This window comes from Aeromonas sp. TS_SC_11 (genome assembly GCF_057318915.1).
On record NZ_CM170470.1, the window covers coordinates 1,177,501 to 1,235,171 of the forward strand.

A 57,671-nucleotide genomic window follows, 5' to 3' on the forward strand; every position below is an offset into this window, starting at 1 on the left:
AACTATAACGGTCCTAAGGTAGCGAAATTCCTTGTCGGGTAAGTTCCGACCTGCACGAATGGTGTAACCATGGCCATGCTGTCTCCACCCGAGACTCAGTGAAATCGAATTCGCCGTGAAGATGCGGTGTACCCGCGGCTAGACGGAAAGACCCCGTGAACCTTTACTACAGCTTGGCACTGAACATTGAACCTACATGTGTAGGATAGGTGGGAGGCTTTGAAGGCGTGACGCCAGTTGCGCTGGAGCCGTCCTTGAAATACCACCCTTGTATGTTTGATGTTCTAACGCAGGGCCCTGAATCGGGCTCGCGGACAGTGCCTGGTGGGTAGTTTGACTGGGGCGGTCTCCTCCCAAAGAGTAACGGAGGAGCACGAAGGTTGGCTAATCCTGGTCGGACATCAGGAGGTTAGTGCAATGGCATAAGCCAGCTTAACTGCGAGACGGACAGGTCGAGCAGGTACGAAAGTAGGTCATAGTGATCCGGTGGTTCTGAATGGAAGGGCCATCGCTCAACGGATAAAAGGTACTCCGGGGATAACAGGCTGATACCGCCCAAGAGTTCATATCGACGGCGGTGTTTGGCACCTCGATGTCGGCTCATCACATCCTGGGGCTGAAGTCGGTCCCAAGGGTATGGCTGTTCGCCATTTAAAGTGGTACGCGAGCTGGGTTCAGAACGTCGTGAGACAGTTCGGTCCCTATCTGCCGTGGGCGTTGGATGATTGAAGGGAGTTGCTCCTAGTACGAGAGGACCGGAGTGAACGAACCTCTGGTGTTCGGGTTGTCACGCCAGTGGCACTGCCCGGTAGCTAAGTTCGGAATCGATAACCGCTGAAAGCATCTAAGCGGGAAGCGAGCCCTGAGATGAGTCATCCCTGACCCCTTGAGGGTCCTAAAGGGCCGTTGGAGACCACAACGTTGATAGGTGGGGTGTGTAAGCGCGGCGACGTGTTGAGCTAACCCATACTAATTACCCGTGAGGCTTAACCATACAACACCCAAGAAGTGTTCTAAGGCTTGTAGCAAATTGAAGAACTACTACCTAATTCAGTGATAGCGAAGCCAACAGGCAAATCGTTATTCACGTCAGCTTTCTCAGATTGAAGAATTTGCCTGGCGGCCATAGCGCCGTGGAACCACCTGATCCCATGCCGAACTCAGAAGTGAAACGCGGTAGCGCCGATGGTAGTGTGGCATTCGCCATGCGAGAGTAGGACACTGCCAGGCACCCAATTAAACGATGATGTGCAAAATCACGTCATTGGCCGAGAGGATGACACCTCGTTGAAACGGCATACAATTTAGCAAAAAGCTAACCAGACAGCGGAGCGGTAGTTCAGTTGGTTAGAATACCGGCCTGTCACGCCGGGGGTCGCGGGTTCGAGTCCCGTCCGCTCCGCCACTAAATTGAGAAGCCCAGTCGAAAGACTGGGCTTTTTTTCGTTTCCGACTACCCGGCACTCGCTATCACCATTCCCCACCCCCTCTTCCTTTCTCCATACTGAGCCCTCTTGATGATCGCCGCTGGCTGCAGTTGCCGCTATAATGGCCGCCCTCAAGTAAGGTGATGGTATGAAAGCAGAATATCTACAGCGATTCGGGGGCATTGCCCGTCTTTATGGTCAGCGTGCACTTGGCTCCTTCAGTCAGGCCAGGGTCTGCGTGGTGGGGATCGGCGGGGTCGGCTCCTGGGCGGCCGAGGCGTTGGCCCGCGCCGGCATCAATCAGATCACCCTGATCGACATGGATGATATCTGCATCACCAACACCAATCGCCAGATCCACGCCATGCAGGGTACGGTCGGCCGCCTCAAGACCGAAGTCATGGCTGAGCGTATTCGTGCCATCAATCCGGATTGTGAAGTGATCGAGGTGGATGATTTCGTCACTCCTGACAACCTGGCAGAGCATATCAAGCGGGAGTTTGACTATGTGGTGGACGCCATCGACTCGGTCAAGGCCAAGGTGGCGTTGATTGCCTTCTGCAAGCGCAACAAGATCCCGGTGATTGTGGCGGGTGGTGCTGGCGGGCAGATGGATCCGACCCAAATCACAGTGGCCGATCTGGCCAAGACCATTCAGGATCCGCTGGCGGCCAAAGTGCGATCCGATCTGCGCCGGCTGCACAACTTCAGCAAGAACCCGGCGCGCAAGTTCGGGGTGGAGTGTGTCTTCTCAACCGAGCAGTTGAGTTACCCGGATGGTCAGGGCGGCACCTGTCAGGCCAAGGCGGCCAGCGATGGCACCATGAAGATGGATTGCGCCTCCGGCTTCGGGGCCGTGACGCCGGTGACGGCGACCTTTGGGCTGGTTGCCGCCTCCCGGGTATTGAAGAAGATTGCCGAGCGAGGTGCCAGAGCCGAACGTCTGGCAACTGAAACGACAGCGGCGATAGAAGCGCTCCCGGCCAGTGATCAGGCCGATGCCTGAGCCCGCATTGCCAGCACTATCGCCCTGAGCCCGTTACCCCGTGACGGGCTCAAGTGTTTCTCCAGCCCGAGTTCGGCAAAATAGCCGTCCATATCGAAGGCTTGGATCGCTCCTGCCGTCTGATGGTTGAGCGCCGCCAGCACGATAACGATAAGGCCGCGTACTATGCGGGCATCGGAATCGCAGGCAAAGTGCCAGCATCCATCTTCGCTCTTCTCACCTATCAGCCAGGCCTGGCTCTCGCAGCCTTTCAGGCGGTTCTCTTCGGTCTGCCACTCGGCGGGCAGCGCGGGCAGCAGTTTGCCGAGCTGGATGATGAGCCGGTACTGGTTCTCCCAGCCGCTGGCGGCGGCGAACTGTCGGCGAATTGCTTCGGCGTCGGGTTCCAGGCCTATGGGGGTGTAGTGCTCGAGGCTTTTCATATCGGTCATGGCTTAAAAGAAATCCTCCAGTCTGGTCAGGGCTGCCAGCAAGGCATCCACGTCGTCTTGATTGTTGTAACAGGCCAGCGAGGCCCGCATGGTGCCGCTGATACCAAGGCTTTCCATCAGCGGCATGGCGCAGTGGTGGCCGATCCGCAGCGCTATGCCCTGCATGTCGAGCAGGGTGGCGGCATCTTGCGAGTGGATATCCTGCAGCAGAAAGGAGACGGCGCCGGCGCGCTGGCCGGGTTCACCGATGAGGCGCAGGCCCGGCACTTGCCGCAGCCCTGCCACCAGATAGTCGATGAGTCTCTGTTCATGCTGTGCCAGTGCGCCTCTGTCTTGCTGCATGACAAAGTCGATGGCGGCCGCCAGGCCTATGGCACCGGCGATGTGCGGGGTGCCTGCCTCGAACTTGAATGGCAGGGCGTTGAAGGTGGTGCCGCTGAAACTGACCCTGTCGATCATCTCGCCCCCCGCTTGCCAGGGAGGCATGCGCTCCAGCAGTTCGGTTCTGCCCCACAGCACACCGATCCCGGTCGGGCCATAGAGCTTGTGGCCGGAGAAGGCATAGAAGTCGCAGCCGATGGCCTGCACATCTACCTCCAGGTGAGCCACCGCCTGGGCACCGTCGATAAGTGTCACGGCGCCAACCGCTTTGGCGGCTGCCACCATCGGGGTGACCGGATTGACGGTACCAAGGGCATTGGAGACGTGGGCCACGCTTACCAGCCGGGTGCGTGGCCCCAGCATGGCTAGATAGGCGGCCATATCGAGATCGCCGCGCTCATCGAGGGGGATAACCCGGATCACGGCGCCGGTGCGTTCGGCAATCAACTGCCAGGGCACTATATTGGCGTGGTGCTCCAGGGTGCTGAGTAGGATCTCGTCTCCGGCCTTGAGATCGCTCATCCCCCAGCTGTGGGCCACCAGATTGATCGCCTCGGTGGTGCCGCGGGTCCAGATCACTTCCCGGCTGTTAGGTGCGTTGATAAAGCGGGCGACCGTCTCGCGGGCGGCCTCGAAGGCGCGGGTGGCGCGGCCGCTCAGGGCATGGGCGGCGCGGTGCACATTGGCGTTGTCGGCCCGATAGTAGTGAGCGATGGCGTCCAGCACGGCCTGGGGTTTCTGGGTAGTGGCGGCGTTGTCCAGATAGATCAGAGGGTGGCCGTTCACCTCCTGCGCCAGGGCTGGAAACTGGCTGCGCAATTGGGCGTGCTGTTGCTGATTCATGCTCCCCTCATCTCCTCTGGAAAAGTCGGCCATGATCCGGAAAATGACGGGCAAACACAAGGTTAAGTGGCGGGATCCTGTGTCCGGTTTCGGCTGCCCGCGGGATCTCTGTTACAATGCCGCCCCTCATCATAAGCCAAGAGATCCGGCCCATGAAGCTCAACCCCAATCAGAACGAAGCGGTCAAGTTTGTCTCCGGCCCTTGCCTGGTGCTGGCGGGTGCCGGATCGGGCAAGACGCGCGTCATCACCAACAAGATCGCCTACCTGGTACAGCAGTGTGGCTATAACGCCCGCAACATAGCAGCCGTCACCTTCACCAACAAAGCGGCGCGGGAGATGAAGGAGCGGGTCGGTCAGACCCTGGGTCGCAAGGAGGCGCGGGGACTCATGGTCTCCACCTTCCACACCCTGGGCCTCGATATCATACGCCGTGAGCACAAGAGTCTGAATCTCAAGGCTAACTTCTCCCTGTTCGACGATACCGACCAGCTGGCACTGCTCAAGGAGCTGACCGAGGCTGAGCTGGATAACGACAAGGACAAGCTGTCGGCCCTCATCAGCCAGATCTCCAACTGGAAGAACGACCTCATACTGCCGGCGCGTGCCATGCGTATCGCCCAGGGGCCGGAAGAGGTGCTGATGGCCCAGCTCTACGAGCGCTATCACCGCCAGATGGTGGCCTATAACGCGCTCGACTTCGATGACCTTATCGTGATGCCGACCCTGCTGCTTAAGAACAATGAAGAGGTCCGCACCCGCTGGCAAAACAAGATCCGCTACCTGCTGGTCGATGAGTACCAAGACACCAACACCAGCCAATACGAGCTGGTGAAGCAGATCGTCGGTGAGCGGGCCCGCTTTACCGTGGTAGGGGACGATGACCAGTCCATCTACTCCTGGCGCGGTGCCAAGCCGCAGAATCTGGTGCTGCTCAACGAAGACTTTCCGAGTCTCAAGCTCATCAAGCTGGAACAGAACTACCGCTCCAAGGGGCGCATTCTGAAATGCGCCAACATATTGATTGCCAACAACCCTCACGTGTTCGACAAGGCGCTCTTCTCCGAGCTTGATTACGGGGTGCCGGTCAAAGTGTTGTTTGCCAAGAACGAGGAGCACGAGGCGGAGCGGATCGCCGCCGAGCTGATGGGGCACAAGTTCATGAACCGCACCCGGTTCAAGGATTACGCCATCCTCTATCGTGGCAACCATCAGTCGCGCATCTTCGAGAAGGCGCTGATGACCAACCGCATCCCCTATCGCATCTCGGGCGGTACCTCTTTCTTCTCTCGTACCGAGATCAAGGACATCATGGCTTATCTCAAGCTGCTGGTGAATCCGGACGAGGACACCGCCTTCCTGCGGGTGGTCAATCTGCCACGGCGGGAGATAGGTCCCACCACGCTCGAAAAACTGGGTCAGTATGCCAACCAGCGTGGCAAGAGCCTGTTTGCCGCTAGCTTTGAGCTGGGGCTGGAACAGTCCCTTTCCGGCCGTGGCTTGAGTGCACTACAAGCATTTACCAACTGGCTGGTGCGATTAGGCGAGCAGGCGCAGCGGGGCAACCCGGTGGAGGCGGTGCGGGACATGATCAAGGAGATCCACTACGAGGAGTGGCTCTACGAGACTTCCCCCAGCCCGAAGGCGGCTGAGATGCGAATGCAGAACGTCTCCACTCTCTATCGCTGGATCACCGAAATGCTGGAAGGGGATGAGCTGGAAGAGTCGATGACGCTCGCCCAGGTGGTCACCCGCCTTACCTTGCGCGACATGATGGAGCGCAACGAAGGGGAAGATGACGCCGATCAGGTGCAGCTGATGACACTGCACGCCTCCAAGGGGCTGGAGTTCCCTTATGTATTCATGGTGGGGATGGAAGAGGGCCTGTTGCCCCATCAGACCAGTATCGATGAAGACAACGTGGAGGAAGAGCGGCGCCTCGCTTACGTGGGTATTACCCGTGCCCAGACCGAGCTCACCTTCACCCTCTGCAAGGAGCGGCGCCAGTATGGCGAATCGGTACGGCCCGAGCCGAGCCGCTTCCTGCTGGAGCTGCCCCAGGACGATCTTGAGTGGGAAAATCAGAAGAAGGTGACGGCCGAGGAGCGCCAGCAGAAAGGGCAGGTCGGCGTCGCCAACCTGCGAGCGCTGTTCAAGAAGAATTGAGCCGATACGGCTAGCCGCGTTCACCCTTGGTCTGGCTGAGCAGGGGAGTGATATCTGCCCCCGGCATGGGTGGTGAAATGTAGCGTCCTTGTCCCATCAGGCAGCCCATGTCGATCAGCTTCTGCAATTGCTGCTGGTTCTCGATCCCTTCGACTACCAGAGTGAAATCCAGATCCTGGCAGATGTCCCGCATGGCGCGGATCAGCGCCAGATCCTTGGGGGATTGCAGCATGCGATGGGTGAAGCTGTCATCCACCTTGATGTAGTCCACCGGGAAGTGGAACAGGGCATTGAGGGAGGAGAAGCCGGTGCCAAAATCATCCAGACTGATCTGAATGCCTTTGGCCCTCAGCTCGTGCAAAGAGGTGAGGGCGTCGGAATCCTGCCGCGACAGCTCCCGCTCGTTGAATTCGAAAATCAGGTAACCCGGTGCTATCCCCTCGCTCTCAATAATGTCGACCAGTCGCATGATCTGATCGTGGTTGACCAGATGCTTGCCGGAGAGGTTGATCGCAACCTTGAACTTGCTCTGGCCCGACATGGGCAGCCAGTTCTTCAGTTGTTGGCAGGTGTGGCGCAATATCTGGTAATCCAGTTCCTGAATAAGGCCGCACTGCTCCGCCAACGGGATGAAGTCGAAGGCATCCTTGAGTACACCCTCCTCCGTGATCCAGCGAGCCATCACCTCCAGCCCTGTCAGGCGACTGTCCTTGAGCCGGATCACCGGCTGGAAATAAGGCACTATGCGCCCCTCTCGCAGGGCTCTGGCCAGCATCTCCTCCGGTGAGGTCCAGGTCTGGGCCGAGCACTCTTCCGAATAGCTGACGATGCGGCTGCGACCGTTGCGTTTGGCCTGATACATGGCCAGGTCGGCCTGATGCAGCAGTTGACTGATATCTGAAGTCTGCTCCGACACACTGGCCACCCCCAAGCTGACCGTGATGCTCAGCTCATTGCCTTGCAGCCGGAACGGATAGGAGAGGCGGCTGATGACGCGGTTGAGAACAGGGCTGATATCCTCCTCGTCCTTGCTGTTGTCCAAGTAGATGACAAATTCATCCCCTCCCAGTCTGGCCACCATGTCGTTTTGTCTGATGCAGGTTTGCAGACGGCGACTCATCTCTTTGAGCAACTGATCGCCAGCGCTATGGCCCAGGGTGTCATTGACCTGCTTGAAGTGATCCACATCGACGAAGATGAGTGCAAACCCCGGCGTTTTGTAGCGGTGGAAGTGGGTCATGGCATGATTGAGGTGATTCATCAGCAGAGCCCGATTCGGCAACTGGGTCAGCGGATCGTGCAGGGCATCGAATTGCAGCCTGCGTTCGAGCTCCTGGTGTTGCTTGAGTTGTTTCTGCAATCTGAGATTGGTTTGCCGCAGTTGTTGCAGGCGCTGGTTGATGGAGTCTTCCGAGTTGATGTCGTGCAGCTGCTGCCGGATCCGCCTCAGCTCCAGCAACAGGGTCAGCTGGCTGCGCAGGAAGTCGAGGAACAACCGGTTATCTGTCTCCAGCGGCTGCTGAGTACTGATAAGGAAGTGGGCGAAGTATTGCTGCTGCAGGCGCAAGGGCTGGCTGTACCAGTGCAATTGCTCTTTGTGCTGTTCCATGTTGTTGGTGCTGTGGCACAGGCTGGTGATGAACTCATCGCTGTGCGGTGGCTGCTCGGGATATATTTTTTCCAGCCCATGGCTGTCTATTCGGACCAGCAACATGTCCTGAATGGCCAGTATCTGGCGTAGTACAGCTTCCAGCTGGGAGAACAGTGCCTGGCTGGGCAGGGTATTGGCCAGGCGGATAATGCGATTGATGCTCTCAATCTTTTTTTGCCAGTCCGGATCCTTGCGGATAAGGGGAGAGGCCAGTTCCGATAGCTGGGAGCCTGCCTGGGTTTCATTCAGCCGCTTGGCGAGACATTCCAGCAACAGGCGCAGTGTGGGCAGATCCTTGGGCTGACAGCAGGCCAGTAACCACTGTATCTGACCGTGCTCGACCGGCAGTATGCACCAGCCTTTCGCCTCATCGAGCTGGTCAAGCTGATCGGAGATCCGCGACTCCTCCAGCCCCAGCTGTAGTTTGAAACGGTCAGAAATCTGATGCTCGCAGACCCAGTGCAGCCCCGCTTCCGATAAGCCCAATATGCCAAAATGTTGCAGCGGACAGAGCTGGTTCAGCTGCTGGATCAGGGTGTCATACTCTTTAGGGGTGGCCTCGGAGGGTGCTGGGAAGTCCAAAATAGAGGAGACCAACGCCAACAAGGGAGTCGAGTAATGCGGTGCTGTGGGTTGGGCTGACATAGAAACTCCCGGTTTGCCTACCTTACAAAGAGTAGTCGGAAGTAAACAGATTGAAAGGGCCGCAATTGCGGCCCTTTCAATCACTTAGAGGTTGTCGGTCATGTAGTGAATGGCGTTTTCGATCTCTTCATCACTACAGGTGACGCAAGTCCCTCGTGCTGGCATCACACCGCTCTTGCCGGTGAAGCCTTCAATTGCATGTTTCTTTAATATATCAATGCCTTGCGCTATACGTGGCTCCCACACAGCCTTGTCGCCGCGTTTGGGGGCACCGGCAATACCCATGTCATGACAGGCAAAGCACGCCCCTTTGTACACGGCCTCGCCATCACGTGGGCCGGATGGTGCTGCCGCCACAGGAGCTGCGCCTGCAGTCGCAATCCCTTCCAGTTCCTTGGCGGTATAGACCTGACCGACGGGCTTGATCCGCTCGGCAATCGCGTCCGGTGACATCTCATCGGCAGCAAGTACAACGCCGGACAAACTGGCAGCCGTCATTCCGACAGCCAGCAAATAGCTCAGTTTTTTCAACACGCTCATGTACTCCCAGCAGGCTTTTATTATCCCTAGAAAACGGCTGGATTATAACCGAATAGTTACAGCCATTTAAACGCTTGTGTGTGAAGTGTTAAGCACTCTGCGTGCAAAGTTTCTTCGTCAGATCACAAACTGGTGAGGATGCATGATAAAAAAACCCGGTATTCACCGGGTTTCATGAAAGAGGGCGACCCAAGGGCTTATTTGTCCCAGCTGAGGATCACCTTGCCGGACTTGCCGGACCCCATGGCTTCGAAGCCTTGCTGGAAGTCATCGATATGGAAATGATGGGTGATGATGGGAGTGAGATCCAGGCCTGACTGGATCAGGCTGGCCATCTTGTACCAGGTCTCGAACATCTCGCGGCCGTAGATCCCTTTGATAAACAGTCCCTTGAAGATCACCTTGTTCCAGTCTATGGCCATGGTGGAGGGGGGGATGCCGAGCATGGCAATTTTGCCGCCGTGGTTCATCTTGTCGATCATGTCCTGGAAGGCCGAGGGCACACCGGACATCTCCAGCCCCACGTCGAAGCCCTCAGTCATGCCGAGTTCGCTCATCACGTCAGCAAGTTTCTCTTTGCTGACGTTGACGGCGCGGGTGGCGCCCATCTTGCGAGCCAGCTCCAGCCGATATTCGTTGACGTCCGTGATCACCACATGACGGGCTCCCACGTGGCGACAGACGGCTGCAGCCATGATGCCGATGGGGCCGGCACCTGTGATGAGCACGTCTTCGCCCACCAGGTCGAAGGAGAGCGCAGTGTGCACTGCGTTGCCGAACGGGTCGAAAATGGCGGCCAGTTCATCGGGGATGTTGTCGGGCAGCTTGAAAGCGTTGAAGGCCGGGATCACCAGATATTCGGCGAAGGAACCCGGGCGGTTGACGCCGACTCCTATGGTGTTGCGGCACAGGTGGGTGCGGCCGGCCCGGCAGTTGCGGCAGTGGCCACAGGTAATGTGGCCCTCGCCGGAGACCCGATCCCCCACGGCGAAGCCACGCACTTCCTGGCCGACGGCGACCACTTCGCCCACGTATTCATGACCGACCACCATGGGCACGGGTATGGTCTTTTGGGCCCACTCGTCCCAGTTGTAGATGTGCATGTCGGTGCCACAGATGGCGGTCTTGCGGATCTTGATTAGCAGATCGTTGTGGCCGAGCTCGGGTGCCGGGACATCCGTCATCCAGATGCCGACTTCGGCTTTGAGTTTGGAGAGTGCTTTCATGGTTGTTCCTTCATGCCAGTCAATCACGATGAATGCAGAAAAAAGGGGCTGCAGCCCCTTGGTTCAAATCAGATGACACCGAGTTCGCGGCCGATGCCGATGAAGGCATCGATCGCCTTGTCCAGCTGTTCACGGGTATGAGCGGCGGACATCTGGGTGCGAATGCGGGCCTGGCCCTTGGGCACAACCGGGAAGGAGAAGCCCACCACGTAGATGCCGGCGGCCAGCATGCGGCTCGCCATCTCGGAGGCCAGCTTGGCATCCCCCAGCATCACAGGGATGATTGCGTGATCGGCACCTGCCAGAGTGAAGCCGGCAGCGCTCATCCGTTCGCGGAAATACTGGCTGTTCTCTTTCAGGCGGGCGCGCAGCTCGTGACCTTCGGCCAGCATGTCGATCACCTTGATGGTGGCCGAGACGATGGAGGGCGCCAGCGAGTTGGAGAAAAGGTAGGGACGGGAGCGTTGACGCAGCCAGTCGATAACCTCTTTCTTGCCTGAGGTATAGCCACCGGAGGCGCCTCCCAGTGCCTTGCCAAGGGTGCCGGTAATGATGTCGACTCTGTCCAGCACACCGCAGTATTCGTGGGTGCCGCGACCGTTGTCGCCAATGAATCCGACTGCGTGGGAATCATCCACCATCACCAGGGCATCGTACTTGTCGGCCAGATCGCAGATGGATTTCAGATCGGCGATGACCCCATCCATGGAGAAGACGCCGTCGGTGGCGATCAACTTGAAACGGGCACCATCGGCGTTGGCCTGTTTAAGCTGGGCTTCCAGCTCGGCCATGTCGTTGTTGGCATAGCGATAACGCCTGGCCTTGCACAACCGCACGCCGTCTATGATGGAGGCGTGGTTGAGGGCATCGGAAATGATGGCGTCTTCGGCACCGAACAGGGTTTCGAACAGGCCGCCGTTGGCATCAAAGCAGGAGGAGTAGAGGATGGTATCCTCGGTGCCGAGGAAGGCAGAGAGCTTCTGTTCCAGCACCTTGTGATTGTCCTGGGTGCCGCAGATGAAGCGCACCGAGGCCATGCCGAAGCCGTGGCTATCGAGCCCCTGATGGGCTGCTTCGAGCAGGTCCTTGTGGTTGGCCAGTCCCAGATAGTTGTTGGCACAGAAGTTCAGTACCTGCTCACCGCCCACCGCAATCTGGGCCTGCTGGGCCGAGGTGATGATGCGCTCCTGCTTGTACAATCCTTCAGCCTGTACTTGGCCAAGTTGCTCGGTCAGGTGACGATAGAATCCGTTAGACATCCTCGATCCTTATTGGCTATTGCAGCTGTTTATCAACAATGGGCAGTATTTTACTGCAATCTGTTGCGGTGAATTCAAATGATTGTGCTGACATTCAACAATTGTGAAACAGATCTCACCCTGCTGGTTGGGCCAGTTGACTGTAATGCTGCTCCAGCTGACGGATCTGCCCGGCCACCTGGGGCTGGATATAGGGACGCAGCAGGAACAGCACCCGCAATACCCCCTGGTAGAGCAGTGGCTTGGTGATGCGGGTATGGGGGGCCTGGGCAATCTGGAACGGGATCCAGCAGGTCACCACCATTTTGATGGTCTGGCCAAGGTCGGGCAGGTCCTCGTCGTTGACATCTATGATACCCCCTTCGCGCAGGCTCCTGAGCAGGGCGACCACGGAGGAGCGCAACTGCTCCTGGGCCTTGAGATACTTCTGCTGCAATGGCTCATCGCGACTGAGGATGTCTGGTAAATTTGCGTAGAAAAAACGGAACTGCCACATCAGATAAAAGATGGCATCCAGGTAGCCCATCAGGTTTTCCAGCTTGATCTCGTTGCTGCGCGCCGGGGTAAAGCTCTCGCTCAGGTGACGGGCATATTGATCAAAAATCGAGTGGATGATGTCTTCTTTATTCCTGAAATGGTAATAAAGGTTGCCTGGGCTGATGCCCAGATGGGCGGCAATGTGGTTGGTGGTGATGTTGCGTTCACCCTGATCGTTGAACAGCTCGGTGGCGCTGTGAATGATCCTGTCTCTGGTTTTCATCACTGTTCCCTCTGGCGGGCCCCTTGCATCAAGGTCGAATCCCCTTGCGGCCCGTGATAAACTTTTCGGCAATTTCAAATTGGCTCACTATACACAGCTTTAACAAGCAGTCACATGTGACCATCAACGTACGCGAGGCAAACTCCATGATCGTAGTAACTGGCGGTGCTGGCTTTATCGGCAGCAATCTGGTCAAGCAACTGAACGCTCAAGGACGGACCGATATCGTGGTCATCGATGACCTGACCGACGGCACCAAGTTCGTCAATCTGGTCGACCTGACCATTGCCGATTACATGGATAAGGACGAGTTCCAGGCGCGGATCGTCTCCGGTGACGAGTTTGAAGAGTGGGATGACGGCATCGAGGTGATCTTCCATGAAGGTGCCTGCTCTGCGACCACTGAGTGGAACGGCAAGTTCATCATGGAGGTCAATTACGAGTACTCCAAGGATCTGTTCCACTACTGTATCGAGCGGGAAATTCCGTTCATTTATGCCTCCTCCGCCGCGACCTACGGTGGCCGCAACGACAACTTCATCGAAGATCCCAAGTTCGAGCAGCCGCTCAACGTCTATGGCTACTCCAAGCAGCTGTTCGACCAGTACGTGCGCCGCTGGATGCCGGAGATCAACTCCCAGGTCGTGGGTCTGAAGTACTTCAACGTCTACGGTCCGCGCGAGCAGCACAAGGGTTCCATGGCCTCTGTGGCTTTCCACCTCAATACCCAGGTGAAGCAGGGTGACAATCCCAAGCTGTTCGAGGGCTGTGACGGTTTCCCGGATGGTGGCCAGATGCGTGATTTCATCTATGTGGACGATGTCTGCAAGGTTAACCTCTGGTTCTGGCAGAACCCCCAGCACTCCGGCATCTTCAACTGCGGCACCGGCCGAGCCGAGCCTTTCCAGAACGTGGCCGAGGCCGTGATCAAGCATCACCAGCAGGGCGCCATCGAGTACATCCCTTTCCCGGATCATCTCAAGGGTCGCTATCAGAGCTTCACCCAGGCAGACCTGACCAGGCTGCGCGGTGTCGGTTATGACGGCGAGTTCAAGACAGTGGCCGAAGGCGTGGCCGATTACATGGCCTGGTTGAACCGGGCGTAAATCAGCCTTATGGAGTCCGGGCCGTCTCCTAAAGAGATGGCCCGTATTTTTAGTATTAAAACCTCCAACTGAAGTGACTTTAAGTATGAAAAAGAAAGTGCTATTCCTGATGGAGACATTGGGGGGGGGAGGGGCTGAAAAGGTATTGGTTAATATTGTCAATAGTCTTGATGATATCAAGTATGACGTCACGTTGTTATTATTGAAACGTGAGGGAATGTATCTATCAAAAATTCCACCTCATGTAAAAATAAAATACCTGCTAGATGCAGAGCCTACGGGGCTAGTCCGTAGAGGAATGATGTATTCGCTAAAGAAAAGATGGCTTAATGCAGTTCTATCAAAGCCATGGCTAGCCAACATGTCGTTTCCTGAGGAGTATGATGTCGGGGTTTCTTTTCTGGAGGGTGACAGTAGTTTGCTGTTATCCCACCTGGATGGTCCCAAGAAAAAAATAGCATGGGTACATATAGACCTGGAGAAACATCATACCCTGCCAAGAGAGATAGAGAAGGTCGTATATGAGAGCATGGATCAAATAATCTGTGTTTCGGAAGGCTCCAAGCATTCAGTTTTGAGTCTTTACCCTGCTCTCAATGATATTATCTCTGTCATTTATAACCCGATAGATCTAAAAAAAATCATTGATGGTGGCGAACAGAAAATCAGAGTTGGTTCGGGTCTCAATGTATTGGCTGTTGGTCGCTTGCTCAATGATCAAAAGGCATTTGATGTTCTTTTGGATGCTCACAGAATAAACATATCTGCGGGATTGAATTATCACTTGACGATTCTTGGTGAAGGATCGGACAGGTCGACTCTGGAAGCCTATATCACAGAGCATCAACTGGGTGATAATACTAGTCTGCTTGGTTTCAAAGACAATCCTTATCCCTACATTGCAGGTTGTGACATATTTGTCATTTCTTCTCATTATGAGGGGTATCCAGTTGTATTGGTTGAGGCGATGACGCTCGGTAAACCCATTGTGTCAACCGATTGTACCGGACCCAAAGAGGCATTAAGTAATGGGGAGTTTGGTCATTTGGTACCCATTGCGAATGCACAAGCGTTAGCTGATGGTTTGAAAATGCTATTGGAGAATGATGCCATTCGTGAACGCTATGCTGAGTTATCGAAGCAGCGATCTGAATTTTTCAGCTTCGAACGCAGCATGCGAGATATTGAAACACTATTAAATACCTAGTCATCGCCTCATCGGCATGATGAAATTCGTCTACCGCTCTCTCATGAAATGGTAGAGAGATGTATAGAATACGTTGTGGGTGGGAAAAATATGAACATATTGATGGCACTCTCCCAGCTTGAAGTGACGGGAGCTGAGGTCTATGCCACCACTGTCGGTAACGAATTGACCCGACGTGGTCATCAGGTTTGCTACGTATCGGATACGCTGACCAAGCCTACCCTGGGGCCGGTGTTCAAGCTGCGTTTCAACAAGCGCAGCATACTGCGCCGTTTCTGGCATGTGTTTTACCTCATCTACCTCATCAAGAAGCATCATATCCAGTTGGTACATGCCCACTCCCGCGCATCCGGCTGGAGCAGCTATGTGGCCTGCAAGCTGACTGGCACGCCGATGATCACCACGGTACATGGACGTCAGCCGGTACACGCCTCTCGCAAGGCCTTCCATGCCCTTGGGTTTAGGGCTGTGGCTGTCTGTGAAGACATAGCCCACCAGATCATCGACAACCTGGGGGTGGATCCGGACATAGTGCAGGTACTGCGCAACGGTATCGAGACAGACAAGTTCCAGCCGGTGCCGGTGCCTGACAATGCCAGGCCGGTGATCGCCATCATAGGTCGCCTGAGCGGTCCCAAGGGCGAGCTCTGTTATCGCCTGCTGGATGAGGTGCTTGATCTGGACACTTGTCAGGTTCGTGTGGTGAGCGGCAGTCAGGTGCCCGAGCGTTTCTGTCGCTTTCAGAACCAGGTCGATTTTGTCGGCTATGTGGATGATGTGCCTGCCTTGCTGGCGGGTTGCGATCTGGTGATCGGGGCTGGTAGGGTCGCAATGGAGGCACTGCTGTGCGGGCGCCCTGCGTTTGCCATCGGCGAGGCCAAGGCGATTGGTCTGGTGACTGAACAGAATCTGGCGGAGGCGCTGGCCAGCAACTTTGGTGACATAGGCCCCAAGGATCTGGCTATCGACTTCGCTGCCTTGAAGGCGCAAATTCTGCCTGCGTTGGCCAGCCGGAGTGTGCCGGACGTTATTTGCCAGCGCATTCAGGCTGAGTATGGCTTGCAAGGGGTAGTATCCGGTCTGGAGTCTGTCTATCAGGATGCTATAGTCGAGACCCTGCGCCGGGAGATGCCTGTCGTCATGTATCACCGCTTTATCGAGCATGACAGCGAGAAGGGGGTGCATGGTACCTGGATGCCGATTGCCATGTTTGAGAAGCATCTGCGCTTGCTGAAATGGTTGGGCTACGAGACGCTGACCTTCCGCGATCTGGCTGACAGGGGCTTCATTCACCGCCTGGAATATGGCAAGAAGTACCTGATGATCACCGCCGATGACGGCTACCAGGACAACCTGACCCGCATGCTGCCATTGCTTGAAAAATACGGTTACAAAGCCGTGGTATATGTGGTGACGGGAGAGGAGCATAATCGCTGGGACGTGGAACACCCCACCAACCCGGATACCCAGATTTCCCTGATGAATGGGGAGCAGATAAAAGCACTGGTGGCCTCCGGCCATGTGGAGATTGGGGGCCATACCCTGACCCATCCACGGCTGAGCAAGCTACCCCCCGAGCAACAAGCCCATGAAATAAGAGAAAATAAACGACAGTTGGAGGCATTGCTTGGCTATTCGCTGCTGTCGTTTGCTTACCCTTATGGGGACATGGATGATAGCGCCAAGGAGCAGGCACAGGCCGCTGGTTACCGCTTTGCCGTAGCCACCAACAGTGGTCCCCGAGCCATGCATCAGGATCCCTACCGGATCCGTCGCATCGCCATTTTCCCTCGTACCGATGTTTTTGGCCTGTGGCGGAAGATTCGGGGCAACTACGTATTCAGGAAATAATAATTGATGTCCATTAGAAGCCTCGAACTGCTCGACAAAGCTACGACAGCCTTGTTTGCGCTGGTGATTATGTTTTCCTTTTGCGGCCTTTTTTTGGTACCAGCCGGCCAGACAATTCTTTCCAATCTACTCGTCGTGGCATCCGTATTTGGTCTGCTAAATTACTTTGTTGGTAAAAAGCGAGACGTCGGGCTTGAGGACCGGCGTATTCTCTGGGTATTGGCAGCCTATGCAGTCATGATTTTTGTAAACCGGCTGATCCATGGTGATCAATATGGTGTAATGCGTGGTTTATTCTACGTTGTCGTGTTTGCGTTGATGATACCACGCAAGCCAGTTCTGTTGACATTGGGCTATGCTGCGATTGTCACTGGGGGTATTGGCTTGGGTATTATGAGCCTCTGGCAATATCAGAGTGGTATTGTCAGAGTTGAAGGATTTACCAATGCCATTCTCTTTTCACAGGCGGCATTGACACTGGCGATATTGAACTGGTTTGTGTTCCAGCAGAGGCAACTGTTGCGCTGGATAAGGTATGGTGCCTTGGTCGCGTTGGTGGCGGCCCTGTTTGCTCTCTATCTGTCCCAGAGTCGGGGGGTCTGGTTGGCCCTTGGTGGTATCGTTGGTTATGTCATTTGCTACAAGGCGTTATTCAAACCATGGAAATATATTGCCATAGCAATATTGTGCATCGCATCCATGGGTATTACTTACCATACCAATCAATTGGTACAACTCAGGGTCGCAGATGCGGTTTCTGATCTTAATTTGGCTGAAAAAGGATCGTATAACTCTTCGTGGGGGTTGAGGGTCGTTGCATGGCAGAGTGCTTGGCTTGGGTTTCTGGATGCACCTGTTACCGGAGTGGGTACTAATGGTTTTGATGCATTGAAACAAGAGCAGGTCGCGCGAGGATTGGTTCCTCCATTGGCTCTGAATGCTGCCTTGGCACATGCTCACAGCCAATATATGCAGAACCTGGTTATTCGAGGTGGGATAGGCTTTGTCGTGCTGGTAGCATTCCTTTTCCTACCTCTATGGTTGTCCATGAAAAAAATGGGTGGAGATGCAGCATGTGTTCTGATTCCACTTTCCTTTGCCATCAGTGCATTCAGCGACGTACCATTTGAACATCAAGACATACTATATCTATATGTCTTGAGTATGATATTTGTTTGGCATTCATCTGAAATAAAAGTAAATGAGAGCGCATTATGATTCCGATATTTGTCATTAGTCTTTCTCGAAGTCAAGATCGGCGAGCAATGCTTATTAAACAGATGAAGCATCTTGGCCTTGAATTTACATTTTTCGATGCAGTCGATGGTAAAGCGTTGAGTGATGCTGAGTTGCAGCATGTTGACTTTCCCCTTGCCCGTGAGACGTGTGGTCACGATCTCAGCATGGGCGAAGTAGGCTGTGCCATGAGTCATATCAGGTTGTATGAGATGATGGTGGAAAGAAATATAGAGCGTTGTGTGGTGCTGGAGGATGATATATATCTCCATATGCACTTCAACGCGATTATGGAGAGCGCCATGGCAAAGAGTCATTCTGAGATTATTTTCTTGTATCATGGCAAAGCTAAATGTTGGCCATGGATGAAGCCTTTGCCCGAGGGATATCGTCTTGCAAGATATCGCACCCCAAGTTGTAGCTCTAAACGTGGGATAATCTCTACTGCTGGTTATATATTGACATTGTCTGGTGCTAAAAAATTATTAAGCAAAGCATATCCAATCAGAATGCCATCTGATTATCTGACCGGGCGGTTGCAATTGAATGGACTGACTGCATCCGGAGTTGAGCCAAGCTGCATGGATGTAGGATTGTTTGAGACAACGATCGATGATCGCAACTATGGTCCTCATTTGGCTAACCGAGAGGTCGAATCGTGATTGGATATCTGCAGCTATTACGCGACCGGATTCGTCGAGCCTTGGGAATTATTTTTTTTGACAAGAAGACCCCTCTTGGCTTGCAAGGAGACATAAGTCATATTTTAGTTATTCGTTGGGATGCCAAGATAGGCGATTCATTTGCCTCATCATTTTTCTTTCGAGAGCTGAAAAAGCTGCCTAATAAATTCATTACTGTTATTACCTCCCCTGCCTTGGCACCTTTGTATCGAGAGGCGTTCGGTGTTGACCATGTGATAGAAGTAGCTAAAAGGCCAAGTTACAAAACTCTTTGCGATATAGCCTTGTCAATTCCTCATGTGGATCTGGCAATACATCTCACCGAAGGGATGAAGATGAAAGACTTATACTTTTTGTATAAGTTATCACCAACCAATATCGCATCGCTGGATGATAATGTCGCACGGGTAAATATAAAGCTCTCTGATACTACCAAGAGCATGCTATTTCAAGAGAAATATACATATCTATTGAACATGTTAGGGTTAATGGATGTAGATACTACATATATCATCCCCGATGTTGCTAGAGACAAGGTTATATCTGGCTGCGACAATAGTATTATCATCAATCCTTTTGGTAGCACGCGTTACAAGTCCATGTCACAAGGAAAGGTAACGGAATTGCTGACTGTTTTGGGTCAGTGTTTCCCCACTCGTCATTTTGCTCTACTTTCCTCACCGGCCACTCGTGAGGATGCACAGAAAATGATAAATGGTTGTGGTGCAAACAATGTGGCGCTACTGGAAGGGGTGAATACAATTGAGGATGCAATTTATTGCATTCGGGCAGCCAACGTGGTCATTTCGGTCGATACTGCCATCGTTCATATCGCAGCCGGACTAAAAAAACCACTGATCGCTATTTACCCACTACATGGAAATGAGTTCAATCAATGGCTACCAAGTCCCTCACCCTTAACCAAGGTGATATTTAGTCCCTCTCCTGGCATCAATGCGGATATGAACAATGTAGAAAGTCATGCAATATCTGACGCGCTTTCTATGTTGCTTTCAATTGAGCAATAAGTGTACTCAGTCTTTCCGTCACCATCTCGGGAGTAATGAGGCGATAGAGTTGTTCATTCGTGCCATTTTTATTCAGTGCTGATAGCAGGTCAGTTTCTGCCCCCTTGGCATCGAAGATATCAATGGCCTGATAGCGGGGGTGGTTGACCGGATTGGCGATGATCTTGTCGCCGCCGGGAGCCACTATGGTCAGCAGGGGCAGGTCGATGGCCTGGGCCATGTGGCGGGGGCCGGTATCGTTGCCGACAAACAGCTGGCAATGGGCGAACAGTCCCACCAGCTCCCGCACCGAGCGGGTCTTTATGTGGTCAAACACGCTGGCCTGCAGCTCGGTTGACAGCAGCGGTTTGAGGCTGCGGTTGTACTCTTCTTCTCCCGGCCCGCAGTAGATCAGGATCTGGGCGTTGTGCTGTTCGATGAGCCATTGGGCAACCTGGGCGAAGCAGTCGATGGGCCAACGCTTGTAGTGTCCCAGCGAGTTGACCCCCATGGCGATCAAGGGTCGCGCGGGATCGACGCCGGCCGCCTGCAAGGTTTCACGTCCCTGCCGTTTTTCTTCCTCACTCAGCCAGAGATGGTAATTGCGATCTTCCCTGGCCAGGTTGAGGGGTTTTAGCAGCGAGAACCTGTCGTCAACCAGGGTGCTGTTGCCCTGGAATTCTGTGTCTTTGCGAAAGCGTACTATGCGGTTGTGGCCGAGTCGCCAGGGGAAGGAGTCAAATCCTATCCGCAATCTGGCGCCGGAGAAGAGGCAAGTCAGCAGGCCGATCATCTGGCCCTGGCTGTTGACCACCACGTCGTAGCGTTCGCGGCGGATATCCAGCAGCAGGTCCTTCATGTAACGCCAGTCGTTGCGCCTGGCTTTCTCGATGACGATGAGTCGATCGATATTGGGATTGCCCTGCGCCATACCCGCGCAATAGTCCATGACCAGATAGTGAACTTCCCCGGTTGGCTCGTTCTGCTTGAGGTTGTTGCACAGCGCGGTGGAGATCAGCACATCCCCTATCTGCTTGGTTTGTACTACAAGGTATTTCATAAGGCAGGCCTCAATAGAGGTCGTTGTTGATCATCAGCGTGCCAGCATACCGCACAAGCGAGTCAGATGCTGTCGGCTCTGAGTGAAAATCTGATCTGGCTCAAGCCAATGGTGGCGTAGTGCGAACACAAAGTAGAAGCCCGTCGATGACGGGCTTCTTGCATCCATCACTCTATGTTCTGGATCTGCTCACGCATCTGTTCGATGAGGACTTTCAGCTCGACGGCGGACTGGGTCACGTCGGCGTTGATGGATTTCGAACCGAGCGTGTTCGACTCGCGGTTGAACTCCTGCATCATGAAGTCGAGACGACGGCCACAGGCGCCGCCCTTCTTCATGATCTTGATGGTTTCGCTGATGTGCATCTCCAGACGGTCCAGCTCTTCAGCCACGTCGATCTTCTGGGCCAGCAGCACGATTTCCTGCTCGATGCGAGCCGGATCCAGCTCCACCTTGGCCTCGGTCAGGCGGTCGGTGAGCTTCTGGCGCTGCCACTCTATGATTTGTGGCAGGTGCACGCGTACTTTCTTCACTTCCACCTGAATGCCATCCAGACGCTGCTGGATCAAGTTCTTGAGGTTGGCACCCTCGCTGGCGCGGGAGGCGATGAAGTCTTCCATGGTCTGGTCAAATCCGCCGAGCAGCTCGGTGGCAACCGCGTCCATGTCCTGCTCGGCGGCGGCCATGACACCCGGCCAGCGCAGCACGTCGACCGGGTTGAGCTGGCCCTGGCCCGCTTCTTTCATTACCCAGTTGGCGCTGTCGATGATCAGCTTGGCCAGCTCTTCATTGATGTGCAGCTGGCTGGCGGCCGCCTGAGCGGCTTCGAAACGAAGGTTGCACTCCACCTTGCCGCGTTGCAGCTTGGCACGGAAACGCTCACGCAGCACGGGCTCCAGGCTGCGCAGTTGCTCCGGCAGACGGATATAGGTTTCCAGATAGCGCTGGTTGACCGAACGAATTTCCCAAACGGCTGTGCCCCAGTCGCCCTTGAATTCCTTGCGGGCGTAGGCGGTCATGCTGTGAATCATTGATTGTTCCGAGCTTGATGAAGTGTGCGGCCAGTATACTCAGCCCGGCCCTGCTCGTCAGCCGATGCCGTGGTTTTAGAACTAGGTCCGGCTTTTTTGGCGCTGCTGCCCTGCATCCCTATTGATGGTTATTGCGGCCTGTTCCTGCGCGCTTATTTGCCTTGGCGACGGTCTTTCACGACTGATCAGGAACCGCTTCTTAGCGGCTGATATTTGGGGCTGGATCACTTATACTCCTTCGCCAATTTGAGCCAGCCCAGAGGTCCGTTCCATGTCACGTCCAAGCGATCGCAGTGCCGCGCAACTTCGCCCGGTTACCATTACCCGCAATTTCACCAAACATGCAGAAGGCTCAGTGCTGGTGGAGTTCGGTAACACTCGCGTGCTCTGCACCGCCAGCGTCGACACCAGCGTTCCGCGCTTCCTGAAAGGGAAGGGTCAGGGTTGGGTCACTGCCGAATACGGCATGCTGCCGCGCTCCACTCACTCCCGGATGAACCGCGAAGCGGCCGCCGGCAAGCAGAGTGGCCGTACTCTGGAGATTTCCCGTCTGATCGCCCGCTCCCTGCGTGCGGCGGTAGACCTGACTGCGCTGGGCGAGCATTCCATCACGGTGGACTGTGATGTGCTGCAAGCCGATGGCGGTACCCGCACCGCCTCCATTACCGGTGCCTGCGTGGCGCTGGTGGATGCGCTGAACTGGATGGTTGAGAAAGGCATGCTCAAGCAGAGCCCGCTCAAGCAGATGATCGCCGCCGTCTCCGTCGGCATGTATCAGGGCGAAGCCATCTGCGATCTGGAGTACATCGAAGACTCCGCTGCCGAGACCGACATGAACGTGGTGATGACCGAAGATGGTCGCATCATAGAGGTGCAGGGCACCGCGGAGGCCGAACCCTTCACCCATGAGGAGCTGCTGGCGATGCTGGGGCTCGCCAAGGGCGGCATTGAAGAGATCATTGCGCTGCAGAAGCAGTCACTCTCCTGATTTTAAAAACGCGGCATTGACCGCGTTTTTTTATACCCCCACGCAAGTAAACGACAAGCCAAGCAAGGAGCCAGAATGAAAGCCTACCAGCGTCAATTTATCGAGTTCGCCCTGGAGAAACAGGTCCTCAAATTCGGTGAATTTACCCTGAAATCCGGTCGTAAAAGTCCCTACTTCTTCAACGCCGGTTTGTTCAACAGCGGCCGCGATCTGGCCCGCCTCGGCCGCTTCTATGCCGCCGCCCTGATGGATGCCGGCATCGAATTCGATGTGCTGTTTGGCCCGGCCTACAAGGGGATCCCCATCGCCTCCGCCACCGCCGTGCAGCTGGTGGAGCAACACGATGTGGATGTGCCCTGGTGCTTCAACCGCAAGGAGGCCAAGGATCACGGCGAGGGCGGCAATCTGGTGGGCAGCCCGCTCAAGGGGCGCATCATGCTGGTGGATGACGTCATCACCGCCGGGACCGCCATCCGCGAATCCATGGATCTGATCCAGGCCAACGGTGCTTCCCTGGCTGGCGTACTGATCGCGCTGGATCGTCAGGAGAAGGGCAAGGGTGAGCTCTCCGCCATTCAGGAGGTGGAGCGTGACTACGGCGCCCACATCATCGCCATCATCCAGATGGGGGATCTCATCGCCTATCTGGAAGAGAAACAGGCCGAGCAGCCGGAGCTGGCGGTACAACTGGCAGCCATGCAGGCTTATCGCGCCCAGTACGGCATCTAATCGCCCGTTGTTCTAGCGCTAACAAGCCATGCATCGGCGCTCGCCTCTTGCCCGGGTAATCCGGCAGGGGCGGGCGCCGTTTTTTTATGTTTAAAAAGTGCGTGTCGTGGCTTGAGCTTGCCCTTACAGTAAAGGTTAGGGTTTGTCGGTCGGCAGCCAGTTTGGCCGATTGGTTCCGAGGAGGAACACCATGACCACCCAGATTCAAGACCCCATTCATCTGCAACTGCCGCTCAGCGGCATGAGCTGCGCCAATTGCGCCAGCCGCATCAGTACTGCCCTTAACCAGCTTGAGGGAGTAACGGCCACCGTCAACTTCGCGCTGGAGCAGGCAGCTATCGAGTTGAGCGATCCGGCCCGCTTGCCCGAAGTACTCGACAGCATTACCGGGCAGGGTTATGGCTACGGCCACGAGACCCTCTCCTTCCAGATCAGCGGCATGACCTGTGCCGGCTGCTCCGCACGTCTCAACAAGATGCTGGCGGCACTGCCTGGCGTTATTTCGGCTGAGGTCAATTTCTCCATCGAGCAGGCCCGCATCGAGCTGGTGCCGGGTATGCAGACGCCGGCCTCGTTGCGCGAACGTATAGAGGCGCTCGGCTTTGGAGCCCAGTTGGCGCAGGGCTCTGCCAGCGGTCGCCGCCAGCAGTTGCAGGCGCGTGAAGAGCAGGAAGCCGCCGCCACACACAAGGCGCTGATCCAGGTTGTTATGTCGGCCCTGCTCACCCTGCCGCTGCTGGTGGGCATGATCGCCATGGCGGGCTTGCTGCCCTGGCATCTGCCCGCCTGGCTGGAGCTGGTGCTCGCTACCCCGGTGCAGTTCTGGATCGGGGCCCGCTTCTATCGCGGCGCCTGGCTTGCCCTCAAGAACCGCTCGGCCAACATGGATGTGCTGGTGGCGACCGGCACCAGTGCCGCCTACTTCTACAGCCTCTACCTGCTGCTGACGTTGGGGATGGCCGCCAGCGGCAAGCTCTATTTCGAAGCGAGCGCCATCATTATTACCCTGATTTCGTTGGGAAAACTGCTGGAGGCGCGCGCCCGCCACAGTACCCAGTCCGCCATTCGCGAACTGATGGCGCTGCGGCCGGAAACCGCCACCGTCTGGCGTGGCGAGCGCTGGCAGAGCCTGGTCATAGATGAAGTGCTGCGCGGCGATAGGCTGCGGGTGCTGGTGGGCGAGCGGGTGCCGGTGGATGGCAAGATAGTGAGCGGCGAAAGTGAGCTGGATGAATCCATTCTCACCGGCGAAAGCCTGCCGGTGCCGCGGGGTATCGGGGAGGGCGTGCTGGGCGGCGCCATCAACCGCTCTGGCGTGCTGGAGATCGAAGCCACCACAGTGGGGGAGGATTCCAGCCTCAGCAAGATCATCGCCCTGGTGGAGAGCGCCCAGATGGGCAAGGCACCGTTGCAACAGCTGGTGGACAAGGTCTCCGCCGTGTTCGTGCCTGTGGTGATGGCCATCGCCCTGTTCACCCTGCTGGTGTGGTACGCCTACGGCCACGACTTTGGTCAGGCACTGCTGGCTGCCGTGGCCGTGCTGGTGATCGCCTGTCCCTGTGCGCTGGGGCTGGCGACGCCGGCAGCCATAGTGACAGGCACCGGGGTGGCGGCCCGTCACGGCATTCTGATCAAAGATGTAGATACCCTGCAGAAGGCCCACGCCATCAAGGCGCTCATCTTCGACAAGACAGGTACCCTCACTCAGGGGCGGCCCGTGCTGGCTAGCTGGAGCGGCAATGACGAGCAGTTGCGGCTCGCGGCCGCCTTGCAGCAGGCGAGCGAGCATCCGCTGGCGTTGGCGATGCGCGAGGCAATCGGCAAGGAGGTGGTACTGCCTCCGCCCGACGAGGTCGAGGTACGGGTTGGTGCCGGCATTCTCGGCAAAGTGGCAGGCCACTCGGTCGCTATCGGCAATTCATCGTTGCTGGCTCAGCTCAGGATTGATCAGTCGCTGCAGGATGAAGAGCCTGCTGACGGTGCGACTCGGGTCTGGGTTGCCATCGACGGCGTGGCCGTCGGCATCGCCGCCCTGGCCGATACCTTGAGGCCAGAGAGCCCGGAAGCCATTTCCATCTTGCGTCAGCGTGGTATCGCCAGTTGGCTGGTGAGCGGCGATGCGCCGGCACCCGTGGCCCATATCGCCGCCAAGCTGGGGCTGGACGGTGCCTTTGACTCCGTGCTGCCTGCGGGCAAGGTGGAAAAAGTGGAGGCGCTGCGCGCCCGCACCCAGGGGCTGGTGGCCATGGTGGGGGACGGGGTGAACGACGCCCCTGCGTTGGCGGCGGCAGATGTGGGCATCGCCATGGGATCCGGCTCCGATGTGGCAATGGAGACCGCCTCCATCACTCTCATGCGATCTGACCCTCGCTTGGTGGCCGATGCCATCGACATCTCGGCAGCCACCTGGCGCACCATACAGCAGAACCTGTTCTGGGCCTTCGTGTTCAATATCATCGGCATTCCGCTGGCGGCACTGGGCTATCTCAGCCCCGAGCTGGCGGGGGCGGCCATGGCCCTGAGCAGCATTACCGTTTTGAGCAATTCCCTGTTACTGAAACGCTGGCAGCCCAAGGCGGCGCACACACCAGCCCTCATCCAGATTGGTAAGGAGACATAAATGAATATCAGCAAGGTTGCCAAGGCCACGGGGCTGACCGCCAAGACGATTCGCTACTACGAGAGTATCGGCCTCATTTCAGCCCCTGTACGCAGCGATAACGGTTATCGCAGCTACACGGAGGGTGCGTTGCGGGAGCTGCGCTTCGTCAAGCGTGCGCGGGAGACAGGCTTCAATCTGGAGGAGTGCCAGGAGCTGTTGGCGCTCTATCGGAACGAGCACAGAACCAGCGCTCAGGTGAAGAAGCTGGCGCAGGAGAAAATCGTCGATCTGCGCAGCCGCATCGCAGGCTTGCAGGCCATGCTGACCTCCCTCGAAGGGCTGGTCTGTTGCTGCCACGGGGACGAAAATCCTGAGTGTCCTATCCTGGACGAGCTGGAGCGCGGTTGACTAACCGCTTAATAACAGACGTTTTATTGTTGGCCCGGAAGGGGGAGTGGTAGACTGTGCGGCTCTTGTACAGGGAGCATGCAGTTGACTCAGAGTGTGACACGTCAGGTGAAGCAGGCCATCATGGCCCAGCTTTATACTCACTCCTCATTCAGCCTGCCTTGCCTGGGCCTGCTGGCACTCGGCTGGAGCCTGCTGTTCCACGATTACCTGCCCGCCGGCGAGGCGCTCGGCTGGTTGGCACTGGTCTGCCTGCTGCTGCTGTGTCGAGGCTGGCACCTGCGCTGGCGTCAGTCCAGTCTGACGCAGACCCCCTTGCCAGTGCTGGAACGCGAGCTGTTCATCGGGGTCACCATTACCTCCATCATCTGGGCGCTCGGTGTGCTGCTCTACATGGACAAGTTGCCCGACACCTATCGTGCCGCCATGATGATGCTCTCCAGCCTGATCCTCACTGGCAGTGCCATCATGCTGTTTGGCAGCCGCCGCTCTCTCTATGGCGCCGTTTTGCCACTCGGGCTTGCCATGCTGTTCGAGCTGGGGGCCGGCAACGAGCAGGAACGGATTGTCTCCTGCATGCTGGCAGGCTATCTGTTTGTCTTCTTGCCGACCCTGCTGCGCCGTCTGCGGCGGGATCAGGTCGCCTCTCTCTACCACCGCTTCTCCAACGCCGATCTGGTGGCCGAGCTGAAGCTGGTCTCCGAACACCTCAAACTCACTTCCCGGCTGGATGGTTTGACCGGCATCGCCAATCGTGCCCACCTGGACTATTGCCTCGAGCGGGCCTGGCGCCGCTGTCACCGCGCTCGGGCGCCCCTGTCGCTGGTGCTGGTGGATGTGGATTATTTCAAGCAATTCAACGATCTATACGGTCATCAGCAGGGTGACGAGTGTCTGCAACGGGTGGCAGCGCTGCTGGCCGAGGTACAACGGCGGGAGGATGATCTCGCCGCTCGTTACGGCGGGGAAGAGTTTGCTCTGTTGCTGCCCTGTACCAGTATGCAAGGTGCGCTGCAGATAGCCGAAAACGTGCGAATGGCCCTCAAGGATCTGGGTATCCCCCACCAGAAATCCCTGGTCTCTGGCCGGGTCAGTTGCAGCTTCGGGGTCGCCACTCTGGTGCCGGATCAAAGCGGCTCCATCGCGGAGCTTATCCAAAAAGCGGATGCGGCCCTCTATCAGGCCAAGCATAATGGGCGGGATCGTATCGAAGTAGCCTTGATGGGTAAGGTTGCCTGAGTTTCACATGACAGATTAAAGAGGTTGTCTATGCAATGTCATCGTATCGAAGAGCTGCTGGAGTTGTTGCAGCCTGCCTGGATCAAGGAACAGGATCTCAGCCTGGTGCAGTTTGTTGCCAAACTGGCGGCGGAAGCTGGCTATGACGGCGCCTTGTCCGACCTGACCGACGACATGCTGATCTACCACCTCAAGATGCGGGAATCCGACAAGCAGGCGATGATCCCAGGTCTGGCCAAGGATCATGTTCCCGATTTCAAGGAAGCCCTGCTCAAGGCTCGCGGCATCAAGTGATCCCGGCTCGGTACAAACCGGGCTGAGTAGTTTCAAGAGAATCTCAACGAGAGGTGTATCGTCAACCGGCGATATGCCTTTTTTGTTGCTGAAAATTGCGACACGACTCGAACATTAGATACATCTTACCCACACAATTAGCAGGCTGTTTAAGATATAATCCGCTCCATAACAAATAAGGGAGCTGTGTCTTGCAATGGCCGATCATGAAAAAATCGATATCAAGGATGTGACTGACAAGGGCGTCACCGGGACTTTCAACCCGAACACGTTCAAAGCCAGCGATGACAGGTTCAATCCAGGCAACCGCATTTACGTGAGGGCACAGACCGGCTATTGGCAGCGGATGCGCAAGGTCATGGGCTGGTTCTTCGTGGTGCTCTTCGTTGCCTTGCCCTGGTTGCGCTATGACGGTCGTCAGGCCGTGCTGTTCGATGTTGGCCATCAGCAGTTCCACATCTTTGGTGCCACCATCTGGCCGCAGGATCTGACCCTGCTGGCCTGGATCTTCATGATCGCCGCCTTTGCCCTCTTCTTCGTGACCACCTTCCTCGGCCGGGTCTGGTGCGGCTATCTCTGCCCGCAGACGGTCTGGACCTTCATGTTCATCTGGTTTGAAGAGAAGCTGGAAGGGGCCGCCAACAAGCGGCGCAAGCTGGATGCCGCCCCCTGGAGTGGCGAGAAGCTGGCCCGCAAGGGGGCCAAGCATCTGGCCTGGATCCTGCTATCCCTCGGTACCGGTCTCACTTTCGTCGCCTACTTCCAGGATGTGACCGAGCTGGTGCCCGACTTCTTTACCCTGCAGGCGAGTGGCTGGGTCATCTTCTGGGTACTGTTTTTCACGGCCTGTACCTACGGCAATGCCGGCTGGATGCGTGCCATCATGTGTATCCACATGTGCCCCTATGCACGCTTCCAGTCAGCCATGTTCGACAAGGATACCTTCATCGTCGGCTACGACACCAAGCGTGGTGAGACCCGGGGTGCCCGTAGCCGCAAAGCGGATCCCAAGGCGCTGGGGTTGGGGGATTGCATCGATTGCGACCTCTGCGTTCAGGTCTGCCCGACTGGCATCGACATCCGCGACGGCCTGCAGTACGAGTGCATCAACTGCGGTGCCTGCGTCGACGCCTGCGACCAGACCATGGATCGGATGGGCTATCCGAAAGGGCTGATCAGCTACACCACAGAGCACAAGCTGGCCCATAACAGCACCCATGTGGCGCGGCCCAAGCTGCTCGGTTATGGCCTGGTGATGGTCATCATGCTGGGGGTGTTCGTCTACAACGCCATGTCCATCATGCCCATGGGGCTCGACATACTGCGGGATCGCAACCAGCTGTTCCGCGAGAACAGCGAGGGGCTCATCGAGAACACCTATACCCTCAAAATCCTCAACAAGACACTGCATGCCCAGACCTATCAGCTGGATGTGGAAGGGCTGCCGGAGCACGAGTGGTTCGGCCCCCGCGAAGTGACCCTGAAGGCGGGCGAGATCTACACCCTGCCGGTGAGCGTGGCGGTCGATCCCTTCAACCTGAAGAAGCCGACCCTGGATATACAGTTCGTGCTGAAACGGGATGGGGCGGCAGTCGATGACAGCAAGGGCACACTGCGTCAGGCCAGCAAGTTTATCAGCCGACTGTAATGGGAATAGTTGGTGCAACTGATTGGTTTGGAACGCCATTGAGCTTAGTGGTGATAGTATGGGGCGCAACGGCGCCCCTTTTTAATGGTGGATGACATGCGTTTCAACTATTCCGACCTTACTCCCGACCTCATCATGGATGCGCTGGATCTCAGTGGTCTGCGACTCGACTCCGGCCTCATCGAGCTCAACAGTTACGAAAACCGGGTCTATCAGTTTCAGGACGAGGAGCGCCGCCGCTATGTGGTGAAGTTCTATCGTCCCGGTCGCTGGAGTCGTGCCCAGATCCTGGAAGAGCACGACTTTGCCGCCCGACTCAATGAGGCGGAGATCCCGGTCGCTGCGCCGCTCTCCTTCGCGGGCGAAACCTTGCTGGAGCATCAGGGCTACCCCTTTGCCATCTGGCAGAGCGTGGGAGGCCGCCAGTTCGAGGTGGACAACCTGGATCAGCTGGAGTGGGTGGGCCGTTACCTTGGCCGGATTCACCAGATCGGTGCCAGCCGCTCCTTCCATCACCGCGTCCGACTGGATGTGGAGAGCATGCTGCACGAACCGCGTGAGCTGCTGGCATCCGGTGAATGGCTGCCGAGCGGGCTGGCCAAGCAATTCTTCGGTGTACTCGACGAGCTGATCAAGCACGTCTGTGATGCCATGACTCTGGATGTGGCACAGATCTCCCTGCACGGTGACTGTCATCCGGGCAATATTCTGTGGCGTGATGGCCCCATGTTTGTCGATCTCGACGACTGCCGCACCGGCCCCGCCATCCAGGATCTCTGGATGATGCTGAGCGGCGAGCGCCACGAGCAGTTAATCCAGCTCGACACCCTGCTGGCCGGCTATGAGGAGTTCATGGAGTTCGACCCGCGGGAGCTGGCCTTGATTGAGCCGCTGCGGGCCATGCGCATCGTTCACTATATGGCCTGGCTGGCACGGCGCTGGGACGACCCTGCGTTCCCCCGTCACTTCCCCTGGTTCAATACCGACCACTACTGGCGTCAGCAGATTGCGACCCTGCATGATCAACTGGCCGCGCTCAAGGCGCCACCTTTGACCCTGACGCCAGGGTGGTGACATATCAGGGGTGCTGATGGGTGCCCACAGATCGCGATACCTGCCGCATGATCAACTGGCCGCGCTCAAGGCGCCGCCGTTGACCCTGACGCCGGGGTGGTGACATATCAGGAGTGCTGATGGGTGCCCGCAGATCGCGATACCTGCCGCACGATCAACTGGCCGCGCTCAAGGCCCCCCCTTTGACCCTGACGCCGGGGTGGTGAGCGAGGGCGCGTCGGCATCAGCCCACAGTGATTGTCTGTCGATGACGCTCTCTGCCGTAGCGCCTGCCGGTGTGGCCCTTTGCCATTGACGTCTGAGTGGTGACGCAATAGGCTTGGCACTGCTTCGGTTCGCCGGGCGTGCCTCACAGTGATCCCTTAACAGGAAACGTCATGAAAAAAGTACTATTTTTCCTCGCTGCCATGCTGATGATCCCCATGGTTCACGCCGCCCCCGAATTCAAGGAAGGCGTTAACTATGACGTGGTCAAACAGACAGGCAGTGCCCAGCCGGAAGTGGTGGAGTTTTTCTCCTACTACTGCCCGCACTGCGCGACCTTCGAGCCGATCGTTGAACAGTTGAAAGCGGGAATGCCAGAAGGCGTTCCCCTCAAGAAGAACCCAGTGGCCTTCCTGGGCCGCGAGATGGGTCCGGAAATGCAGCGCGCCTATGCCCTGGCCAGCCTGCTGAATGTTGAAGCCAAGCTGACCCCGGCTATCTTCAACAAGATCCATACCCAACGCCAGTATCCGCAGAGCCGCGCGGATGTGAAGCAGATCTTCCTGGATAACGGCGTGCCGGCTGAAGAGTTCGACGGTGCCGTCGACAGCTTCGCCGTATCCGGCATGGTGTCCCAGTTTGATCGCAACACCGAGAGCTACAACATTCGCGGTGTGCCGGCCTTCCTGGTCAACGGCAAGTACATGGTTAAGATCGAATCCATTACTTCTCAGGAACAGTTCAGCCAGTTGGTGAATTTCCTGCTGGCCAAGAAAGACTGATCCCGCAGTAACCCATGAAAAAAGCCCGCCGGTGCAAACCGGCGGGCTTTTTGTTTATCGGGATTGGAGCCTGACCAGCTCAACGCCGGCTGCTTGCTCCCGATTCAGATCTGGCAGTCTCGCTGGGAGGGGGCTGGGCGCGGCAAACGGGAGCGGCGGCTGATCCCCTCAGCCAGCCAGACCAGCAGCAAGATGGCCAGGATCAGGGTGGCTGCCTGATCGTAACGGAACAGGCTGAGCGACACATATAGCTGCTGCCCCAGCCCCCCTGCGCCCACCACCCCGAGTATGGTAGCGGCCCTCAGGTTCATCTCGCCGCGATAGAGGCTGTAGGCCAGCCATTGGCGTGACACCAGTGGAAACAGCCCGTACCAGAAGCTGGCCGTGGGGCCGGAGCCGCTCAATTGCAAGGCGAGGCGAGGGGCCTGATCCGCATTCTCCAGCGTCTCCACGAACAGCCGGGCCAGCACGCCTGTGGTGTGCAGGGTAAGCGCCAGTATGCCCGCCACCGGCCCCAGCCCGACCGCGATCACCAGCAGGCTGGCGAAGATGAGCTCCGGCACGGATCGCAGCAGGTTGAACAGCAGCCTCAGTGGCCAGCAGTGGCGGGCGAGACAGGCCAGCGGCAGGGCCAGCAGGGCGCTCAACAGGGTACTCAGCAATGCCATCTGCACCGTATCGAGCAGGCCAAGGCCGACTGTTCGCAGAAAAGGCCCCGACCAGTCCGGTTGCAGAAACTCGCCGATGAACCGGCCCAGCCCGCCGAAGGAAAAACTCAGCATGCGCCAGTCGAGCTGGTGGAGTGCCATGGCGCTGGCCAGCCCCAGGCAGGCAAGCAGTTGCAGGCCGGGGGAGCGGGTGTGGCGCAGCCAGGCGCTGAGGCCGTCGGCCAGGGTCACCAGCAGTATGAAGGCCAGCAGCAGGGTCACTACCTCACCACCGGCAAACATGCGCAACGAGAGTTCGAGCTGCTGGCCGAGCCCGCCGGCACCGACGAAGCCCATGATAACGGAGGCGCGCAGAGCACACTCCCAGCGATAGACGGTGTAGGAGAGCAGCTCCTGGCGCACCGCGGGCAGCACGCCGTACCAGAGCGCCTGCAGGCGGCCACTGCCGCCGAGCAGCAGGGCACGGGCCGGTTGCAGGGCGCCGCTCTCCATGATCTCGTTGTAGACCTTGGCCAGCATGCCGCCGTAGCTGACGGCGATGGCCAGGATGGCGGCCAGGGGCCCGAGCCCCGACAGACGCACGAACAGCAGCGCCCAGATGAGCTCGGGCAGGCTGCGCAGCAGAATGGCGATGAGTCGGCTGAAAGAGCGCAAGGCGCCGCGCAGCGGGCTGGGGATAGGCCCCAGCTCGGCTAGCGATAGGGCGCGGGAGCCGAGCAAGGCGAACGGAATGCCGAGCAGCAGGGCACCGGCCAGCCCCAGAGTCGCCACGGCCAGACTCTCCAGGGTAGCGGTCAGGGTCAGGGCCAGAAAGTCCTGATCCAGGCGGGGTGGCCAGCTGGTGGCGAGAAAGTTGCCCATCTGTCGCCAGCTCTGACCATCGAGCAGGCCCAGCCAGCCGTCGGCCTGCTGCCACAGGCTGTAGCCGACCATGGCCAGCAGCCAGGGCAGGGGATGGCGCCAGCGGCTCATCAGCCGATACACGGCAGTGCCTCCTGGTCACCGGCGTAGAGGGCGGCCAGCATGGCCGGGGTGACGGCGGCGGCGGGGCAGTCGAACTGCACCCGCCCTTCGCGCAGGCCTATGATGCGGGGGAAGCGCTCGAGGGCCAGTTCGACCGCATGCAGGCTGGCGATCAGGGTGCTGCCGCGCGTGCGGGCTTGCGCCAGCAGGGCATCCAGGCTGCTTTGGGCGAGTACGGGATCGAGGGCGGAGACAGGTTCATCGGCCAGCATCAGGTCCGGCTGCTGATAGAGCACCCTGGCTATGCCGACCCGCTGTAGCTGGCCGCCGGAGAGTTCACCACAGCGCTGCTGCCACTTGTCGGCGAGGCCGAGGCGGGCCAGTTCGGCCCGTGCACCGTCCGGATCGCTGGGACGCAGCAGCGAGAGCAGGGCGCGAACGAGGGACCACTGGCCGAGTCTGCCAGCCAGCACGGCAGTCACCACCGGCTGGGAGGCGGGCAGCGGAGGCTGCTGCCAGACCATGCCGATCCGGCTGCGCAGCCGCTGGCGGGCACGGGTGGAGAGGGCCCAGGGATCTTCCCCCCACAGGGAGAGTGCCAGCTCACCGCGCAGCTCGGTGCCGATCAGCCGCAGCAGGCTGGTCTTGCCCGCGCCGCTCGGCCCTATGATGGCGACGCACTCCCCCGCCTCGATCTGCAGGTGAAGCGGATGCAGGATGCGACTCTCGCCGAGCCGCAGCCCTGCTCCATTCAGCGCAACGGCGATCACTTCAGCAGACCGGCCTGGGTTGCGGCCGCTTCTATGCCCTGGTAGTTCTCGGGCTTGGTTTCGATGAAACGGCTGGCTCGCTGCAGCTTGAGGATCTCGGCCTGGGCCGGGACGGCAGGATCCAGGCTGAGGAAGGCCTGCTTGATTTTCTCCTGCAGCGCCGGATCCAGGTCGCCGCGCACCGTCCAGTTGTAATCAAAGTAGGTCGGCGTGGTCCAGATCACCTTCACCTTGGCGGTATCGACCTTGCCCTCTTCCACCAGCTTGTCCCACACGGAGGCGTTGAGCGCACCGGCCGGTACCTTGCCGGAGGCGACCCAGGCAACGGTGGCGTCGTGAGCGCCGGAGAAGGCGACATGGGCGAAGTCACGTTCCGGATTGATGCCCTGCTCGGCCAGGAAGTGGCGCGGCATCAAGTGACCCGAGGTGGAGGAGGGGGAGCCGAAGGCGAAGTCCTTGCCCTTGGTGTCGGCCAGGGTCTTGATGCCGCTGTCGGCATTGGCGATGAATTTGGAGGTGAACTGGGCATCCTCCTGGCGTTGGACCAGCGGCACTACCTTGTCGGCCCTACGATGGGCCTGCACATAAGTGAAACCCCCGAGCCAGGCCATGTCGAGTTTGCCGGCAGCCAGCGCCTCGACCACGGCGGCGTAATCGTTGACCGGTACGAACACCACCTCGCGCCCCGTCTTCTCGGCCAGATATTCTCCCAGCGGGGCGAACTTGCGCTGCAACTCGGTGGGGGCTTCGTCCGGGATGGCGGATACCCGCAGCGGTTCGGCGGCAGTGGCGCCCAGGCTGGCCAGCAGTGTGGTGAGGGCAAATATCCATTTAGAGGTCATGGGCAGTTCCTTGTGGTCTGTCGTTCGGGCAAGAGAAAGGCCCGACACCAGTCGGACCTTTCAAGAGGGTCATGGTAGGGGGCCACCGGCGCTCTGCGCAAGATGGGCTCCTCAAAAAGGCACGTTACACCCCGACGTGGAAGGCCTGCTTGAGGTTGCGGATGAAGTCCGCATCCCGGCACAGGGTCTTGCCCGGGCTGTCGGAGATCTTGGCGACCGGGCCACCGTTGCACTCCATCAGCTTGAAGACGATGTTCATGGGGCTGACACCGGGCAGATCGCAGGTGAGCTTGGTGCCGATGCCGAAGCTGGTGTTGATGCGGCCACGGAAGTGGCGGAACAGCTGCACCGCCTTGTCGAGGTTGAGCCCATCGGAGAAGACCAGCGTCTTGTCGGTGGGGTCTATGCCGAGGCGCTGGTAGTGGCTGATGGCCTTCTCGCCCCACACAACAGGGTCGCCGGAGTCGTGGCGCAGACCCTGATAACGGCTGGCCAGCTCAAAGTCAAAATCACGCAGGAAGGCGTCCATGGTGATGCAGTCGGTCAGGGCAATGCCAAGGTGGTTGGTGAATTCGTCCAGCCAGCTGGTGAGGGCGGCGCGCTGGCTGTGCTCCAGCGGGAAGCCGAGCTGCTGGTGAGCCTGAAACCACTCGTGGGCCTGGGTGCCCACGGCAGGTAGTTGGTACTTTTGGGCCAGCAGGTAGTTGCTGGTGCCGCGAAATGCCGGCAGCCGCTCCTTGAGACGGCCCACGACCGCATCCTGCACCGCATGGGAGAAGCGGCGACGGGTACCGAAGTCGATGAGGTTGAACTCGCTCATCTCTTCCGGGCTGAGGTCCTGTTCCAGCTTGTCGATCTTTTGATCGAGCCGATCCAGCGCCTGGCTGACGCCAAACTGGGGGTAGCGGAAGCGGTTGCGCATCTCGCTGATGATGGCGAGCACCGGGATTTCCCACAGGATCACATCCTGCCAGGGTCCTTCTACCCGCACATTGATGCGGCCATCCTGCTCGAATACCTGCAGCAGGGAGGCATCAAGGGGCTTGCGGCGCAGGTGATCCAGGTAGTCGGCGGTGAAAAAGGGGCGCTCGGCCAGAAAATTCAGTTCCGGCCTGGTGAGCCGCAGGGAGCCGGCGAGACGCAGTTGCTCCTCTATCTGGCCCATCATGGGCAGCAGATCTTCTTCGTTGCGGCTGTGGAATTCGGCCACCACCTCGGCATCAGGATAGCGGTGGAATACCGCCTGCTGCATATGCAGCTTGTAGGCGTCGGTGTCGAGCAGGCTGGTGAGAATCGGTGGCATATCAGGCTCCCCGCAGGTTGGTGAGCGCGATGACGCGCTCCTGCTGCATAGGTAATGTGCAGGCGCCGGTATCGGCTTGGCGGGTGAGGATCGGCGGCATATCAGGCATCCAGCAGGCGTTGTACATCGATCAAGGTCTGGGCCAGCTCGGCCCCGGCTTCGATCATCTGGGAGTGAGCGCTGGCAACCGTATCCGGGGCTATGCCACGGCAGGCATCGAGATGGACGATCACCCGAAAACCGGCGTGGCGCAGTTGCAACACGCTGGTCTTGACGCAGTAGTCGGTGGCGAGGCCGCCGACCAGCACGGTAGTGACGCCACGGGCTTGCAGAAATTCGATGAGCCCTGTGCTGCGCCGTTCGGCCAGATCGTGGAAGCAGGTGCCGTAGGGATGCAGGTCCGGCTCGACCCCCTTCCAGACGAAGAAGTCGTAATCGATGGGGGCGGGCAGGCCATCCAGCAGCTCGAAGCCTTGGGTGCCGGGCACGCAGTGTACCGGCCAGGTGAGGTCGGCATTGGGCAAATCCAGCGGCAACAGCATGCCGGCGGGGTCACTGACGGCCCAGGCTGCGTTGGCGGGATGGGAGTCCTTGCTGCCAATACGCAGCGTGGCGAGGGTGGCCTGAGCGTTGAGCGCAGCCACAATATCATCCCCGCCCACGACGGGCAGTTCGTTCGGGCAGAGGGGAGTAAATCCCTTCTGCGCATCAATATCCAGGCTGGCGACGGTTCCCATGATTGGCTCCTTCACATACTATTCGTGTGATATTATCTACCAAACATTAATGGAAGGCGAGCAGGGCGATCGACATGCTGAGAATGAGTCTGGATATGGTGGTGCTGCGGTTGTACGAGGAGCGGCTCGAGCTGTTGCTCGAAACCCGTGATCACCCTCCCTTTGCCAACTGCTGGCAACTGCCGGCACTGCGCATCGACGAGACTCGGGATCGGGACCTGGACACGGCTCGCCATCGCCTGCTGGCGGAGTGGGGGCTCGGCCACTGCTACAGCGAACAGGTTTGCACTCTCGGCAATCTGGAGCGGGATCCCCGTGGCTGGTCCACCGCGCTGGTCTACCTCTGTCTGGTCGATCCGGAAGTCGAAGCCGTGCACGGTTGCTGGCATCCACTCTCGGCCCTGCCCGGCCTCAGTCTCGCCTTCGATCATACCCAGCTTATTGCCAGAGGACTGGAGCGACTGCGGATCAAGAGTCGCTACAGCACCTTGCCGCTGCAACTGCTGGGGCCCGAGTTCACTCTCTCCGAAGTGCAGCGTGCCTTTGAAATCATTCTGCAAACTCCGATGAATACAGCGGCATTTCGCAAGCGCATCCATCGTGCCGACATTCTGGTGGATACCGGCCGCAAGCGGACCGGCAAGCAGCGCCCTGCCATCCTCTACCGGTTGGAGAGCCCTTGCTGCGTCATGTTCGATCAGGTGATGCACGGGGCAGAAGCATGAGCAAAGCGCCGCCCCGGGTGCTGGTGAGTGCCTGCTTGCTGGGTCAGCCAGTACGTTACGATGGTCAGAGCAAGGGGATTGTCAGCGACTGGCTGAATGAGCTTGGCGCCGAGGGGCGAGCGCAGTCTTTCTGCCCCGAAGTGGCCGGCGGACTGCCAACTCCGCGCCCCCCTGCCGAGCGGCAGGGCGATCTGGTGCTGACCGCGAGCGGACTGGATGTGACGGCCGAGTTCGATCGCGGTGCCGAGCTGGCTCTTGCGCTCTGTCAGGCGCAGGGGATTCGCTTCGCGCTGCTGAAAGAGGGGAGCCCCTCATGCGGCAGCGGCCGTATCTATAACGGCCGCTTCGAAGGTGTGTCAGTGGCGGGTGAGGGCAAGACCACGGCCCTGCTGCGTCGCAACGGCATTGCAGTGTTCAGCGAGGATCAGTTGCCAGAACTGGCCTTGGCGCTTGCTTCGGCAATTGCCAAGGAGGCGGACTCAACGCCAAACTGACCCATAGCATCGGCCTGTATCACTTGTGCCCGCACGACGTCAGTTTACTGCCAGCGCGCATTCCGCCATTCCTGAAAACCACTCTCAAACTGTTGCCATGGTCACCAACCTAAAGGCCAGCCCTGCTGCCGGGTAGAGCTGGATTGGCGAGGGGTCTTTTACTGCGCCTTGTCTGCCAGCAGTTGGCTAAGAGTCTGGTCCTTCTCGTGCCAGATCCCGTTCAACCACTGTTGAAACGCCTGTTGGAATTCGGGGTCATTGAAGTAATCCCCTACCAGTTTGCGTTCAATCGGCAGAAAGCGAACCTGAACCTTGATCTCCTTCACCCGACCGCACATGAAGTCCCAGTAACTGGGGATACCACCCGGATAGGCGATGGTCACATCCACCAGTTGATGCAGCTGGTCGCCCATGGCCGCCAGGGTGAAGGCGATGCCACCAGCCCTCGGGTGCAACAGATGGCGATAAGGCGCTGCCTGTTTGTCGTGCTTGTGGGTGGTGAAGCGGGTGCCCTCCACGAAGTTCATCACACTCACCGGAATGTGGCGAAACCTGGCACAGGCCTTTCGGGTTGTTTCTATGTCTTTTCCCTTCAGATGTGGCCTTTTTTCCAGAAATTTACGGGAATAGCGCCGCATGAAGGGGAAGTCCAGTGCCCACCAGGCCAGACCGAGAAAAGGTACCCAAATCAGCTCTTTCTTGAGGAAAAACTTCAGGAAGGGGATTTTTTGATTAAAAACCCGCTGCAATACCAGTATGTCGACCCAGGATTGATGGTTGGCAATCACCATGTACCACTCATCACGGCTTCCTTTGTCCGCGCCGACCACCTCGAAAGAGGTCCCTATGATGGTTTTCTGGATCAGGTTGTTGACACCGATCCAGCAGCTTGCGCAGCCATCCAGCAGAGCGTTGCAGAGGGTACGCCAGCTTTTAAGCGGCAACAGCAGCTTGAGAATGCCCAGCAAGAAGATGGGGATACACCAGAAGAGGGTGTTGAAAAAATAGAGCAAGGTCGAGAGGCTGCCGCGCAGCCGCTCTATCAGCTTGTTTTGCATGAGTCGGGTCCGTCTCGTTGTCTGTGGGTGGCAACCAAGTGGTCAGATCTGTGGCCATAATATCAGCCGATGAGCCGCTAGACCATGCACGGGACCATCACGCATGTGGGACTCACTATCTCTCTATCCCAGCCATTCAGCCGCTGCGCAGCCGCGACAGCAGCCTGTCCATGGCCCTGTAGCCGAGAGCCTCGATCAGATGATCCTTCTCGATCGCAGGTCGCCCCGCCAGATCGGCTATGGTGCGTGACACCCGCAGTATGCGGTGCCAGGCCCGGATGCTGAGTCCCAGCTTCTGGATGGCATTCTCCAAAAACTCGGCATCTTGCGGCGATAATCGGCAAATATCTTCGATTTCACGACTATCAAGGAGATTGTTGAGCTTGCCATTGCGGCTCAGCATCCGCTCCCGCGCCGCCAGTACCCGATCGCGGATCTGCTGGCTCGATTCCCCCCGCTCCGCCTTGCCGGTGAGGCTGCCCTTGGGCAGCAGCGGCACCTCCACCGTCAGGTCGAAGCGATCGAGGAAGGGGCCGGAGAGCTTGCCAAGATAGCGCAATATCTGATCCGGGCTGGAGCGGGTCTGGCCGTCACCATAGTGGCCGCAGGGGCTGGGGTTCATGGCGCCCACCAGCTGGAAGCGGGCGGGAAAATCTACCTGACGGGCGGCGCGGCTGATGGTGATGTGGCCCGTCTCCAGCGGTTCGCGCAGAGAGTCGAGCACCTTGCGCTCGAACTCCGGCAGCTCGTCGAGAAAGAGTACCCCGTTGTGGGCCAAGGATATTTCGCCGGGTCTGGGATGGCTGCCACCGCCCACCAGGGCCACGGCGGAGGCACTGTGATGGGGCGTGCGATAGGGCCTGTGGTGCCAGTGACCGGCGCGCGGGGTCAGGCCGCCAATGGAGTGGATGGCGGCGGTCTGCTGCGCCTCCTGCTCGCTCAGGGGTGGCAAGATGCCGGGCAAACGGCTGGCCAGCATGCTCTTGCCGGTACCGGGCGGTCCTATGAACAGCAGGTTGTGGCTGCCGGCGGCAGCGATCTCCAATGCCCGCTTGGCCTGTGACTGGCCGATCACATCCTGCAGATCCGGCACATCGGGCAGGGAGTCCGTGGTCTGGGGCTCCGGCAGGGGCAGCTCATATTGGCCTGCCAGCCAGGCGGTGACGGCCAGCAGCTGGTGGGCGGTACGCACCTCGGCATCCTGAATGAGTGAGGCTTCGGGGCCATTTTCTCTCGGTACCAGCAGGGTGCGCCCCGCATCGCGGCAGGCGAGCACGGCGGGCAGCACCCCGAGCACGGGACGGATCTCGCCGGTCAGGGCCAACTCCCCTAAAAATTCGTGATCGAGCAGGTATTTTGCCGGTATCTGCTTGGAAGCGGCGAGAATGCCGATGGCGATAGCCAGATCGAAACGGCCTCCCTCCTTGGGCAGGTCGGCGGGGGCCAGATTGACCGTGATGTGTTTGCTCGGGAACTCGAAATTGCCGTTTAGCAGGGCACTGCGCACCCGATCCCGGGATTCCTTCACCGAGGTTTCCGGCAATCCCACCATGTTGAAGGCGGGCAGACCGTTGGAGAGGTGAACTTCCACCGTGACTTGCGGCGCCGCTATCCCCAGGCTGGCACGGCTATAAACCACAGCTAATGACATAAATCCCGTCCTTGGTTTGATGTATGTGCTGGTTAACCGTTTTTTATTAGTTTTTTGTTCCAGCCATAAGGCTGCTGCTTAGTCAAAATCAGAGTCTTGTCAGGTAAAAAAGGCTTGCCCAATAAAAATCACCGTGCTAGTTCTAATAGCCATTCGCGGTGCAAACCGCCTCAATTTCACAGGATTTCCGGTTGTAACTATGAACATGGCCTCCCGTTTCGTCAGCATTATTGTGGTCCTAGTGGTGATTATCATCTCACCGCTCGGGGCTCGTTTAGCTGCACGGAACAAGGGATAGACCCACCACCGGACAGAACGAAACAAGCGACCCCCGAGCCTCACAGCTCGGGGGTTTTTTTTCGACTACAGGACAGGATTTTCCACATGAACGGCGCGCAGTTTTTGGTACAGGCTCTCAAGAAACAGGGTGTGACCCAGGTGTTTGGTTACCCGGGCGGAGCCATCATGCCGGTCTACGACGCCCTGTATGATGGGGGGCTTGCCCATCAGCTCTGCCGCCACGAGCAGGGGGCCGCCATGGCTGCGGTGGGTTACGCACGAGCCTCCGGCCAGGTGGGGGTCTGTATCGCCACCTCGGGCCCGGGCGCCACCAATCTGGTGACCGGGCTGGCGGAGGCGCTGCTCGACTCTGTGCCTCTGGTGGCCATCAGCGGTCAGGTGCCCTGTTCCGCCATAGGTACAGATGCGTTTCAGGAGGTCGACGTGCTCGGCATGTCCCTCTCCTGTACCAAGCACTCCTTCATGGTGACCGATGTGGCGGATCTGGGGCGCGTGCTGGAAGAGGCCTTCGCCATCGCCACCGAAGGTCGTCCCGGTCCTGTGCTCATCGATTTTCCCAAGGATGTGCAGCTGGCCGCCGTGCCAGCGCAGAATCTGCTGTTTGCAGTGGAAGAGCCGGAGGCGCTCAACCCATCGGAGTTGGCCGCTGCCCGCACTCTGATCGCCGCCGCCGAGCGCCCGGTGCTCTACGTCGGTGGCGGTGTGGGCATGGCCAATGCAGAAACCCAGCTGCGCGAGTTTGCCGCCGTCACCGGCATGCCGGCGGTCACTACCCTCAAGGGGATTGGCGCGCTGGATCCTGACAGCCCTGTCTATCTGGGCATGCTCGGCATGCACGGTACCAAATCGGCCAACTATGCGGTGCAGCAGTGCGATCTGCTGGTGGTAGTGGGTGCCCGGTTCGATGACAGAGTGACCGGCAAGCTGGAGGAGTTTGCCCCCGAAGCCAAGGTGATCCATCTGGACGTGGACGCCGCCGAGTTCGGCAAGCGCCGCGCCGCCGAAGTGGGCATCACCACGGATCTCAAGCGGGTATTGCCCGCCCTGGGCATGGCACTGGCGATCGATCCCTGGCGTGAGCATTGCGCGAGCATGGCCCGCGAGTATGCGTTTCGCTACGACCACCCCGGCCAGCCCATCTATGCACCGGCCCTGCTCAAGCAACTCTCGGGCCGTCTGCCGGAAAACAGCGTGGTGGCCTGCGACGTGGGCCAGCACCAGATGTGGGTGGCCCAGCACATGCGTTTCACCAGTCCGCGCAATCATCTCTCCAGTGCCGGCCTCGGTACCATGGGGTTTGGTCTGCCCGCCGCCATCGGCGCCAAGATGTCGCGCCCCGATGATGAAGTGGTGCTGGTGAGCGGTGATGGCTCCTTCATGATGAACGTGCAGGAGCTGGGCACCATACGCCGCGCCCAGCTCAAGGTAAAAATGGTGCTGATCGACAACCAGCGTCTCGGCATGGTGCGCCAGTGGCAGGAGCTGTTCTTCGATGGTCGCTACAGCGAGACCATCCTCTCCGACAACCCCGATTTCGTCGCCCTGGCCGCCGCCTTCGGCATCCCGGGTGAGACCATCACATGCAAGGATCAAATCGCAGCAGCCCTCGACCGCCTGCTGGGGAGCGAAGGCGCCTATCTGCTGCATGTGGCCATTTCAGAGGAAGAAAACGTCTGGCCCCTGGTTCCGCCGGGAGTCGCCAACCACAAGATGATGGAGCAACGCCCATGAACCCGCACACCTTTGCGCAGCCAGCATTTGCACAGCACACCTTGCACATTCACGCCCAGCCCAGACCCGAAGTGATGGAGCGGGTATTGAGGGTGGTGCGCCACCGCGGCTTCAATCTCTGTGCCCTCAGCATGGAGATGGGGGCGGAGCAGGATTGCCAACAACTGCGGATCACGGTTACTGTCGAGTCGGTGCGTCCCATCCAGCATTTATGGAGCCAGCTGGTCAAGCTGGTGGACGTCTCCCGGGTCGATGCACTGGAACAGCAGCCCCGGATCAGAGCTTAAGGAGCAACAGCAATGTCACAGCCTTCCCAACCCCAGCCGCAATATATCTGGTTCAACGGCCACATGGTTCCCTGGCAAGATGCCCAGGTGCACGTCATGAGCCACGCCCTGCACTATGGCTCCTCTGTGTTCGAGGGTGTGCGTGCCTATGACACCCCCAAGGGGACCTGCATCTTCCGCCTGCAGGAGCACACCCGCCGCCTGTTCGACTCCGCCAAAATCTACTGGATGGAGGTCCCTTACAGCGAGGCCGAGGTGAATGAAGCCTGCCGCGCCGTGGTGCGCGAGAACGGCCTCAAGAGCGGTTATCTGCGTCCGCTGGCCTTTATCGGCAATGTGGGGCTGGGACTGCATCCACCGCTGGATGCCAAGGCCGAGCTCATGGTGGCTGCCCTGCCGTGGGGTGCCTACCTGGGGGAAGAGGGTCTGAAAAACGGGGTGGATGTGTGCGTCACCTCCTGGAACCGGCTGGCCCCCAACACGATTCCGACCGGCGCCAAAGCCGGTGGCAACTACCTCTCCTCTCAACTCATCAGCCGGGAAGCCAAGCGCAACGGCTACGCTGAAGGACTGGCGCTGGATGTGAACGGCTACCTGAGCGAAGGCGCGGGTGAGAACCTGTTTCTGGTGAAAAACGGCGTGCTCTTCACCCCGCCTGCCACCGCCGCCATCCTGCCCGGCATTACCCGCGACACCATCATGACCCTGGCCCGCGATCTGGGTTATGAGGTGCGCGAGCAGGCGCTGCCCCGCGAGGCCTTATACGTTGCGGACGAGATCTTTATGACGGGCACTGCCGCCGAAGTGACGCCTGTGCGTTCGGTGGACCGGATGAAGGTAGGTGCCGGTTGCCGTGGCCCAGTGACTGAGCAGTTGCAGAACGCCTTCTTCGGGTTGTTCAACGGCCAGACAAAGGACAAATGGAACTGGCTGACCCCGGTCGATGACAAGTAACGGCTGACCGAGAACGGGGAGGTGCCATGCCTCCCCGAGTCGCTTCCGGTCAGGGCATCCGTGTTGTGCCCTGACCAGGATCGATTCCCGATCCGCGAGTCACACATTCAAGAAATAATGCGCCCCATGGGCATTCAGGGAGTAGAGACAATGCCGAAGTTGAGATCCGCCACCACCACCCACGGACGTAACATGGCCGGGGCCCGCGCCCTCTGGCGCGCCACTGGCATGACAGACGAGGATTTCGGCAAGCCCATCATAGCCGTGGTCAACTCCTTTACCCAGTTCGTGCCGGGTCACGTCCACCTCAAGGATCTGGGCCAGCTGGTGGCCCGCGAGATCGAAGCCGCCGGCGGCGTGGCCAAAGAGTTCAATACCATAGCCGTGGATGACGGCATCGCCATGGGCCACGGCGGCATGCTCTACTCGCTGCCGTCTCGCGAGCTTATCGCCGACTCGGTGGAGTACATGGTCAACGCCCACTGCGCCGATGCCATGGTCTGCATCTCCAACTGTGACAAGATCACTCCGGGGATGCTGATGGCCGCCCTGCGCATCAACATACCCGTGATCTTCGTCTCCGGCGGCCCCATGGAAGCGGGCAAGACCAAGCTGTCCGATCAGATCATCAAACTGGATCTGGTGGATGCCATGATCCAGGGCGCCGACCCCAAGGTCTCCGATGCCCAGAGCGAGCAGGTGGAGCGCAGCGCCTGCCCTACCTGCGGCTCCTGTTCCGGCATGTTTACTGCCAACTCCATGAACTGCCTGACCGAGGCGCTGGGGCTTTCCCAGCCGGGCAACGGCTCCATGCTGGCGACCCACGCCGATCGCGAGCAGCTGTTCAAGCTGGCAGGCCAGCGCATCGTCACCCTTGCCAAGCGTTACTACCAGCAGGATGACGAGAGCGCCCTGCCACGCAACATCGCCACCAAGGCGGCGTTCGAGAATGCCATGGCGCTGGATATCGCCATGGGCGGTTCCACCAATACAGTGCTGCACCTGCTGGCGGCGGCCCAGGAGGCCGGGGTGGACTTCACCATGGCCGATATCGATCGCATGTCTCGCAAGGTGCCCCAGCTGTGCAAGGTGGCCCCCTCTACCCAGAAGTACCATATGGAAGATGTGCACCGTGCCGGTGGCGTGGTCGCCATTTTGGGTCAGCTGGAGAAGGCGGGTCTGGTGCACGGTGACACCCGTACCGTACTGGGCGGCTCCCTGGCCGAGCTGCTCAACGAATACGACGTCAGCCGCCAGCCGAGCCAGGAGGTGGTGGACTTCTACCGCGCTGGCCCTGCCGGTATCCGCACCACCAAGGCGTTCAGCCAGGATTGCCGCTGGCCTGAGCTGGATGTGGACAGAGCCGAGGGCTGCATCCGCTCGCTGGAGCATGCCTACAGCCTGGAGGGGGGCCTCGCCGTGCTTTCCGGCAACCTGGCCCTTGATGGCGCCATCGTAAAAACGGCCGGTGTGGATGACGAGAACCTCTGCTTCCGTGGCCCGGCACGGGTATTCGAGAGCCAGGACACGGCGGTTGCCGGCATTCTGGATGGCACGGTCAAGGCCGGTGAAGTGGTAGTGATCCGCTACGAAGGGCCAAAAGGGGGTCCGGGCATGCAGGAGATGCTCTATCCCACCACCTATCTCAAGTCCATGGGATTGGGCAAGCAGTGCGCCCTGATCACCGATGGCCGCTTCTCAGGCGGCACTTCGGGTCTCTCCATCGGCCACGTCTCGCCTGAGGCGGCCTCTGGCGGCACTATCGGTTTGGTGGAAGATGGCGACATCATCAACATCAACATCCCGGCCCGTAGCATGGTGCTGGAGGTGGCCGACAGTGTGCTGGCAGCCCGTCGTGTCGCCGTCGAGGCCCGTGGCTGGAAGCCGCTGGATCGTCAGCGTCAGGTCTCCTTTGCCCTGCGCGCCTACGCCATGCTTGCCACCAGCGCCGACAAAGGCGCTGTGCGTGATCGCAGCAAGCTGGAGGAGTGATGATGAGCCTTTATCGTTTGCTCCGTGATGAGCCGGGCGCAGTATGTGCCCATCAATGCGAGACGGAGGAATAACTCATGGTCTCTGCGGCTGATTATCTACGCAAGGTGTTGCTCTCCCCCGTCTATGAGGCGGCGCGGGTGACTCCCTTGCAGACCCTTAAAAAATTGTCCGAACGGCTTGGCAACCATGTGGCGCTCAAGCGTGAAGACTTGCAACCCGTGCACTCCTTCAAGCTGCGCGGTGCCTATCACAAGATCGCCACCCTGACCCAGGAGCAGAAGGATCACGGCGTCATCGCCGCCTCTGCCGGCAACCATGCCCAGGGGGTCGCCCTGTCGGCGGCCAAGCTCGGCATCAAGGCCATCATAGTGATGCCCAAGACCACGCCGGACATCAAGATCGATGCGGTACGCCGCCAGGGCGGCAACGTCATGCTGTTTGGCAACAGCTTCGATGAGGCCTATGCCGAGAGCCGCCGCCTCTCCGAACTGGAGGGCTACACCCTGATACCGCCGTTTGACGACGTCGAAGTGATCGCGGGCCAGGGCACTATCGGCAAGGAGCTGCTGGAGCAGGATACCCATCTCACCCACGTCTTCGTGCCTGTGGGTGGCGGTGGCCTGGCCGCCGGGGTGGCGGTTTATATCAAGCAGCTGCTGCCGGACGTCAAGGTGATCGGGGTGGAAGCGGAAGGGTCCGCCTGCCTCAAGGCTGCCATGGAGGCAGGCGAGCCGGTCAATCTGGAGCGGGTCTCGCTGTTTGCTGACGGTGTGGCGGTCAAGCGCATCGGCACAGAGACGTTTCGCCTCTGCAACCAGTATCTGGATGAGGTGGTGACTGTCTCCAACGACCAGATCTGCGCCGCGCTGAAAGACATCTTCGATGACTGTCGTGCCATTGCCGAACCTTCCGGCGCCCTGTCGCTGGCGGGGCTCAAGGCCTACAGCGAGCGGGAACAGGTCAAGGGCGGGCGGATGGCGGCCATTCTGTCGGGGGCCAACGTCAACTTCCACAGCCTGCGCTACGTGTCGGAGCGCTGCGAGATCGGCGAGAAGCGCGAGGGCATGCTGGCGGTGACCATACCCGAGCGCAAGGGGGCCTTCCTCGACTTTTGTCGCCAGCTTGGTCCGCGCATGGTGACCGAGTTCAACTACCGCTATTCGGATGCGGCCCAGGCCTCCCTGTTTGTCTCGGTGCGCCTGACCGGTGGCGACGAGGAGCTGGGCCAGATCATCGATCAACTCGGCGGCAACGGCTATCCGGTGGTCAACATGACAGAGAGCGAGCTGGCCAAGAACCACGTGCGCTACATGATTGGCGGCCGCCCGGCCCGGCCCCTCGGTGAACGTCTCTACAGCTTCAAGTTTCCGGAGCAACCGGGCGCCCTGATGCGCTTTCTGGAGACCCTGGGCTGTCGCTGGAACATCAGCCTGTTCCACTACCGTAACCACGGCGCCGACTACGGCCGTGTGCTCTGCGCCTTCGAGCTGCCGGACGAGGATGTGGCCGCTTTCCACGACTACCTGCGCGAGATTGGCTACGGCTGGAAAGAGGTCAGTGACGACCCCGCCTACCGGCTGTTTCTGGCCAGCTGATACAGAGCGAAAAGCAGGAGGGAGGCGTTATGCCTCCCTCTTCTTTTTGGGCCTGTTTCTTGGGTCTATGGTGGCGACAGCGACATATTGGCCACCGGAAGATCCGGGTTTATGCAGCGCTTTCAACGCACTATGAAAATCCTCATGCACAGGGTCGTTTTCCCGTCTGGAATGTCGCCAGCTTCACACTCTTGAGTCCCTGGTCATTTGAGGCTGACAAGAGATGGGATAACCTGAGTGGCGGGGCCAGCTTGGCCCCATCAGGGAAGAGAGCGCATTGCGCGCCCACAACGACTTATTGCAGAGGCTTTCACCATGAATAAATCGATACTTGCCGCTCTGGTCAGCGGCCTGCTTGCGACGGGGGCCGTGCAGGCTGCCGCCCAGGACAATACCTGGTATGCCGGGGGCAAGGCCGGTTGGTCCAAGTACTTCGACGTCGACCAGAAGCAAGTGGTTTCGGATACCCTGGGGGCGCTGCAAAATACCGGCACCAGCAAGGATGCTCTCGGACTGGGTGCGTTTGCCGGTTATCAGCTCAACCCCAACCTGGGTTTCGAGTTCGGCTATGACTGGCTCGGCAAGTACACCTCGTCCGGTGAGCTGAGCGGGGTCAGGGTGGAGGGGGAAGCCAAGAGCCAGATGATCCAGGCCACCATGAAGATAGGGTTTCCGGTCAATGATGCGCTGGATCTCTATGGCCGGATTGGCGGTGGCTATGCCTGGACAGACAGCGAGCTGTCAGCCCGGACGGCGACCGATTTCATCAAGGAGACCGGCGACAAGCATGGCGCAGTTTTTGTCGGGGCCCTGGGCGCCGAATACGCTATCGACCGTGACTGGGCCGCCCGTCTCGAATATCAGTACACAACCCCGCTGGGAGATGCCTCCCTCGATCGTTCCGGCATAGAGATGGATAACGGCCTGCTCTCTGTGGGCATGCTCTATCGCTTCGGCCAGCACGAGCACGGGAACGAGGTGGTGGCCCCTGCTCCGGCCCCCGCCGTGGAACCCGCACCTGCCGTTGTGGTGGCCCCCAAGACGTTCAGCCTGAGTTCGGATGTGCTGTTCGAGTTCAACAAGGCCACCCTTAAACCGGCTGCCAGTCAGGCGCTCGATACCCTGTTCAGCCAGATAGTGGCCGCCAATCCCAAGGATGGTGCCGCGACTGTGGTGGGGCATACCGACCGTATCGGCTCCGATGCTTACAATCAGGCATTGTCCGAACAACGTGCCCGCACAGTGGCCGACTATCTGATCACCAAGGGACTGTTTGCCGACAAGGTGCGGGTGGAGGGGCGTGGCAAATCTTTCCCCGTGACCGGCAACAACTGCACCACTGGCTCCAGGCCCGCACTCATCGCTTGTCTGGCCCCGGATCGCCGGGTCGAGATCCACCTGGAAGGGGTCTCCCAGCCAGTCCAGTAACGGCATGGACGGGATAGCGAGATAACAAGGAGGGAGGCGCTGCCTCCCTCCTTGCTTTATGTGGTTCTGAGCGGCCATCGCTTCAGCCGTTGAAAACCTTGGCCCAGCAGGATCAGCAGCAAGGCGCCCGGCAGCACTGTCTGCCACAGGAAGGGCCACTCCTGTCCCGTCATCAACACCAGCAAGGGGTTGGCGCCAGCGGGGGGATGGATGAGATCCAGACCCTGCATCAGCGCGATGGCCAGACCCACTCCCAATGCCAGCTGCAACTCCAGCGGCAAGGGGAGCCACTGCACCAGCAGTCCGACACTGGCGGTCAGCAGATGGCCTCCGAGCACCTTGGACGGACGAGCCAGCGGGCTCGCCGGCAGTGAAAACAGCAGCACACAGCTTGCCCCGAAAGGCGCCATGATCAGGGCCGTGTGCCAACTGACGTTCAACCAGCCCAGTATCCCGATCGCCAAGGCGGCCCCCAACCCTGCCCAGAGCGGGCCATACCATTTTTTCATCACGTTTCTCTCTTGGTTTGTCTGACGTGATTAGGCACATTAGGTAGACAGATCGGTGTACTTCAAGGGATGAATCGTGAGTGAAAAGCGCCAACAGCTGATGGCAACCGCCTATCGCCTGTTCAATCGCCATGGTTTTCACGCAACCGGCATAGATCGCATCTGGGCGGAGGCGGGTAGCACCAAGCGAACCCTCTACCGCCATTTTCCGACCAAGGATGCCTTGATCGAGGCTGTACTGCTCTCCCGCGAGCAGGAGTTCTTCGCCCTGCTCGAGGGGAAGCTGGCAGGTCTGGAGGGGAGGGAGAGTCGATTGCAGGCTCTGCTCGACGGATTCGGGGAGTGGTTTGGTCGCAGTGATTTCTACGGCTGCAACTTCATCAATGCCAGCGCCGAATTTGCCGATCCGCGTCATCCGGTGCGCAAGCTGGTGGTGGCGCACAAACAGGCGCTGTTGAACTGGGTCAGGGTGCAGCTCGGGTGCAGCATCCCGCAAGCCACCGGACTTTGTCTCTTGCTGGAGGGCGCCGTTGTGATGGCCCACAGCTATCAGCAGCCGCTGGCACTGGTGCAGGCCAGATCGCTGGCCCTGGCCTTGTTATGTGCCGATGATGATGCAACCGTGATCTGATATAGCCAATCGGTGTTAAGCCCCCAGTTGCAGCTGGTCGATAACTGACCAGATGTATAGCGCAGAGGGCGATCAGATGCGCATCGATCACTACGACCTCCAGGGGGAGGTGCAACACCAGTATCAGCAGCTACAGACTCGCAAGGTACGTAATCTGGGGCCTGTCGCCCCGGTTGTGCCCGGGAATACGACAGCCGGTGAGGCCACCCCTGCGGCAGGTCCGGCTGCGGATCCTGTTGTGGAACGCGTGGTGGCGGAGCTGATGCGCTCAGCCAGAACGATCTCGACGCAAGGGGGGGCGGGTCAGCAAGGTGCCATGGGGACTGAGGGGGTACCCTCTCTGGTCAAACCGGAAGCCGAGGAGACCAATCCAAATGACGGCCTGGATAACCGGCTGCGGCTGATCAAGCTGATGATAGAGGCCATGCTCGGCCACGAGATAGAGCTGCCCAAACCCATCAAGTCATATGAAGGGGAGATAGAGGGCGTGGCCCAGGGAGAGGCCGCCCCTCAGGCAGCGGAGCCGGATCAGGCGGTGGAGGTGACCGACACTCTGCTGGAACAGGAGCAGCTCAATGTAGTGGCATCGGCCAGCGTGCAGACCAGTGACGGCCAGACCCTGCAGCTCGATCTCGGCTTTGTCCTCGACTGGCGTCAGCTTGAAGTGAGTCAGCGCCGAACCACCCTCAATGCCCTGAAAGACCCGCTGGTGCTCAGTCTGGATGGCAAGATAGCCGATCTGACCGAGGCACGGGTCAACTTCGATATCGATCAGGATGGCAAGGATGACAGCCTGCCGGGTTTGAGCGAAGGCAGTGGTTTCGTGGCGCTGGATCGCAACGGCAACGGCGCCATAGACGATGGTGGCGAGCTGTTCGGTGCCCGTTCCGGCAATGGTTTTGGTGAGCTGGCGGCGCTGGATGAAGATGGCAACGGCGTACTGGATGAACGAGACAGCCACTTCTCTGCCCTGCAGTTCTGGCACCCGGACCATGCCCCCATCGCCTTGGTGGAGCTTGGGATAGGTGCCATACTGCTACGCCCTCTGGATACCCCCTTCAACCATCTGGGGGAGAGCGGCAATCAGGGGGTCCTGCGCCAATCCGGCCTCTACCTCACCGAGCAGGGCAAGGGGGGCTGGGTGCAGCAGATCGATCTGCGGGTCTGAACCCGGACCCAGGCTGGCGAATCGCGGGATCGCGAGTCACCACTTCTGGCAAGTCGCCGCCAGCGCTTGAGCAATATACGAACTGGTTCAGTTCAGCTCGGTGGGGTCAATATCCAGACTCCAGCGTACTTTCTTGGTCTCGGGCCAGCCGTCCAGCTCCTTGACCGCCCAATCCATCAGTTGTGCCAGCGGGGCCCGGTTCGGCCCCTGCACCAGCAACTGCATCCGGAACTTGCCCGCCTTGCGTTCCATGAAGCCGCTGATGGGCCCCAGTACCTGCACGTGGGGGTAACGGGCGCTGCGCAGCGTATCTGCGAGGCGAGCGAGAAACAGCTGTACCTCGTCACGGCCATTGGCCTCGGCCCGAAACAGCCCTTGATAGCTGAACGGTGGCAACCCCAGCAGGTGGCGCTCTTTCAGCGCCGTGTCGGCGAAGTGGCCGTAACCGTTCTGGGTCAGATCCTGCAACAGGGCATGTTCAGGGTGGTGGCTCTGCAACACCACCAGACCGGGCTTGCTGGCACGACCTGCGCGACCCGCCACCTGGGTGTAGAGCTGGGCCAGTTTCTCGGCGGCGCGAAAATCGGCGGAAAACAGGGCGCCATCCACATCCAGCAGGCCCACTAGTGTCACATCCGGGAAGTGGTGGCCCTTGGCCAGCATCTGGGTGCCGATCAGGATCTTGTACTTGCCCGCCTTGATGTCGCCGAGATGGGTCTCCAGCTCCCCTTTACGGCGGGTGTTGTCTCTGTCGATGCGCACTACGGGGTATTGGGGGAACACAGTGGTGAGCAGCTGCTCCAGCTGCTCTGTGCCCACCCCTGAGCCTATCAGCTCCTTGCTGCCGCACTCGGGGCAGCTGTGGGGCAGCGGGCGCACGCTGTCGCAGTGATGGCAGTGCAGGCGACGCCCTGCCTGATGCCAGGTGTACCAGGCGTCACAGCGCTCGCAGGCGGCGCTCCAGCCACACTGGTGGCAGATCAGCGAGGGGGCATAGCCGCGCCGGTTGAGAAACAGCATCACCTGATTGCCCGCCGCCAGGTGCTCCGCCATCAGCTGCTCCAGCTGGGGGGAGAGCCCGGCCTGCAGCCGAACGCTCTTGATGTCCAGGATCACCTGACGGGCAGTCTGGGCGTTGCCGGCGCGCCGCGTCAGGCTGAGGTGGTGATACTTGCCGGTTCTGGCGTTGTGCAGCGTTTCCAGCGACGGGGTGGCCGAGCCGAGCAGGATGGGAATGCCGGCGCGATGGGCCCGCATCACGGCGAGATCCCGTGCGTGGTAGCGAAAGCCGTCCTGCTGCTTGAAGGAGCTGTCGTGTTCCTCGTCGATGATGATGATGCCGAGGTTCTTGAACGGGGTGAAGACGGCGGAGCGGGTCCCTATCAGGATGGCGGCGCCGCCATCGCGGCAGGCGAGCCAGGCATCGAGCCGCTCCCTGTCATTCATGGCGGAGTTCATCGCCACCACAGGCACCTTGAAGCGGCGGCGGAAGCGATTGATGGTCTGGGGGGTCAGGCCGATCTCCGGCACCATCACCAGCGCCTGCTTGCCCGCCTTGAGCAGGGGTTCGAGAATGCTGAGGTAAACCTCTGTCTTGCCTGACCCTGTGATGCCGTCCAGCAGGAAGGCGCCGAACTGGTCGCTCTGGCTGGTGACGGCGGATACCGCCAGCGCCTGCTCGCCGTTGAGGCGCAGCCCTTCTCCCGCGTCAAATTGCGTCGCCCAGTCACCATCATGACTCGGCTCCAGGCTGCGTTTCTCCAGCAGGCCCTTCTTCTCCAGCGCCGTGAGCACCGCGCTCTGGATCTCCTCCTGCTTGAGGGCGGACGGGGTTTGCGGCCCCTTGCGCAGTAAAGCGAGGGCCTGTTGCTGCTTGGCGGCCCGCTTTAGCTCATTGAGGTCCATATCCATCCCGGCTTGCGTGGCAAACCAGAACTCCAGCTCCCGATAGGCGGCTGGCTCCCCCTTGCGTACCAGTACCGGCAGAGCGTGGGGCAACACCTCTCCCAGCGGATGCTGGTAGTAGTTTGCGCTCCAGTTCATCAGCGCCAGTATGTCCGGCCCCAGCACTGGCGTGCTGTCGAGCACCCTTTTCAAGGGTTTCAACTTGGCTCTGGGCACCTGGCTCTCGGCCGGATGGTCGACCACCAGCCCGACCAGCGTCTGGGGACCGAAAGGGATCTCGACCCGACAGCCGGGCTCAGGCAGGGGCAAGGGAGAGAGATAGTCGAAGTGACGGCGTAACGGTACCGGGACAGCGACACGAACCAGATCCAGCGTTTGGGAAGAATTCACCAGGGATTGCCTATTTTTTCTGCGAAGCCACTTGCCTGATCTCAGGCATTTCCTATATTATTCGCAGCCTTTGAAACTGTGTTCAACAATCGTGTGGTGTCCGACAGAAGATCGGATAGCGACACGGCCTGATAATTGAGGTTGTCCATGAAAGCTGGTATCCATCCCGAGTACGTAGCCATCACCGCCAAGTGCTCTTGCGGTAACGTCATCAACACTTTCTCTACCATGGGTAAAGATCTGAACCTGGACGTGTGCTCCGCATGCCACCCGTTCTATACCGGCAAGCAGAAAGAAGTTTCTAGCGGCGGCCGTGTAGACAAGTTCAACAAGCGTTTCGGTGGCTTGACTGCCAAGAAGTAATCTTACTTCTGAAGAATTCTGAAAAAGGCGCCCATCGGGCGCCTTTTTCATTGGTCGACGTTTTGTATTGAACCGGTTTGCCCTATGGTGTTGGCTCAATCAAGGGAGATGCATGTCTGTCGATGACAGCACCTTCATGGTGAGCATGAACAATACGGGAGGAGTGCCAATGCGAAATTGTCTGGTGATGGGAGCCGCGGGTTATATCGGTTCCTATCTGGTCCCTCACCTGCAAGGGCTGGGTTATCGGGTGATCGCTGGCGCTCGTCGCCCCTGCCGTCTGCCGCAGGGCGTGGAGTTTCGCTTTGCCGACAGCCTCAAGCCCATCACACTGCTGCCTGCGCTGGCGAACATAGACACCGTCTTCTATCTGGTCCACGCCATGGGTGCTGGCGCCGATTTTCACCGGCTGGAGCAGCAGGGAGTGAAGAACTTTGCCGCCGCCGCCCGCGCCGCCGGGGTGCGCCGCATCATCTATCTGGGTGCCATTCAGCCAGAGCAGTGCAACAGTCGCCATCTCAACTCCCGCCGCTATTGTGGTGAACTGTTTCGTGACTCGGGTGTGCCGACGGTGGAGCTGCGCTCCGGCATCATCATAGGGCCGGGCTCGGCTGCCTTCGAGGTGATGCGGGATCTGGTGTTCAACCTGCCCATGATGGTGACTCCCAAGTGGGTGCGCTCTCGCACGCCTCCCATCGCCCTCTCCAATCTGTTGCACTATCTGGGCGGGCTGGTGGAAGTTGAGGGAGTGGATGGCCAGGTGCTCAATGCCGTTGGCCCCGAGCTGCTCAGCTACCAGCAGCAGTTGCAGAAGTTTGCCGCCCATATCGGCAAGCGCTGCCCCATTATTCCCATCCCCTTCCTGAGCCCCAAGCTTTCCGCCTGGTGGCTGCAATTCGTCACGTCTGTGCCGCAGCCGGTGGCCAAGGCGCTGGTGGGTGGCCTCAAGCACGATATCCCTGCCGATGATGGCCCGCTGCGGGCCTTGCTGCCCCAGACACTGCTCAGTTTTGACGAGGCGCTGGCGGAGAGTCTGGCGCTGGAGCAGAAGCTCGGTGCCGAGCAGCAGGGGGAGGAGACGCCGCTGGGCTTGCGCTGGCGCCATCCCGAGTACGGCTTCTATGACCGCACCGCCAGCGGGGAGGCCATCTGTCTCGCCTCGCCAGAGGTGGTGTGGCAGGTATTGCAGCAGTTGGGGGGGGAGCAGCGCTACTTCTACATGAACGAGCTGTGGGTGGTGCGAGAGTGGATGGATCACCTGATCGGCGGCCCGGCCCGTACCCGTGGTCGCACCAACCCGGATCGCTTCGTGAAGGGGGACATGCTGGACTCCTGGCAGATCCTGGGGGTGGACGAAGGGCGCAGGCTGGATCTGCTGTTCAACATGAAGGCGCCCGGGGTGGGGCGACTGGCGTTCAATATCCTGCCGGAGGAGTCCGGTCTGACCCGGATCAGGGTTACCGCCCACTGGCATCCCCAAGGGGCCTGGGGGCTGGCCTACTGGCTTGCCATGCTGCCGTTTCATCTCTTCATCTTTCAGGGGATGACGGAGGCCATCGCCAGACAGGCAGAAGCCAAAGCAGGCATCCCTGTGATGGGATGAAACCACATCTATAACTAAATAGGTATTCATGGTTAGCATGACATGCTAATTACTGAATTGTCATTGGTCGCCGGCGATACTTTCCTCTGTGAAAGGCCGGCGGTTTTCTTTATGATCCCCAGCCCTCGCCTGTCGCGAGCCAATGCACCACATCATTCACTTCCGTATCGGGGTCCCCCATGTCCGATCTGCGTCAAGAAGCACTCGATTACCACGCTCAGCCCGTGCCGGGCAAAATTGCCATCGCCCTCACCAAGCCCGCCGAGACAGCCCACGATCTGGCGCTGGCCTACAGCCCGGGTGTGGCCGAGCCGGTGCGCGAGATCGCCGCCAATCCCGATGATGCCTACCGCTACACCGGCAAGGGCAACCTGGTGGCCGTCATCTCCAACGGTACCGCCATACTGGGGCTGGGCAACCTGGGCCCGCTGGCTTCCAAGCCGGTGATGGAGGGCAAGGCCCTTTTGTTCCAGCGCTTTGCCGGCATAGATGCCATCGATATAGAGGTGAAGCACGAGACCAGCCAGCAGTTCATCGACACTGTGGCGGCCATCGCCGACACCTTCGGTGGCATCAATCTGGAAGACATCAAGGCGCCGGAGTGCTTCGAGATCGAAGAGGCGCTGATCGCGCGCTGCGATATTCCCGTGTTCCATGATGACCAGCACGGCACCGCCATCGTTACCGCCGCCGGTCTGCTCAATGCGCTGGAAGTGCAGGGCAAGCGCATCGAACAGAGTCGCATCGTCTGCATGGGGGCGGGGGCTGCGGCCACTGCCTGCATGGATCTGCTGATCAAGTGCGGCGCCGCGCCACACAACATCTTCATGCTCGACCGCCAGGGAGTGATCCACACGGGTCGTACCGACCTGAACCGCTACAAGCAGCGCTTTGCCAACGATACGCCGCTGCGCACCCTGATGGATGTGATTGAAGGGGCGGATGTGTTTGTCGGTGTGTCCGGTCCGGATGTGCTGCCCGCCGAAGCGGTGGCCCTGATGGCGCCGCGCCCGGTGATCTTCGCCTGCTCCAACCCGGACCCGGAGATCAAGCCGTCCCTGGCCCACTCGGTGCGCGATGACCTTATCATGGGCACGGGCCGCTCCGATTATCCGAACCAGATCAACAATGTGCTCTGTTTCCCCTTCATCTTCCGCGGCGCGCTGGACGCCCGCGCCAGCCGCATCAACGATGCCATGAAGATAGCCGCGGTCGAGGCGATCCGCGGTCTGGTGAAGGAGCCCGTACCGGCCGAGGTGCTGACCGCCGCAGGGGTGAGTGCGCTGGCCTTCGGCAAGGATTACGTCATTCCCAAGCCGATGGATGCCCGTCTGCTGCCACGGGTGGCCCGTGCCGTGGCACTGGCGGCGGTAACCTCCGGCGTGGCGCGCGTTGCTCTGCCGGCAGACTACATGCTGGAATAAGTCTGCGGCGTCATGCCGACCACGACAGAAGGGGCCCCATCATGGGGCCCCTTTTTGTTACGGGAAGCTTGATGCGTCGTTATTTGGTCTTGGGAGCGACCTTGACGGCCGGTGTCTTGGCATGAGTGGCCTTGTGGTGCTTTTTCACCACCTTGGTCTGGGTCGCCTGAGGGGCGGCGGCCTTGGTGGGGGTGGCGGCCATGGTGAAGCCGGAGGTCAGGGCGAAGACAGCGGCCAGGCTCAGGGGGATCAGCTTGTTCATATTCCAGTTCCTCATTCGGGTTGATGACATGGAGCCTTTCTCCATAACTTCATCCTAGGGCCGTTCCGCTGGCGGTTCAGTGAGTGGCTGGTGACGGTTTGTATCCAAATGTACGGGCAGCTTCAGGCAGAAGCGGGCACCGACTGCGCTGGACAGCAGCTGCACCTCACCGCCGTGGTGGCGGGCTATGCTGCGCACTATGGCGAGGCCGAGGCCGGCGCCGCCGGTACGGCGATCCCGGCTCTGATCCAGCCGCACGAAGGGCTCGAAGATCTGGGGCGCCAGCGCCGGATCTATGCCGGGGCCGTCGTCGGCCACCTCCAGCAGATAGTGATCCTGTTGCTGGCTCATGGCGAGGGTCACCCGGCTGGTGGCGTGGCGCAGGGCGTTGCCGATGAGGTTCTCCAGCGCGCGATCCAGCAGGCGGGGATC

The 57,671-nt window shown here is 59.2% G+C and carries 50 protein-coding genes, 1 tRNA gene and 2 rRNA genes (2 of these 53 only partly in view); 33 read left to right on the plus strand and 20 right to left on the minus strand.

Annotated features, from left to right (window positions below; genetic code table 11):
* From AC1P02_RS05560 to tcdA, 4 genes are all read left to right on the plus strand, one after another.
* Nucleotides 1–994: ribosomal RNA gene (locus AC1P02_RS05560) — 23S ribosomal RNA — on the plus strand; it begins 1,896 nt to the left of the window's first position.
* A 121-nt stretch (nt 995–1,115) separates the two neighbouring features.
* Nucleotides 1,116–1,230: ribosomal RNA gene (rrf, locus tag AC1P02_RS05565) — 5S ribosomal RNA — on the plus strand.
* A 98-nt stretch (nt 1,231–1,328) separates the two neighbouring features.
* Nucleotides 1,329–1,405 (plus strand) — tRNA-Asp (locus AC1P02_RS05570).
* Nucleotides 1,406–1,575: 170 nt separating this feature from the next.
* Nucleotides 1,576–2,433 carry a tRNA cyclic N6-threonylcarbamoyladenosine(37) synthase TcdA gene (tcdA, locus tag AC1P02_RS05575; protein WP_485184440.1) on the plus strand — a complete coding sequence of 286 codons (858 nt, stop codon included), beginning with the start codon at nt 1,576–1,578 and terminating at the stop codon, nt 2,431–2,433.
* On the opposite strand, the gene AC1P02_RS05580 is transcribed toward tcdA, so the two are convergent.
* Nucleotides 2,418–2,855: a SufE family protein gene (locus tag AC1P02_RS05580; protein WP_485185425.1), complete on the minus strand. Its 438-nt coding sequence runs from the start codon at nt 2,853–2,855 to the stop codon at nt 2,418–2,420. The two genes, tcdA and AC1P02_RS05580, sit on opposite strands and share 16 nt — an antisense overlap.
* A 12-nt stretch (nt 2,856–2,867) precedes the next feature.
* Nucleotides 2,868–4,088 carry a SufS family cysteine desulfurase gene (locus AC1P02_RS05585; RefSeq protein ID WP_485184442.1) on the minus strand — a complete coding sequence of 407 codons (1,221 nt, stop codon included), beginning with the start codon at nt 4,086–4,088 and terminating at the stop codon, nt 2,868–2,870.
* 152 nt (nt 4,089–4,240) lie between these two features.
* Here AC1P02_RS05585 and rep point away from each other — a divergent pair, with 152 nt between their 5' ends.
* Complete coding sequence (gene rep / locus AC1P02_RS05590; RefSeq protein ID WP_485184444.1) at nt 4,241–6,253, plus strand: DNA helicase Rep; 2,013 nt, start codon at nt 4,241–4,243, stop codon at nt 6,251–6,253.
* A 10-nt stretch (nt 6,254–6,263) separates the two neighbouring features.
* Here the strand turns inward: rep and AC1P02_RS05595 are convergent, their stop codons facing one another.
* From AC1P02_RS05595 to AC1P02_RS05615, 5 genes are all read right to left on the minus strand, one after another.
* Complete coding sequence (locus tag AC1P02_RS05595; RefSeq protein ID WP_485184446.1) at nt 6,264–8,549, minus strand: putative bifunctional diguanylate cyclase/phosphodiesterase; 2,286 nt, start codon at nt 8,547–8,549, stop codon at nt 6,264–6,266.
* A gap of 84 nt (nt 8,550–8,633) precedes the next feature.
* Nucleotides 8,634–9,089, minus strand: a complete 456-nt coding sequence (locus tag AC1P02_RS05600; protein ID WP_005318144.1) for a c-type cytochrome — start codon at nt 9,087–9,089, stop codon at nt 8,634–8,636.
* Nucleotides 9,090–9,286: 197 nt separating this feature from the next.
* Nucleotides 9,287–10,315 carry an L-threonine 3-dehydrogenase gene (gene tdh / locus AC1P02_RS05605; protein ID WP_021140268.1) on the minus strand — a complete coding sequence of 343 codons (1,029 nt, stop codon included), beginning with the start codon at nt 10,313–10,315 and terminating at the stop codon, nt 9,287–9,289.
* 68 nt (nt 10,316–10,383) lie between these two features.
* Nucleotides 10,384–11,574, minus strand: a complete 1,191-nt coding sequence (locus AC1P02_RS05610) for a glycine C-acetyltransferase (protein WP_346204720.1) — start codon at nt 11,572–11,574, stop codon at nt 10,384–10,386.
* Nucleotides 11,575–11,689: 115 nt separating this feature from the next.
* A complete protein-coding gene (locus AC1P02_RS05615) occupies nt 11,690–12,334 on the minus strand; it encodes a TetR/AcrR family transcriptional regulator (protein ID WP_005318149.1) in 645 nt (214 codons plus the stop codon).
* Between the two features lie 146 nt (nt 12,335–12,480).
* Here AC1P02_RS05615 and rfaD point away from each other — a divergent pair, with 146 nt between their 5' ends.
* From rfaD to AC1P02_RS05645, 6 genes are all read left to right on the plus strand, one after another.
* Nucleotides 12,481–13,440 carry an ADP-glyceromanno-heptose 6-epimerase gene (rfaD, locus tag AC1P02_RS05620; protein WP_125608425.1) on the plus strand — a complete coding sequence of 320 codons (960 nt, stop codon included), beginning with the start codon at nt 12,481–12,483 and terminating at the stop codon, nt 13,438–13,440.
* Between the two features lie 85 nt (nt 13,441–13,525).
* Nucleotides 13,526–14,647 (plus strand): glycosyltransferase, encoded by a 1,122-nt coding sequence (locus AC1P02_RS05625; protein WP_404294237.1) that lies wholly within the window; start codon nt 13,526–13,528, stop codon nt 14,645–14,647.
* A gap of 90 nt (nt 14,648–14,737) precedes the next feature.
* Nucleotides 14,738–16,498, plus strand: coding sequence for a bifunctional glycosyltransferase family 4 protein/polysaccharide deacetylase (locus AC1P02_RS05630; RefSeq protein ID WP_485184450.1), 1,761 nt, complete (start codon nt 14,738–14,740; stop codon nt 16,496–16,498).
* 6 nt (nt 16,499–16,504) lie between these two features.
* Entirely contained in the window at nt 16,505–17,716 is a 1,212-nt protein-coding gene (locus AC1P02_RS05635; protein ID WP_339022112.1) for an O-antigen ligase family protein, read from the plus strand.
* Complete coding sequence (locus AC1P02_RS05640; protein WP_485184452.1) at nt 17,713–18,396, plus strand: glycosyltransferase family 25 protein; 684 nt, start codon at nt 17,713–17,715, stop codon at nt 18,394–18,396. The genes AC1P02_RS05635 and AC1P02_RS05640 overlap by 4 nt, the downstream gene beginning before the upstream one ends.
* Nucleotides 18,393–19,445 (plus strand): glycosyltransferase family 9 protein, encoded by a 1,053-nt coding sequence (locus tag AC1P02_RS05645; protein WP_485184454.1) that lies wholly within the window; start codon nt 18,393–18,395, stop codon nt 19,443–19,445. The genes AC1P02_RS05640 and AC1P02_RS05645 overlap by 4 nt, the downstream gene beginning before the upstream one ends.
* On the opposite strand, the gene AC1P02_RS05650 is transcribed toward AC1P02_RS05645, so the two are convergent.
* Nucleotides 19,420–20,484 carry a glycosyltransferase family 9 protein gene (locus AC1P02_RS05650; protein ID WP_485184456.1) on the minus strand — a complete coding sequence of 355 codons (1,065 nt, stop codon included), beginning with the start codon at nt 20,482–20,484 and terminating at the stop codon, nt 19,420–19,422. The genes AC1P02_RS05645 and AC1P02_RS05650 overlap by 26 nt on opposite strands.
* 167 nt (nt 20,485–20,651) lie before the next feature.
* A complete protein-coding gene (locus AC1P02_RS05655; protein WP_059169735.1) occupies nt 20,652–21,515 on the minus strand; it encodes a YicC/YloC family endoribonuclease in 864 nt (287 codons plus the stop codon).
* Nucleotides 21,516–21,786: 271 nt separating this feature from the next.
* On the opposite strand from AC1P02_RS05655, the gene rph reads away from it, so the two are divergent.
* From rph to AC1P02_RS05700, 9 genes are all read left to right on the plus strand, one after another.
* Nucleotides 21,787–22,503, plus strand: coding sequence for a ribonuclease PH (gene rph / locus AC1P02_RS05660; protein WP_042870411.1), 717 nt, complete (start codon nt 21,787–21,789; stop codon nt 22,501–22,503).
* A gap of 75 nt (nt 22,504–22,578) precedes the next feature.
* Nucleotides 22,579–23,232 (plus strand): orotate phosphoribosyltransferase, encoded by a 654-nt coding sequence (gene pyrE, locus AC1P02_RS05665; protein ID WP_058395167.1) that lies wholly within the window; start codon nt 22,579–22,581, stop codon nt 23,230–23,232.
* 190 nt (nt 23,233–23,422) lie between these two features.
* The gene (locus AC1P02_RS05670; protein ID WP_485184459.1) at nt 23,423–25,852 is read left to right on the plus strand and encodes a heavy metal translocating P-type ATPase; all 2,430 of its coding nucleotides are present in this window, start codon (nt 23,423–23,425) and stop codon (nt 25,850–25,852) included.
* Nucleotides 25,853–26,242, plus strand: a complete 390-nt coding sequence (cueR, locus tag AC1P02_RS05675) for a Cu(I)-responsive transcriptional regulator (protein WP_005318178.1) — start codon at nt 25,853–25,855, stop codon at nt 26,240–26,242.
* Between the two features lie 84 nt (nt 26,243–26,326).
* Complete coding sequence (locus AC1P02_RS05680) at nt 26,327–27,481, plus strand: GGDEF domain-containing protein (protein WP_170321051.1); 1,155 nt, start codon at nt 26,327–26,329, stop codon at nt 27,479–27,481.
* A gap of 30 nt (nt 27,482–27,511) precedes the next feature.
* Entirely contained in the window at nt 27,512–27,775 is a 264-nt protein-coding gene (locus AC1P02_RS05685; RefSeq protein ID WP_005318183.1) for a YihD family protein, read from the plus strand.
* A 196-nt stretch (nt 27,776–27,971) separates the two neighbouring features.
* On the plus strand, nt 27,972–29,423 hold the full coding sequence (gene ccoG / locus AC1P02_RS05690) for a cytochrome c oxidase accessory protein CcoG (protein ID WP_485184463.1): 1,452 nt from the start codon (nt 27,972–27,974) through the stop codon (nt 29,421–29,423).
* An 84-nt stretch (nt 29,424–29,507) separates the two neighbouring features.
* Nucleotides 29,508–30,497, plus strand: a complete 990-nt coding sequence (locus AC1P02_RS05695) for a serine/threonine protein kinase (RefSeq protein WP_059113820.1) — start codon at nt 29,508–29,510, stop codon at nt 30,495–30,497.
* Nucleotides 30,498–30,874: 377 nt separating this feature from the next.
* The gene (locus AC1P02_RS05700) at nt 30,875–31,483 is read left to right on the plus strand and encodes a thiol:disulfide interchange protein DsbA/DsbL (RefSeq protein ID WP_005318191.1); all 609 of its coding nucleotides are present in this window, start codon (nt 30,875–30,877) and stop codon (nt 31,481–31,483) included.
* A gap of 104 nt (nt 31,484–31,587) precedes the next feature.
* On the opposite strand, the gene AC1P02_RS05705 is transcribed toward AC1P02_RS05700, so the two are convergent.
* The 5 genes from AC1P02_RS05705 to AC1P02_RS05725 all read right to left on the minus strand — a co-directional run bounded on the left by AC1P02_RS05705 (nt 31,588) and on the right by AC1P02_RS05725 (nt 36,766).
* Nucleotides 31,588–33,123: a PhnE/PtxC family ABC transporter permease gene (locus AC1P02_RS05705; RefSeq protein ID WP_485185426.1), complete on the minus strand. Its 1,536-nt coding sequence runs from the start codon at nt 33,121–33,123 to the stop codon at nt 31,588–31,590.
* Entirely contained in the window at nt 33,123–33,884 is a 762-nt protein-coding gene (locus AC1P02_RS05710; RefSeq protein ID WP_485184466.1) for a phosphonate ABC transporter ATP-binding protein, read from the minus strand. Before AC1P02_RS05710 ends, AC1P02_RS05705 begins: the two co-directional genes overlap by 1 nt.
* A complete protein-coding gene (locus AC1P02_RS05715; RefSeq protein ID WP_404839690.1) occupies nt 33,881–34,726 on the minus strand; it encodes a putative selenate ABC transporter substrate-binding protein in 846 nt (281 codons plus the stop codon). Before AC1P02_RS05715 ends, AC1P02_RS05710 begins: the two co-directional genes overlap by 4 nt.
* Nucleotides 34,727–34,850: 124 nt before the next feature.
* On the minus strand, nt 34,851–36,029 hold the full coding sequence (gene pncB / locus AC1P02_RS05720) for a nicotinate phosphoribosyltransferase (protein WP_021138499.1): 1,179 nt from the start codon (nt 36,027–36,029) through the stop codon (nt 34,851–34,853).
* Nucleotides 36,030–36,130: 101 nt separating this feature from the next.
* Complete coding sequence (locus tag AC1P02_RS05725) at nt 36,131–36,766, minus strand: nicotinamidase (protein WP_485184468.1); 636 nt, start codon at nt 36,764–36,766, stop codon at nt 36,131–36,133.
* A 74-nt stretch (nt 36,767–36,840) separates the two neighbouring features.
* Here AC1P02_RS05725 and AC1P02_RS05730 point away from each other — a divergent pair, with 74 nt between their 5' ends.
* Together AC1P02_RS05730 and AC1P02_RS05735 are read left to right on the plus strand one after the other, a co-directional pair.
* On the plus strand, nt 36,841–37,491 hold the full coding sequence (locus AC1P02_RS05730; protein ID WP_011898224.1) for an NUDIX hydrolase: 651 nt from the start codon (nt 36,841–36,843) through the stop codon (nt 37,489–37,491).
* Nucleotides 37,488–37,985 carry a 2-thiouracil desulfurase family protein gene (locus AC1P02_RS05735; RefSeq protein ID WP_429235494.1) on the plus strand — a complete coding sequence of 166 codons (498 nt, stop codon included), beginning with the start codon at nt 37,488–37,490 and terminating at the stop codon, nt 37,983–37,985. The genes AC1P02_RS05730 and AC1P02_RS05735 overlap by 4 nt, the downstream gene beginning before the upstream one ends.
* Nucleotides 37,986–38,143: 158 nt before the next feature.
* On the opposite strand, the gene AC1P02_RS05740 is transcribed toward AC1P02_RS05735, so the two are convergent.
* Nucleotides 38,144–39,043 (minus strand): acyltransferase, encoded by a 900-nt coding sequence (locus AC1P02_RS05740; protein ID WP_413163126.1) that lies wholly within the window; start codon nt 39,041–39,043, stop codon nt 38,144–38,146.
* A gap of 136 nt (nt 39,044–39,179) precedes the next feature.
* Entirely contained in the window at nt 39,180–40,694 is a 1,515-nt protein-coding gene (locus tag AC1P02_RS05745; RefSeq protein WP_011898225.1) for a YifB family Mg chelatase-like AAA ATPase, read from the minus strand.
* 384 nt (nt 40,695–41,078) lie between these two features.
* Here AC1P02_RS05745 and ilvG point away from each other — a divergent pair, with 384 nt between their 5' ends.
* The 6 genes from ilvG (at nt 41,079) to ompA (ending at nt 48,984) form a co-directional block, all read left to right on the plus strand.
* Nucleotides 41,079–42,725: an acetolactate synthase 2 catalytic subunit gene (gene ilvG / locus AC1P02_RS05750; protein WP_485184471.1), complete on the plus strand. Its 1,647-nt coding sequence runs from the start codon at nt 41,079–41,081 to the stop codon at nt 42,723–42,725.
* Nucleotides 42,722–43,012, plus strand: a complete 291-nt coding sequence (gene ilvM / locus AC1P02_RS05755) for an acetolactate synthase 2 small subunit (protein WP_005318216.1) — start codon at nt 42,722–42,724, stop codon at nt 43,010–43,012. Before ilvG ends, ilvM begins: the two co-directional genes overlap by 4 nt.
* 12 nt (nt 43,013–43,024) lie before the next feature.
* Complete coding sequence (locus AC1P02_RS05760) at nt 43,025–43,966, plus strand: branched-chain amino acid transaminase (RefSeq protein ID WP_059111903.1); 942 nt, start codon at nt 43,025–43,027, stop codon at nt 43,964–43,966.
* 150 nt (nt 43,967–44,116) lie between these two features.
* The gene (gene ilvD / locus AC1P02_RS05765) at nt 44,117–45,958 is read left to right on the plus strand and encodes a dihydroxy-acid dehydratase (RefSeq protein ID WP_021138492.1); all 1,842 of its coding nucleotides are present in this window, start codon (nt 44,117–44,119) and stop codon (nt 45,956–45,958) included.
* Nucleotides 45,959–46,035: 77 nt separating this feature from the next.
* A complete protein-coding gene (gene ilvA, locus AC1P02_RS05770) occupies nt 46,036–47,556 on the plus strand; it encodes a threonine ammonia-lyase, biosynthetic (protein ID WP_005318222.1) in 1,521 nt (506 codons plus the stop codon).
* Between the two features lie 315 nt (nt 47,557–47,871).
* Nucleotides 47,872–48,984, plus strand: coding sequence for a porin OmpA (gene ompA / locus AC1P02_RS05775; protein WP_485184475.1), 1,113 nt, complete (start codon nt 47,872–47,874; stop codon nt 48,982–48,984).
* Nucleotides 48,985–49,040: 56 nt separating this feature from the next.
* Here ompA and AC1P02_RS05780 read toward each other — a convergent pair whose 3' ends face one another.
* Nucleotides 49,041–49,436: an HPP family protein gene (locus AC1P02_RS05780; protein WP_170321052.1), complete on the minus strand. Its 396-nt coding sequence runs from the start codon at nt 49,434–49,436 to the stop codon at nt 49,041–49,043.
* Nucleotides 49,437–49,569: 133 nt separating this feature from the next.
* On the opposite strand from AC1P02_RS05780, the gene AC1P02_RS05785 reads away from it, so the two are divergent.
* Complete coding sequence (locus AC1P02_RS05785; RefSeq protein WP_265421868.1) at nt 49,570–50,124, plus strand: TetR/AcrR family transcriptional regulator; 555 nt, start codon at nt 49,570–49,572, stop codon at nt 50,122–50,124.
* A 52-nt stretch (nt 50,125–50,176) separates the two neighbouring features.
* Nucleotides 50,177–51,292 carry a hypothetical protein gene (locus AC1P02_RS05790; protein WP_413163114.1) on the plus strand — a complete coding sequence of 372 codons (1,116 nt, stop codon included), beginning with the start codon at nt 50,177–50,179 and terminating at the stop codon, nt 51,290–51,292.
* Nucleotides 51,293–51,379: 87 nt separating this feature from the next.
* Here the strand turns inward: AC1P02_RS05790 and priA are convergent, their stop codons facing one another.
* On the minus strand, nt 51,380–53,587 hold the full coding sequence (gene priA, locus AC1P02_RS05795) for a primosomal protein N' (RefSeq protein ID WP_485184477.1): 2,208 nt from the start codon (nt 53,585–53,587) through the stop codon (nt 51,380–51,382).
* A gap of 147 nt (nt 53,588–53,734) precedes the next feature.
* On the opposite strand from priA, the gene rpmE reads away from it, so the two are divergent.
* The 3 genes from rpmE (at nt 53,735) to AC1P02_RS05810 (ending at nt 56,977) form a co-directional block, all read left to right on the plus strand.
* Nucleotides 53,735–53,950: a 50S ribosomal protein L31 gene (rpmE, locus tag AC1P02_RS05800; RefSeq protein ID WP_005318234.1), complete on the plus strand. Its 216-nt coding sequence runs from the start codon at nt 53,735–53,737 to the stop codon at nt 53,948–53,950.
* Nucleotides 53,951–54,119: 169 nt separating this feature from the next.
* Entirely contained in the window at nt 54,120–55,553 is a 1,434-nt protein-coding gene (locus AC1P02_RS05805; protein WP_042467752.1) for a DUF2867 domain-containing protein, read from the plus strand.
* Nucleotides 55,554–55,732: 179 nt separating this feature from the next.
* On the plus strand, nt 55,733–56,977 hold the full coding sequence (locus AC1P02_RS05810) for a malic enzyme-like NAD(P)-binding protein (protein WP_485184479.1): 1,245 nt from the start codon (nt 55,733–55,735) through the stop codon (nt 56,975–56,977).
* 79 nt (nt 56,978–57,056) lie between these two features.
* Here the strand turns inward: AC1P02_RS05810 and AC1P02_RS05815 are convergent, their stop codons facing one another.
* A complete protein-coding gene (locus AC1P02_RS05815) occupies nt 57,057–57,239 on the minus strand; it encodes a hypothetical protein (protein ID WP_005318241.1) in 183 nt (60 codons plus the stop codon).
* Between the two features lie 54 nt (nt 57,240–57,293).
* A protein-coding gene (gene rstB / locus AC1P02_RS05820) for a two-component system sensor histidine kinase RstB (RefSeq protein ID WP_485184481.1) crosses the window boundary here: on the minus strand, nt 57,294–57,671 show its end. 948 nt of this gene lie beyond the right edge of the window; the window shows 378 of its 1,326 coding nt (coding positions 949–1,326); the start codon falls outside the window, past its right edge; its stop codon occupies nt 57,294–57,296.

Bases quoted from the DNA above. Each gene is read 5' to 3' on its own strand.
- tcdA (WP_485184440.1), top strand. From the start codon at position 1,576: ATGAAAGCAGAATATCTACAGCGATTCGGGGGCATTGCCCGTCTTTAT.
- AC1P02_RS05580 (WP_485185425.1), bottom strand. From the start codon at position 2,855: ATGAAAAGCCTCGAGCACTACACCCCCATAGGCCTGGAACCCGACGCC.
- AC1P02_RS05585 (WP_485184442.1), bottom strand. From the start codon at position 4,088: ATGAATCAGCAACAGCACGCCCAATTGCGCAGCCAGTTTCCAGCCCTG.
- rep (WP_485184444.1), top strand. From the start codon at position 4,241: ATGAAGCTCAACCCCAATCAGAACGAAGCGGTCAAGTTTGTCTCCGGC.
- AC1P02_RS05595 (WP_485184446.1), bottom strand. From the start codon at position 8,549: ATGTCAGCCCAACCCACAGCACCGCATTACTCGACTCCCTTGTTGGCG.
- AC1P02_RS05600 (WP_005318144.1), bottom strand. From the start codon at position 9,089: ATGAGCGTGTTGAAAAAACTGAGCTATTTGCTGGCTGTCGGAATGACG.
- tdh (WP_021140268.1), bottom strand. From the start codon at position 10,315: ATGAAAGCACTCTCCAAACTCAAAGCCGAAGTCGGCATCTGGATGACG.
- AC1P02_RS05610 (WP_346204720.1), bottom strand. From the start codon at position 11,574: ATGTCTAACGGATTCTATCGTCACCTGACCGAGCAACTTGGCCAAGTA.
- AC1P02_RS05615 (WP_005318149.1), bottom strand. From the start codon at position 12,334: ATGAAAACCAGAGACAGGATCATTCACAGCGCCACCGAGCTGTTCAAC.
- rfaD (WP_125608425.1), top strand. From the start codon at position 12,481: ATGATCGTAGTAACTGGCGGTGCTGGCTTTATCGGCAGCAATCTGGTC.
- AC1P02_RS05625 (WP_404294237.1), top strand. From the start codon at position 13,526: ATGAAAAAGAAAGTGCTATTCCTGATGGAGACATTGGGGGGGGGAGGG.
- AC1P02_RS05630 (WP_485184450.1), top strand. From the start codon at position 14,738: ATGAACATATTGATGGCACTCTCCCAGCTTGAAGTGACGGGAGCTGAG.
- AC1P02_RS05635 (WP_339022112.1), top strand. From the start codon at position 16,505: ATGTCCATTAGAAGCCTCGAACTGCTCGACAAAGCTACGACAGCCTTG.
- AC1P02_RS05640 (WP_485184452.1), top strand. From the start codon at position 17,713: ATGATTCCGATATTTGTCATTAGTCTTTCTCGAAGTCAAGATCGGCGA.
- AC1P02_RS05650 (WP_485184456.1), bottom strand. From the start codon at position 20,484: ATGAAATACCTTGTAGTACAAACCAAGCAGATAGGGGATGTGCTGATC.
- AC1P02_RS05655 (WP_059169735.1), bottom strand. From the start codon at position 21,515: ATGATTCACAGCATGACCGCCTACGCCCGCAAGGAATTCAAGGGCGAC.
- rph (WP_042870411.1), top strand. From the start codon at position 21,787: ATGTCACGTCCAAGCGATCGCAGTGCCGCGCAACTTCGCCCGGTTACC.
- pyrE (WP_058395167.1), top strand. From the start codon at position 22,579: ATGAAAGCCTACCAGCGTCAATTTATCGAGTTCGCCCTGGAGAAACAG.
- AC1P02_RS05670 (WP_485184459.1), top strand. From the start codon at position 23,423: ATGACCACCCAGATTCAAGACCCCATTCATCTGCAACTGCCGCTCAGC.
- cueR (WP_005318178.1), top strand. From the start codon at position 25,853: ATGAATATCAGCAAGGTTGCCAAGGCCACGGGGCTGACCGCCAAGACG.
- AC1P02_RS05685 (WP_005318183.1), top strand. From the start codon at position 27,512: ATGCAATGTCATCGTATCGAAGAGCTGCTGGAGTTGTTGCAGCCTGCC.
- ccoG (WP_485184463.1), top strand. From the start codon at position 27,972: ATGGCCGATCATGAAAAAATCGATATCAAGGATGTGACTGACAAGGGC.
- AC1P02_RS05695 (WP_059113820.1), top strand. From the start codon at position 29,508: ATGGTGGATGACATGCGTTTCAACTATTCCGACCTTACTCCCGACCTC.
- AC1P02_RS05700 (WP_005318191.1), top strand. From the start codon at position 30,875: ATGAAAAAAGTACTATTTTTCCTCGCTGCCATGCTGATGATCCCCATG.
- AC1P02_RS05705 (WP_485185426.1), bottom strand. From the start codon at position 33,123: ATGAGCCGCTGGCGCCATCCCCTGCCCTGGCTGCTGGCCATGGTCGGC.
- AC1P02_RS05715 (WP_404839690.1), bottom strand. From the start codon at position 34,726: ATGACCTCTAAATGGATATTTGCCCTCACCACACTGCTGGCCAGCCTG.
- pncB (WP_021138499.1), bottom strand. From the start codon at position 36,029: ATGCCACCGATTCTCACCAGCCTGCTCGACACCGACGCCTACAAGCTG.
- AC1P02_RS05725 (WP_485184468.1), bottom strand. From the start codon at position 36,766: ATGGGAACCGTCGCCAGCCTGGATATTGATGCGCAGAAGGGATTTACT.
- AC1P02_RS05730 (WP_011898224.1), top strand. From the start codon at position 36,841: ATGCTGAGAATGAGTCTGGATATGGTGGTGCTGCGGTTGTACGAGGAG.
- AC1P02_RS05735 (WP_429235494.1), top strand. From the start codon at position 37,488: ATGAGCAAAGCGCCGCCCCGGGTGCTGGTGAGTGCCTGCTTGCTGGGT.
- AC1P02_RS05740 (WP_413163126.1), bottom strand. From the start codon at position 39,043: ATGCAAAACAAGCTGATAGAGCGGCTGCGCGGCAGCCTCTCGACCTTG.
- AC1P02_RS05745 (WP_011898225.1), bottom strand. From the start codon at position 40,694: ATGTCATTAGCTGTGGTTTATAGCCGTGCCAGCCTGGGGATAGCGGCG.
- ilvG (WP_485184471.1), top strand. From the start codon at position 41,079: ATGAACGGCGCGCAGTTTTTGGTACAGGCTCTCAAGAAACAGGGTGTG.
- ilvM (WP_005318216.1), top strand. From the start codon at position 42,722: ATGAACCCGCACACCTTTGCGCAGCCAGCATTTGCACAGCACACCTTG.
- AC1P02_RS05760 (WP_059111903.1), top strand. From the start codon at position 43,025: ATGTCACAGCCTTCCCAACCCCAGCCGCAATATATCTGGTTCAACGGC.
- ilvD (WP_021138492.1), top strand. From the start codon at position 44,117: ATGCCGAAGTTGAGATCCGCCACCACCACCCACGGACGTAACATGGCC.
- ilvA (WP_005318222.1), top strand. From the start codon at position 46,036: ATGGTCTCTGCGGCTGATTATCTACGCAAGGTGTTGCTCTCCCCCGTC.
- ompA (WP_485184475.1), top strand. From the start codon at position 47,872: ATGAATAAATCGATACTTGCCGCTCTGGTCAGCGGCCTGCTTGCGACG.
- AC1P02_RS05790 (WP_413163114.1), top strand. From the start codon at position 50,177: ATGTATAGCGCAGAGGGCGATCAGATGCGCATCGATCACTACGACCTC.
- rpmE (WP_005318234.1), top strand. From the start codon at position 53,735: ATGAAAGCTGGTATCCATCCCGAGTACGTAGCCATCACCGCCAAGTGC.
- AC1P02_RS05805 (WP_042467752.1), top strand. From the start codon at position 54,120: ATGCGAAATTGTCTGGTGATGGGAGCCGCGGGTTATATCGGTTCCTAT.
- AC1P02_RS05810 (WP_485184479.1), top strand. From the start codon at position 55,733: ATGTCCGATCTGCGTCAAGAAGCACTCGATTACCACGCTCAGCCCGTG.
- AC1P02_RS05815 (WP_005318241.1), bottom strand. From the start codon at position 57,239: ATGAACAAGCTGATCCCCCTGAGCCTGGCCGCTGTCTTCGCCCTGACC.